The sequence below is a fragment of the Pseudomonas sp. RL_105y_Pfl2_101 genome, from assembly GCF_963970585.1.
Lineage (GTDB): Bacteria > Pseudomonadota > Gammaproteobacteria > Pseudomonadales > Pseudomonadaceae > Aquipseudomonas.
Window position 1 is genome coordinate 276,657 of record NZ_CAXAPG010000003.1, and the last position, 47,989, is coordinate 324,645.

Genomic DNA, 47,989 nt, shown 5'->3' on the forward strand with positions numbered 1-47,989 from the left:
TTTCTTGGCTTCGGACAGGCTGATGCCGGCGGCCTGGTACAGCCAGGACTGGAACTGGCCGAACTCGCGGTCACTGAGCACCAGTGAACTTGCCGTGCGTTCCTTGCAAACATCAGCGTTCACGGGGCATCCACTTCCAGCGCGCTCGGGCTGGCTTCTGCGAGTTGGGACATCTCGTCGATGGACAGCACGCGGTCCACCTCCAGCACGATGACGAACTTGCCATCGACCTTGGCCATGCCACTGATGAAATCGGCACGGATCTTCGCGCCAAAGCTCGGTGGCGGCTCGATTTGCGAGGCCGGGATTTCCAGCACCGCCGACACTGTGTCCACCAGCAGGCCAATGTCCTGGGCCTGGCCGTCGGCGCTGGCCGCCTCGATGATCACCACGCAGCTGCGGCGGCTGATCGCCGAATTCGGCCGGCCGAAACGGGCCGACAGGTCCACCACCGGCACGACCGCACCACGCAGGTTGATCACCCCGCGTACGAAGGTCGGCATCATCGGCACCACGGTCAGGTTGCCGTATTCGATGATTTCCTTGATGCACAGGATGCCGATGGCAAACATCTCCGTGCCGAGCATAAACGTCAGGTATTGCGCTTCTTCCTCGACCGCGAGGGCCGTTTGACGTGTGGTCGCGATGGCGCCCATGCCTTTATCTCCTTTAAGCGAGCCTATGGGAACCTATCGTCAGAACCGGGTGAACTCGGATTCGTCCGGCGCGCTGGCCATGCTGTAGGCGAAGGCCTTGGGCAGGGCGGGCGCGGCAGTTCGGGCCGGTTTGCGGCTGGACGGGCCCGGCGTGTTGTCCACCTTCAAGGGCTGGTTGGCCGATTTGGGCGGTGTGTCCAAGGTGAAAAAGCTCATGGCCTGTTGCAGTTGCTCGGCCTGGCTGCTCATTTCCTCGGAGGTGGCGGCCAGTTCTTCGCTGCTGGAGGCGTTTTGTTGGGTCACCTGGTTGAGCTGGGTCATGGCGGTGTTGATCTGCGCCACACCGGCGGCCTGTTCTTCGGAGGCGGCGCTGATTTCCTGCACCAGGTCCGAGGTCTTGTTGATCGAGGGGACCATCTCGTTGAGCAGGTGCCCGGCCTTCTCGGCCATGTCGACGCTGCTGGAGGACAGCTCGCCGATTTCCTGGGCGGCCACCTGGCTGCGTTCGGCCAGCTTGCGCACTTCGGCGGCGACCACCGCGAAGCCTTTGCCGTGTTCCCCGGCGCGGGCGGCTTCGATGGCCGCGTTGAGCGCCAGCAGGTTGGTCTGGTAGGCGATGTCGTCGATGATGCTGATGCGCTGAGCGATTTTTTTCATCGCCACCACGGTCTGCTGCACCGATTCGCCGCCGTCGGTGGCTTCCTTGGCGGCCTTGCTGGCCATGCCATCGGTGACTTTGGCGTTCTCGGTGTTCTGGTTGATGCTGGCGCTCATCTGCTCGATAGAGGCACTCGTTTCCTCGACGCTGGCCGCTTGCTCGCTGGTGGCTTGGCTCATCGATTGCGCGGTGGCGCTGACTTCTTCGGAAGCGCTGGCCAGGTTGTCCGCGGCGTTCCGCACTTCGCCGATGATGTGCGAGAGCTTGCCGACCATGTTCTGCATGGCGTTGAGCACCATGCCGGTTTCGTCCTTGGAGCCACCCTCGATTTTTGTGTTCAGGTTGCCTTCAGCCAATTGTCCGGCAACCGCGGCGGCCTGTTTCAATGGGCGAGAGATGACCCGCGAAATGAACAGCGCCAGGCCCAGGCCCACCAGCAGGGCGGCAACCAGCACGGCAATGATCGACAGGCGCGCGTTTTCAAACAGCTCCGTGCCGTGCTCGCTGGCCTTGCCGGCGCCGACATCATTGAGTTCCACCAGTTTTTGCAGGTCAGAGGCTACCTGCTCGAATCGACGCCTGGACTCACCCCTGAGCAGCGCATGGGCTTGTTCGGCCAGGTTCTGTCGGGAAAGTGCAAGCAGGTCCTTGCTCACCGCGAGGTAAGCGAGCCAATCAGTACGAGTGGCTTCGAACAGCTGGCGATCTTCTGCGCTGGAGAGCAGTTTTTCATAGGTCGCCAGGCGCGTTTCAAAACCTTTCCTGGCTTCTTGCGCTTCTTGCTCGATGGTGACGCGCTCCTGTTCGGACTCGGCGGTAATGAAGCTGTTTTCCTTGAGACGATAGTTCGCCCCGTAGAAACGCATGCCCGAGGCGGCGCGCATGGACGGCATCCAGTTTTCCCGGATATTGATGGTGGTGCCGTTCACCTGGCCCAGTTGGATGATCGAGAACACCCCCATGACGGCTGTCAGCGCCAGCACCACAAGAAATGAAGTGATCAGCTTGGTGGCGATTTTAAGGTCGTAGAACCATTTCATTGGGAAGTACCTCTCCATGGAATTGCTAAAGCGTCAGCGAGCGTTGGCTTGTTGTCATTGAGTCGATGTGTAGCGATTTTCCACTTGGGCGATCTGGGTGAGCAGCGCCGGTACGTCGAGAATCAACGCCACGGCGCCGCTGCCCAGGATGGTCGAGCCACTGATGCCGCGAAGGGCGCCAAACAGCTTTCCCAGTGGCTTGATCACGGTCTGGAACTCACCCAGCAAGTCATCCACCACCAGCCCGGCCTTGAGTTCGGCGTAGCGCACCACCACCACGTTCTGCCGGCGCGCGGCCGGGCCTTCGTGGCTGAAGTGATCGCGCAGGTAGACCAGCGGCAGCACCTCACCGCGCAGGTCGAGGTAGCCTTGTTCGCGGCTGGCACGCCCATCGTCTTCGCTCAGCTCGATGCATTCCTGGACCATGTCCAGCGGAATGACATAGGTCGACTGGCCGATGCCCACCAAAAAACCATTGATGATCGCCAGGGTCAGCGGCAGGCGGATGCGCACCACGGTGCCCTTGCCGGGCTGGCTGTCCAGGTCGACGGTGCCGCGCAGCAGGGTGATGTTGCGCTTGACCACGTCCATGCCCACGCCACGCCCCGACAGGTTGGTCACGGCCTGGGCGGTGGAGAAGCCAGGTTCGAAAATCAGGTTGTAGATTTCCTGGTCGGTCGGGCTCGCGCCGGGCGTCACCAGGCCCCGTTCCTGGGCTTTTTCCAGGATCCGGTCGCGGTTCAGGCCGGCGCCGTCGTCGGCGATTTCCAGCACGATGCTGCCCGAGTCGTGATAGGCGTTGAGGTGCAGGTGCCCCTTGGCCGGTTTGCCGGCCGCCAGCCGCGCCTCGGCGGTTTCAATGCCGTGGTCCATGGCGTTGCGCAGCAGGTGCATGAGCGGGTCGCCGATTTTTTCCACCACGGTTTTATCCAGCTCGGTTTCCGCACCGCTGATGATCAGGTCGATGTCCTTACCCAGTTCCTGGCTGACATCGCGCACCACCCGGCGGAACCGATTGAAGGTTTCACCGATGGGGATCATGCGCAGGCGCAAGGCGCCGTCGAGGATTTCCTCCACCAGGGATGACACCGTCGAGGTGGATTCCTGCAATGGATCGTTGTTGCAGGTGCGGGCCAGCAGGCTGGCGCCGGCACTGGCGATGACCAGTTCGCCCACCAGGTTGATCAGCTCGTCGAGCTTGTCGGCGTTGACTCGCACATAGGTGCCGTCCTTGGCCTTGCTGTCGCTGGTCACCGCTTGTTTGTCGCTGGCGATCTGGGCGGGCATGCGCGGCGTCTTGCGCTGGTCGGACAACAACTCGCCGCTGGCAACCAGCGCGGTGCGTTCCTCGGCCTGCTCCGGCGCCGTGGTCGCCAGGTCGGTGTTGGCCGCGGGGGCGACGTCGTCATCCTGGGCAACGATCTCGATCTGGCAATCTTCCCGGACGAAATCGAACACTTCGTTGATCGCCCCGTGGCTGGCGAGCGAGCGAAACGCGATGTCGAAGCCCAGGTAGCAGGATTCGGCGTCCCAGGCATCGGCGGCGGGCAGGGCGTCGGTCAAGGTGCTGAGGTCGACGATTTCTCCCAGGGTTTGCAGATAGCGCAGGAACGACAGCGGGTCCATGCCGTTGCGGAACACGTCCTGGCCGAAGCGCAGGGAAATGTGCCAAAGGTGTGTTTCGCTGGGTTCACCGGGTTTGATTTCTGGGGCTGGCGTCGGGGCCGCGGTCGGCGAGGGCGCCTGGTACTCCTGCAGGATCTGGCACAGTTCCACTTCCCGTTGCAGGGCCGGTGGCGGCAGCGCGCCGCCCTGGTTGGCGGCCACGTTGATCAGTTCGAGCATGTGATCGCTGGACTTGAGCAGCACCGCGATCAGGCCGGTGTCCACCTCGACGCTGCCGTTGCGCAGGCGATCGAGCACGTCTTCGACGATGTGGGTGAAGCTGACGATCGGTTCCAGGCCGAACAGCCCGGCCGAGCCCTTGATCGTGTGCGCCGCCCGGAAGATCGCGCCAATGGCGTCATCGTCGCCGGGGTCGGTTTCCAGTTGCAGCAGCGACTCTTCCATCGCTTGCAACTGTTCCCGGGCCTCGACGATGAAGGTCTGCTGTGCCTGATCGAGATTGATGCTCACGCTCATATCCTTTGTCGTGTCCGACGTATTGCAGCGGCCCTAGGCAACCAGGTTGCACAGGGCAAGTGTCTCGGTGACGGCCTTGCTTTGGCCGATCAGTGTCAGGTGAGTCCCAGCCCTGGAGGCCTCGCGCTGTACCATCAGCAGCAGTTGCAGGCCGGCGCCGTCCATCTCGGTGATTTGCGACAGATCCAGGGCCATTCGCGGCGTGGCCCCCAGGTGCGGCAGCCACTGCGCGGCCAGCTCGGCCGCGGTGTAGATCGTCAGCTCGCCGTCGATGTGCACCTGGGCGGTGTCATCGTGTGTCTCGTACTGCAACGGCATGGGAGCCTCCGGCTATCAAGGAAGAATCAGCTTGGATACCGCCGCCAGCATCTGCGCCGGCTGGAACGGCTTGACCACCCAAGCCTTGGCCCCGGCGGCCTGGCCTTCCTGTTTCTTCGACTCCTGGGATTCGGTGGTGAGCATGATGATCGGTGTGAACTTGTAGCTGGCCAGCTTCTTGACCTCCTTGACGAAGGTGATGCCGTCCATGTTGGGCATGTTCACGTCACTGATGATCAGGTGCACTTTCTGGCCATTGAGCTTGCCCAGGGCGTCCTTGCCATCGCTGGCCTCGATCACGTCATAGCCGGCACTTTTTAACGCGATGCCGACCACCTGCCGAACGCTCGCGGAGTCGTCGACAACCAATACACTTTTAGCCATGAACGGCTCTCCTAAAAGAAGGTGATTTCCTGTGAAGCCTGCTGCGCGCCCGAGTCGCCGTGGTGATTGCGGCGTTGCTCGTCGGTGGCGTAAGTGGTTTCCATGCGCGCCAGCCATTGGCGGGCGTCGATAGAAACAGCCTGTTCGGGTGACTGATTGGCCTGCTGCATGTGCACATGCAGGTCCTCGATGTTGTCGCGCACGTGGCTGAGGATCTGGCTGACCCGATCCTGGAATTGCAGGCTGACCAGTACCTCGGTGAGCTCATCGCGGATGCCGAAACTTTCCTGCTGCAGCATGTCGGCCGAGTCGGCCAGCCGGCCCGTGACGCTCTTGAAACGCTCCAGCACGTGCTGGATGCTTTCCTCGGAGGCGCTGACCGAATGGCTGTCCTGGTCCGCGCCGCTGGACGCGGCCTGCACCAGTTGGGTGATGGCGGTGTTGATGATGTCGACCTTGGCCGACATCTGCTGGCCGGTCTCGCTGGATTTGCTCGAGAGACTGCGCACGGCGTCGGCCACCACGGCAAACCCACGCCCGGCCTCGCCGGCACGGGCGGCTTCGATGGCGGCGTTGAGGGCCAGCAGGTTGGTTTGCGCGGCAATCGCCGCAACATCGGCGGCCATGGTCCGCAGTTCGCCGGTATAGGCTGTCAGGTTGCGCACCTGGGCCAGGATTTCATCGCGGCTGGCCTGGGTGGCCTTCAGGGAATCGATGACCTTGACCAGTTCACCTTCGCTTTGGGCCAGCACCTGCACGGCGCCGCCACTGCTGCTGCCGGCCAGGTCGCCAGCGGCCAGGTGCGAGGCTTGCACGGTGTCTTCCAGGCGTGAGGAGATGCCGGTGAAACGGCTGGTCAGCGAGACGATGGCGGTTTCGGTCTGCTGCCGGGAGCTTTCGACCTGCTTGGCCCAGATCGGCATGGCCCCGAGGATGACTTCGTTGAGTTGTGCATGGGTGTTATGGGTCAGGTGCTCGGTGGCTTGCAGGTCGTGGCGGCCCATGGCGGTGGCGATGGCGCTGTCGAGTTGTTGACGTTGCGAGCGTGCACCCCATATGCCAGCACCGACGCCAACGACCAGCAGGGCAATGCCCAGAAAGATGTTTTGTAGACTTGGACCGTTGATCAGCACGACGCCAACAGCTGCAACGAAAGCGACGAGCACTGTGTGCCAGAGGATGCGCGGTGGGTGGGCGAAGGAATGACCGTGTGAGTACGACGTCATGGTTCGGTCCTTGAACAGAGTTTCTAACAGGTTCTTTGCGAATAACTGGTTATCTGCGACCTCTACTCGGACTTTAAGACCGGCTGTCCGATACCGGTATCGCTGTAGGCATTGGCCTACAGGGTACGTGGCACTGTGCTACTCCAGATTAGACGCAGTCTGTGGAATGTCGAATGCACCCGACGAAGGTATAAGCCGCAACATAGAACCCCTGTGGCGAGGGAGCTTGTTCCCGCGCGGCTCTGTAGGAGCTGCCGAAGGCTGCGATCTTTTGATCGTTCACTTGCGACTCAACTGGCCTTGGAAAGATCGCAGCCTCGCTTCGCTCGGCAGCTCCTACAATGCAGCCCGACGGGAGCGAGCGCCCTCGGCACAAAAGCGAACCGCGCTGAATCTTCTGAAACGAGTGGTATGGATTGCGCTAAATTACCCCGCATTGGATTTCGAACCTGCCATCAGAGCCCCCATGCCCACCCAGCCCCTCTGGAAAACCTACCTCCTGTTCCTGGCCCCCATGGTCCTGTCCAACTTCCTGCAGTCCATGTCTGGCACGTTCAACAGCATCTACATCGGCCAGATGCTCGGTACCCAGGCTTTGGCGGCGGTGTCGGGCATGTTTCCCATCTTGTTTTTCTTTATTGCATTGGTGATTGGCCTCGGTGTGGGCGCGGGGGTATTGATCGGGCAAGCCTACGGCGCCGGAGAAACCGGTACGGTGAAGGCAATTGCCGGTTCGACGTTGTTGTTGGGGGCGATCATCGGCCTGACGGCGGCGGTGCTCGGCAGTGTCTTTGCGCGTCAGGCGTTGCAGGGGCTCGGCACGCCGGCTGATGTGCTGGAGGACGCCGTTTCCTATGCCCGGGTCATGATGTGGATCCTGCCAATGTTGCTGGTATTTGTGCTGTTTACCCAACTGCTGCGCGGGGTGAGCGATACGGTGTCACCGATGTTGGCGTTGCTGATCTCTACCAGTGTCGGGCTGCTGCTTACGCCGGCGTTGATTCGTGGCTGGTTGGGGTTGCCGCAGATGGGTATCCAGAGTGCGGCGCTGGCGGGGTTGGTGGGGACGGCCTCGGGCATGGCCATGTTGGCGTGGCGCCTGAACCGTCGCGAGCATGCCCTGGCGCCGGACCGGGCGTTGTTCGCGGCGATGCGCCTGGACAAGGACATCCTGGGCAAAGTGCTGCGCATTGGCTTGCCCACAGGGTTGCAGATGGTGGTGATCTCGTTGTCGGAGTTGGTGATCCTGGCACTGGTCAATAGCCATGGTTCCCAGGCCACGGCGGCCTACGGCGCGGTGACGCAGATCGTCAACTACGTGCAGTTTCCGGCACTGTCGATCGCCATCACCGCCTCGATCCTCGGCGCCCAGGCCATCGGTGCCGGACGCCAGGAGCGCCTGGGGCCGATCCTGCGCACGGGGTTGTTGATCAACCTCTGGCTTACGGGGGGGCTGGTGGTCCTGGGTTACCTGTTGTCCCACTGGCTACTGGGGTTGTTCATCACCGACCCGGCGGCACGGGTCCAGGCCGAACACCTGCTGCACATCATGCTCTGGAGCCTGCTGGTGTTCGGCTTCCAGGCGATCGTCGGCGGTATCATGCGCGCCAGTGGCACAGTGCTGGCGCCGGTCGCCATCTCGATTTTCTGCATCGTCGCTGTGCAACTGCCAGCGGCGTATCTGCTGGACGCTCACTTCGGGCTGCAAGGGGTGTGGATGGCGTTCCCGGTGGCCTACCTGAGCATGCTGTTGTTGCAGACGCTGTACTACAAGCGGGTGTGGCAGCATCAGTCGATCGAGCGCCTCGTTTAGATTGTCGCTTTGTGACACAACACCATTTCTTGGGTGCGCGCTTGTGGGAGCAAGCTTTGCTCTCACAGGCTCATCCACAGACCCGCTCCCACAGGGTATTGGGGGCTGGCGATGGTACAGTGGGCGTCACCCGCCATGCCGTCACCGAGGATCCGATGCCTGCCAGCCTGCCCACCCACATTGCCTACCGCGCCTTCCTGTTCGACATGGACGGCACACTGCTCAATTCCATCGCCGCCGCCGAGCGGATTTGGACGCGTTGGGCCATGCGCCATGGCGTGGACGTGGCGACGTTCTTGCCGACGATCCATGGCGTGCGGGCCATCGACACCATCGCCCGCCAGCGCCTGCCAGGGGTGGATGCCCAGGCTGAAGCCGAGCAGATTACCCGCGAGGAAATCGAAGATGTCGAAGGGGTGGTGCAGGTGGCCGGTGCGCAGGCCTTTCTGAACAGCCTGCCGCCAGAGCGGTGGGCGGTTGTCACGTCGGCACCGATGGCATTGGCCTTGCGTCGTATGGAAGCCGCCGGAATTGCGCGCCCTTTGGTCATGGTCACTGCCGAAGACGTCAGCGATGGCAAGCCCAACCCCGCCTGCTATCGCCTGGCCGCCGAACGCCTGCAAGTGGCACCGCAAGAGTGCCTGGTCTTTGAGGACGCCGAGGCGGGTATCCGCGCTGGCGAGGCGGTGGGGGCGGATGTGCTGGTGGTGACAGCGACGCATACGCACCCAGTGGTCACCCTTCATCCGCAGATCAAGGATTACCTGGGGCTAGGCATTGAAGTGGATGAAACCGGCCTGATGCGGCTGACCCCAGCCCTGTAACCACCGTCGCCCCCTGTGGGAGCGAGCTTGCTCGCGATAGCGGTGGGTCAGCTTGCATCTGTGCTGAATGTGCCGCTGTCATCGCGAGCAAGCTCGCTTGTACACATTGGATCTGTGGTCCTCAGATAGGTCAGGTCACCACGCGATAGCACGGCACGTACGCGGCGCCGCCCGGCAGTTTCATGCGGTGTTGGGCGACGAAGGCCTGGAGCAGGCGGTCGAGCGGTTCCATGATGGCGGTGTCGCCGTGGATTTCGTACGGACCATGCTCCTCGATCAGGCGGATGCCCATGTCCTTGACGTTACCGGCCACGATCCCCGAGAACGCCCGGCGCAGGTTGGCGGCCAGTTCGTGGGAGGGCAGGTCGCGGCTCAGGCCCAGGCTGGCCATGTTGGCGTGGGTCGGGTCGAACGGGCGCTGGAAGCCCTCGTCGATCTTCAGCAGCCAGTTGAAGTGGAAGGCGTCGTTGCGTTCGCGGCGGAACTGCTTGACCTCCTTGAGCCCCTGGGTCATTTGCCGCGCCACTTCGGCCGGGTCGTCGATGATGATCTGATAGTGCTTCTGCGCCGCCTCACCCAGGGTTGCACCGACAAACGCATGCAACTGATCGAGGTACGGCGCGGCGTTTTTCGGCCCGGTGAGGACTACCGGGAACGGCAGGTCCTGGTTGGCCGGGTGCATCAGGATGCCCAGCAGGTACAGGAACTCTTCGGCCGTGCCTGCGCCACCCGGGAAGATGATGATGCCGTGGCCGACACGCACGAAGGCCTCCAGGCGCTTCTCGATGTCTGGCAGGATCACCAGCTCATTGACGATCGGGTTCGGCGCCTCGGCGGCGATGATGCCCGGTTCCGTCAGGCCCAGGTAGCGACCGCCATGGATACGCTGTTTGGCATGGGCAATGGTGGCGCCTTTCATCGGGCCTTTCATCACGCCTGGGCCGCAACCGGTGCAGATGTCCAGGCTGCGCAGGCCCAGTTCGTGGCCGACTCTCTTGGTGTATTTGTATTCTTCGGTGTTGATCGAGTGACCGCCCCAGCACACGACGATTTTCGGCTCCACGCCAGGACGCAAGGTGCGAGCGTTGCGCAGCAGGTGGAACACGTAGTCGCTGATGCCCTGGGACGAGCTGAGGTCGATGCGCTGGCTGTCCAGCTCGTTTTCGGTGTAGACGATGTCGCGCAGGGCGCTGAACAGCATCTCCCGAGTGCTGGCGATCATTTCGCCGTCGACGAACGCATCGGCCGGCGCGTTCAGCAGCTCCAGGCGCACGCCCCGGTCCTGCTGGTGAATACGGATCTCGAAGTCCTTGTAGGCTTCCAGGATGGTCTTGGCGTTATCAACATGGGCGCCGGTGTTGAGGATGGCCAGGGCGCACTGGCGGAAGAGGGTATAGATACTGCCGGAACCGGCTTCGCTCAGTTGCTGGACTTCGCGCTGGGACAAGGTTTCCAGACTGCCCTTGGGGCTTACCGAGGCGTTGATTACATGTCTTTGAGTCATTCAGCTTTCCTTGAAAACGATGCCATGCACACAACGACGGCATCTTGAAAAAAACGTCCACGCTGAAAGATCGCACGATCCTTGCGCTATCGCCATGGACTTTGATCCGGCCCCGGCGAGTCGGTTGCCATACAAAATGAGCCCCAGCATAGCTAAATCGACCGGGGAGGCGATAATGCGTGACTCTTTTGATGCCGTACAAGGAAATTGCACCGCGATGTTCGAGATCAAACCGTGGGATGGCGACACCTACCGCAAGCAGACCCGCCGCAGCACCCTGATCATCGCGGTGGTGTTCCTGGCACTGGCGATGCTGCTGTCCAGCCTGGCTGTGATGGTGCTGGGGACGCCCGGAGGCGATAACTTTCGTTTCAATCTCGGCGGGGTGATTGTCGCGGTGTTGGCGATGGCTGTGCTAATGCGCCAGTATTTCTGGTCGCAGCCGTGGATGGCCGCCGCCGTGTACGGCTGGCAGCTTAAGCGCAGCCTGATGAAAATCACCAACGTGATGCATCAGGTGACCGCCGGCGTGCAGGCTCAGGACCCCACCGCCATGAAGCTGCTGCGCTTCTACCACCTGGGGCTGGGGCAGATGCATCAGTTGGACGCCAACTCCAGCGGCCAAGGCTCTCTGGCGCGAGAGGCCGACGCGCACCTGGCGCAGATGCAGGCACTGGGCCTGGACACCGAACAGTCGCGCCTGGAGGCGAGCTGGATCGAGACGGTGAAGCAGGCCTATCGCGCGGATTGATCGGTCAGAGGGTGGCGATGCGGTCGAGCTCGGCTTTCAGGGCTCGGGCGTCGAGTTGGTCGAAGGGCAGGGCGAAAAAGGCCCGGCAGCGTGTTTCGATACGATCCAGGGTGGCATGGAAGGCCTGGCCGATTTGATCGTCGCTGCTTTTAATGGTCGATGGATCGACCAGGCCCCAGTGGGCTTTGATGGCCGGACCGAAGTACACCGGGCAAGCATCGCGAGCGGCGCTGTCGCACACGGTGATGACGATGTCCGGCGGGCTGCCCTCGAGTGCGTCGTGACCCTTGCTGCGCAAGCCTTGGATGCTAATACCGGCTTCTTGCAGGGTGCTCAGGCTGCGCGGCAGCACGTGGCCCTTGGGGAAACTGCCGGCGCTGACGGCCTCAAACCCGGCGGGGGCCAGGTGGTTGAACATCGCTTCGCTGAGAATGCTGCGGCAACTGTTGGCTGTGCACATGAAGAGGACTTTCATCGATCGGCTCCGATAAGCGCAAGGTTGGGCTGTGTCGGAGTGTATGCGGACAATCGAATATATGGAATTCCGTATTTGTGGCGAGGGAAAGGGCGGGAAGCGCCAGGGCGCAGCAGGTCTGCGCCTCAACGGTCTTTAACGAATCTTGCGTCGCAATCCCCCGATCTCCGGATGTTCCTCATCCGTGGCGGGCTGGCGGTGAGCGCGTCAAGCCGGTTGCTGCTGCTCGCATTTCTGGGCGGCTTGTGTCATGCGCTGCAAAAATAGCGTCAGCCCGGCTTCTTCTTCGCTGAGGCCTTTACGTGCCCGGGGTTTGGGCAACTGGGTCAGGGCACCGAGCAGGAAACCCTCCACCACCGCAGGATGAATGTAGCACTTGCGACAGACGCTCGGTGTGTTGCCCAGCTGTCGGGCGACTTGCCTGACCATTTCGGCGACATGCCTTTTGGCCTCGCTCTCGGTTTCCCAGCGCAGCGTCCGCAACCCGGCCAGAGCGGCTGCGCTGCCGGCCCAGGTGCGGTAGTCCTTGGCGGTGAAGTCAGCGCCAGTGAGGGTCTTGAGGTAGGCGTTGATGTCCGAAGAGCTGATGGAGTGGCGCTCGCCGTGTTCGTCCAGGTACTGGAACAGGTTCTGCCCGGGGATCTCCTGGCAGCGCTTGATGATCCGCGCCAGGCGGCGGTCCTTCACGGTGATCTGGTGCTCGATGCCGCTCTTGCCACGGAACTGGAAGGCGATGGCGCTGCCGTTGATCTCGACATGTTTGTTGCGCAGGGTCGTCAGGCCGTATGAGCGATTGTCCCGAGCGTATTGGCTGTTGCCGACGCGGATCAGGGTCACGTCCAGCAGGGTGATGACGGTGGCCATGACTTTGTCGCGGCTGAACCCGGGCGTAGCGAGGATCTGCTCCAGGCGTTTGCGCAAGCGCGGCAGCGCGCGTCCGAATGCCAGTGTTCGCGAATACTTGTCCGCATCACGAACCTCGCGCCAGCGTGCATGGTAGCGGTACTGCTTGCGCCCGCGAGCATCGCGCCCGGTGGCCTGGAGATGGCCGCGCGGGTCGGTGCAGATCCAGACATCGGTGTAGGCCGGCGGCACCGCCAGGGCATTGATGCGCTGGATCTCGGCCGCGTCGGTGATGCGCTGGCCCTGCGGGTCGAAATAACAGAATGTGCCCCGCTGCTTTTTGCGGGTGATGCCCGGGGCCGTGTCATCGACATAATGCAGGTCGGCCGGCAGTGCATCCGGCGGTTGGGTATCGGGCATGAAACGAGTCCTTGGCAACGAATCCAGTGGCCTGTGAACTCATTGACCGCAGCCTATTGTGGTCGTGCCAAGATTTTGATGCTGCCCCGAAACCTGTGGGAGCAAACCTGTGGAAGCAAGCCTTGCTCCCACAGTGGGATCCGCAGGTTTCGGACCCTACGCCAACACCGCCACCGCCTTGATCTGCGCCCACAACACCTGCCCCGGATGCAGTTTCAGCTGATCGCGCGAATAACGGGTGATACGCGCCAGCAGCGGGGTGCCGGCGGCTTCCAGGCGGATCAGCACGTGGGCGGCGTTGTCGGCGGCCTGTTCGCTGACCACGGTGACCGGCAGGCGATTGAGGATGCTGGTCTGGGCATCGTTCGCCAGGCTGAGGCTGACGTCCCGGGCCTGGACCTTGAAACGCAGCGGTTGGCCGAGGGCCAGGGACGTATGGGTCACGCGTACGTTCAGTTGGCTGTCGGGCAGATTCAGGGTCAACAATTGATAAGCCGGGTCATAACCGCTGACCTTGCCCTCGATCACCACCCCCGCGTCATCCCCCAGGGCCAATGGCAGGTCGAGCCGGGCCAGGGTCTCGCCGATCGGCCCACTGGCCAGTGCGCGGCCGCCGTCGAGCAGCACGATGTGATCGGCCAGGCGCGCCACTTCGTCCTGGGAATGGCTGACATACAGCACCGGGATGTCCAGCTCATCGTGGAGTCGCTGCAGGTATGGCAGGATTTCGTTTTTGCGTCGGGTATCGAGGGCCGCCAGCGGCTCATCCATCAGCAGCAGTTGCGGGCTGGTGAGCAAGGCGCGGGCGATGCCCACCCGCTGGCGTTCGCCGCCAGACAGGTTGTGCGGCTGTCGATCGAGTAAGTGCCCGATGCCCAGCAGTTCGGTCGCCTGTTCCATGTCCACCCGCCGCTGTGTCGGCGCGATGCGTTTGAGGCCGAACGCCAGGTTGGCCCGCACCGACAGATGGGCGAACAGGCTTGCCTCCTGGAACACATACCCGACCGACCGTTTATGGGGCGGCACGAACACTGCGTGCTCACTGTCTTGCCAGACTTGGCCGTTGACCTCGATAAAACCGCGAGCCGGCCGCTCCAACCCGGCAATGCAGCGCAGGCAGGTGGTTTTGCCGGAACCGGAAGGCCCATACAGGGCGGTCACGCCCCGGCCCGGCAGTTGCACATCCAGGTCCAGGGAAAAAGCCCCGTGGTCGAGCTGAAAACGCGCGTGAATCATCAATCAGCTCCAACCGGCACGGGTTTGGCGGCTGGAGTACAGCGCCAGCAGCACCAGGAATGAAAACACCAGCATCGCCGCCGCCAGCCAGTGGGCCTGGGCGTATTCCAGGGCTTCGACGTGGTCGTAGATCTGCACCGACACCACCCGGGTTTTCTCCGCAATGTTGCCGCCGATCATCAGCACCACACCGAACTCGCCGACGGTGTGGGCAAAACCGAGAATCGCCGCGGTGATGAAACCGGGGCGAGCCAGGGGCAGGATGACGCTGAAAAACGTATCCCAGGGCCCGGCCCGCAGGGTGGCGGCGACTTCCAGGGGACGATTGCCGATGGCGGCAAAGGCGTTCTGCAACGGCTGCACCACAAACGGCATGGAATAGATCACCGAGCCGATCACCAGCCCGGTAAAGCTGAAGGTGAGGGTGCCCAACCCGAGGGTTTGGGTGAGCTGGCCGATCCAGCCGTTCGGTCCCAATGCCAGCAACAGGTAAAAGCCGATCACCGTGGGCGGCAGCACCAACGGCAACGCCACCACCGCACCCACCGGCCCGCGCAGCCAGGAGCGGGTGCGCGATAGCCACAACGCGATGGGCGTGCCGATGAGCAGCAGGATCACTGTGGTCAATGACGCCAGTTTCAGGGTCAGCCAGATGGCGGCATAGTCGGCGCTGGTCAGTGGCATTTAGCGTTGGTAACCGTAGGTTTGAATGATGGCGGCGGCTTTCGGGCCCTTGAGGTAATCCACCAGGGCCACGGCAGCGGGGTTGTCCCGGCCCTTGTTGAGGATCACCGCGTCCTGTTTGATCGGGTCGTGCAGTTCGGCCGGTACGATCCACGCCGAGCCGCCCGTCACTTTGCCGTCCTTGTACACCTGGGACAAGGCGACGAAACCAAGTTCGGCGTTACCGGTGGAGACGAATTGATAGGCCTGGGTGATGTTCTGGCCTTCGACGAGCTTGCTTTTCACCCGTGCGGTCAAGCCGAGCTTGTCCAATACCTGGGTTGCGGCCAGGCCGTAGGGCGCGGCTTTCGGGTTGGCGATGGACAGGTGCTGGAAGTCGTTGTGCTTGAGGACCTGCCCTGTGCTGTCGACATAACCGTCCTTGGCCGACCACAGCGCCAGGGTGCCGACCGCGTAGGTGAAGCGCGAGCCCTTGACGGTGTCGCCTTCGCTTTCGAGTTTGGCCGGGGTGGTGTCGTCGGCGGCGAGGAAGACTTCGAATGGCGCGCCGTTCTTGATCTGGGCGTAAAACTGCCCGGTGGCGCCGTAAGCCGCCACGAGCTTGTGCCCGGTGTCTTTTTCGAAGTCGGCGGCGATGGCCTGGATCGGCGCGGTGAAATTGGAAGCGACCGCCACCTGTACCTCAGCGGCCTGGACAGCGCCAACGGTAAAGAGCGTGGTCAGCAACAACGGTGCGAAGCGGGTGAGGGGCATGGATGAGGCTCCGTAGGGTCTGGTTCGCTATATACCGGAATATATAGCGAATGGCCGACAAACGGAACGCGGCATTTTGCCTGGGGAGTGAGGGTGCAAGGGCTGGCGCCATCGCGAGCAAGCCCCACATGGGACCTGAGGTGGCAGCAGGGCTCATGTACACCACAGAACCCTGTGGGAGCGAGCCTGCTCGCGATGGCGTTCGATCAGACATCTGCCCTGTGGAGTCGGGCCAATGCCTCTTCGGCCAGCCACTGCGTCAGCTCGGCTGTCGACAGCTCGCGGCCCAGGGGGAAGGCCTGGCCGGCCCAGAGGTTGCTGAAGTCTGCTTCGCCTTTGGCGCGCAACGGCATCAATGCGCCACCCGCCAAGGGAAAAGCCGGGGCCAGTGGGTTCATTGGGCCCACTTCGCGCATCACCCGGTTGACGATGCCCCGGGCCGGACGACCGGTGAACAGGTTGGTGACGGCGGTCTGACTTTCCTTGGCCGTGCGTAAGGCGCGGTGATGGGAGGCGCTGATCTTCGCCTCGGGCGTGAACAGGTAGGCGCTGCCCAGTTGCACCGCCGAGGCCCCCAGGGCGAACGCCGCGACGATCCCCCGCCCATCGCCAATGCCGCCGGCAGCGATCACCGGCACCTTCACCGCATCCACCACCTGCGGCAGCAAGGCAAACAGCCCGACTTGGGTGTCGAGGTCGTCGCTGAGGAACATCCCGCGATGACCACCGGCTTCATAGCCCATGGCAATGATCGCGTCGCAACCATGCTGTTCCAGCCAGATGGCCTCCTCGACGGTGGTGGCCGAGCAGAGGATTTTCGCGCCAGTGGCCTTCACCCGGTCCAGCAAGGTTTTTTCCGGCAGGCCGAAATGGAAACTGACCACTTTGGGACGCATCTCTTCCAGTACCCGGCAGGCGGCATCGTCGAACGGCGTGCGGTTGGACACCGGGGTCGGCGCGTCGAAGTCGACGCCCAGTTCCTGGTAGTACGGCTTGAGCCGTTGCTTCCAGGCCGCGACCCGTTGTTCGTCGAAGGCCGGCGGCTGGTGACAGAAAAAATTCACATTGAATGGCTTGTCGGTCTGTTCGCCGATGGTCGTCAGCGCCTGGCGCAGTTGCTCGACATCGAGCATCGCCGCCGGCATCGAACCCAGCCCGCCGGCATTGCACGTCGCGATCACCATGGCTGGCCCGGTCACCCCGGCCATCGGCCCCTGGAGGATGGGCAGCTCGATACCGAGCAGGTCAAGAATGCGAGTGTCTGGCCACTGGCTCATGTGCGGGGTCTCCGACGGCAGAAGGAAACAGCGTTTTTAGCAGGTGTGGGGAGGCGTGGGCCAGTCGAGTTTTTCAATCGAGCGCTGCAACTTGATCCCGACGACGGGAGGGGTACCATGCGGGCTTCATACATCAAGGAACCCGCCCCATGGACGTGAAACTCAAGACCGTCGAACCCTTCACCGTGGCCGGTTTGCAGGTACGCACCCGCAACGCCGACGAGCAGCAGCCCGACACCGCCCGGATCGGCCCGATGTGGCAGCGGTTCTTCACCGAAGGGCTGTTCGATACGATTGCGGCCCGGCAGTCGGAGTCGTTCGTCTATGGGGTGTATTCCAATTATGAGTCTGACGCCACCGGCCACTTCGATGTGACGGCCGGGGTGCAGGTGGATGCGACCAGCGCAGGCTACCCTGCCGTGGCCATCGAGGGCGGGGATTACCTGATGTTTGCGGCCAAGGGGCCGATGCCCGACTGCGTGATCCAGGCCTGGGGCCTGATCTGGGCGTATTTCGCCGACAACCCGCAAACCGTGCGTCGCTTCACCACCGATTTCGAGCTCTACAGCAGCCCCGATTCGGTGGCGGTCTACATTGGCATTCAATCCCCGGATGAGCGCTCCAGCGCCAGCAACTGACGCTTGCGCTCCACGCCCCAGCGATAGCCCGACAGGTTGCCGTCGCTGCGTACCACCCGGTGGCAAGGGATCGCCACCGCCAGGCTGTTGGCGCCGCAGGCCTGGGCCACGGCCCGCACGGCCTTGGGCATGCCGATGCGCTGGGCGATCTCGGCGTAGCTGGCGGTGCTGCCTGCGGGAATGTCCCGCAAGGCTTGCCAGACCCGCTCCTGGAAGGCGGTGCCGCGCAGGTCCAAGGGCAGGTCCAGGCCCAGGGCCGGCGCTTCGATGAAGCCAACCACCTGGGCGATCAATTGCTCGAACTCGCGGTCGGCACCGATCAGGTTGGCCCGGCGGAACTTGTCTTGCAGGTCCCGCACCAGCGCGTCCGGGTCGTCCCCCAGCAGGATCGCGCACACGCCACGCTCGCTTTGCGCCACCAGAATCGCACCGAGGGAGCATTGGCCGACGGCGAAACGGATGTCAGTGTTCTGCCCGGCGGCGCGATAGTCGGCGGGTTTCATGCCCAACACCTTGTCGGCAGCCTCATAAAAGCGGCTGTTGGAGTTGAAACCGGCATCGTACAGCGCCTCGGTGATCGTGCCGCCATCGGCCAGACGTTCGCGCACCTTGCGTGAGCGGTGGGCGGCGGCATAACCCTTGGGGGTCAGGCCGGTGACTGCCTTGAAGATCCGATGAAAATGGAAGGGGCTCAACCCTGCGCTTTCTGCCAGCTCATTCAGGCCCGGCAGTGCCTCGGCTGCCTCGATCTGCCGGCAGGCAGCCGCGACCCGTGCCGCTTGTTGGGCGGCGATCTGGGTCTGGTCCCGGGCCACGCGCTTGCTGGGTCGGTAACCGGCGGCTTGGGCCTGCTCCGGCGTGTCGAAGAACTCGACGTTGCGCGGGTTGGGCAGGCGCGACAGGCTGCTGGGGTGGCAGTAGATGCCGGTGGTTTTCACGCCATAGACGAAGGTACCGTCGGCGCGTGGATCCCGGGCGAGCACGGCAGCCCAGCGAGGATCCAGTTCAGGGGCGAGGTTGTTCGAAGTGCTGTTCATGGTCGTGATGTCCATTGGCCCGTTTTGTCTAGTGCCCTGTTTCGCAAAAACGAACAGTATTTGTGTTACAGGACACTAGAGTAGCGAGCCATCCAAGTGACGACACTCCGGGTCTTGCGGTTGAATTCTGCACCTTCACCCAGCCGTGCGAAACGTCAGGTTGATCCGCTGGGTCCCCAGGCGCGGGTGCTGGCCGTCCTTGAGCGGCAACACGCCGTGGTAACGCAACCGGTCCACGCCGCCCCAGACCACAATGTCGCCATGGAACAACGGGATGCGCAGGCTTTTGTCGCTGCGCTCAAAACCGCCGAACTGGAACACCGCCGGCAGGCCCAAGGACATCGAGACGATGGGAGCGGCGAAGGAGCGCTCGTTCTTGTCCTGGTGCAGCGACATCCGCGCGCCGGGCACGTAGCGGTTGATCAGGCAGGCGTCGGGTTCGAAATGCTCGAACCGCGCCTGCCGGGCGGCGGCCTGGGCCAGTTCGCGAAACACCGTCGGCATGTCGGGCCAGGGGTGGCCGGTCTGCGGGTCGTGGGCGGTGTAGCGATAGCCGCTGCGGTCGGTGGTCCAGCCCAGTGCACCGCAACTGCTCAAGGCCACCGACATGGTAAAGCCACCGGGCGTGACCATCTGCCGGAACGGCGCAGCCTGCAAGACGCCTTCCAACGCCGGCAGCAAGCGCTCGAGCCAGGGCAAGGCGAACCCGCGCAGCACGAATGCTTGCTGGCCGATCTGCTCGACCTGGCCAGGCGTGGTGGGCGCCTGGTCGGCGAACAGGTCCAAGGTGAGCGGTGTGTCATTACTGCGCATCATGAAAAATGATTCCCAAGGTGTGCCGCCTGCCGCTGTGCACGCAGCTGACGCCATGGCGCATGGTCACCCGATAATAACCGCGAACGCCTTTGACGGGCCGCTGGTGCACGGCAAACACCACGGCATCGCCCAGTTTCAGATCGATGACCTGGGGCCGCGATTGCATGCGCGGGCGCTGTTCGGTGAGGACAAACTCGCCGCCGGTAAAGTCCCGGCCCGGTTCCGACAGCAGGATTGCCACCTGCAGTGGGAACACCTGCTCGCCGTACAGATCCTGATGCAGACAGTTGTAGTCCTGCGGACCGTATTGCAGCAACAACGGCGTAGGCCGCGATTGCCCGGCGGCGTGACAGCGATGGATGAAATCGGCGTGTGCGTGGGGGTAGCGTACCTCCAGGCCCATGCATTCATTCCAGCGGTTCGCCAGCGGCACCAGCATTGGGTACAACGACTGACGCAGCTGTTGGATGAGGTCCGGTAATGGATAGCGAAAATACTGATACTCGCCGCGCCCGAATCCATGGCGGGCCATGATCACCCGCGAACGAAAAAGACTGGGGTTGGCGTACAAACCACTCAGTAGCCGGCATTGTGTTGTTGACAGCAGGTTGCGAATGACTGCACAGCCGTGCTGATCGAGGCTGTGTTCCAGGGCGGGCCAGTCCAGGTTGGCGAGGTGTGGGAGCAGGGAAGGCGTAGGGGGCACGATGGCAATCCTTGTTGGAAGGACTGTTCAGTCTGCGCAGTGCTGCGTTGCAGGGCACCCCGATTCTTGCGGTGCGGCATTCTGTGGCGAGGGGGCAAGCTCGCGCTGGGCTCTGTAGGAGCTGGCGAAGCCTGCGATCCTTTGATCTTGATCTTGATCTTGATCTTGATCTTTCGCTCTTGACTCAATTGTCTGGGGAGAGATCGCAGCCTCGTTGCACTCGACAGCTCCTACACAGCTGCTACACCGTTCCTACAGAATCGAGCGGGAGCTACAGCGCCTTGCTGACCTGGAGGTCGCTGATCACATCGTTGGTTTCGCCATGCAGCTTTTGCAGGGCTGCCCTGACTTCTTTCTCGGAACCGGTTTGCAGTTGCGCGAATTCGAAGCGGCGTTCGCCGTTGAGTTTGTACTTGATGACGTATTTGGTCGTCTGGGCCACGGTTTTGCCTGTCTTGAAAGTGGGCGAGGCTCAGCTCAGTTTCGAGCTGGAACGCCGGATGATTTTGATCTTGTGGGTCAGGGTCGGCTTGCGCGTGACGCTGATTGCACGGCGGTTGACGGTGTCGATGGTGATGTTCCAGAAACCGGTGCTAGGGGCAGTGATCCGGGCCGGGAAAGTGTCGAACGCGCCGCCGTGATACGTGTGCCGACCGCCGTTCTTGAAGCTACGGAAGTTGGCGTCGTTCATCAAACGGATATTGCACATTTGGGAGCATTCGATGACGACGATGTCGTCTTCGTTCAGGTGCTCGCGCTGATGGATGAATTTCATGGGCGCCTCCAGAAGGGCTTTTTCTACAAAATCAAAACGATAGCAAGGGGCAATGATGCGCAGTTTATCAGCCCCGAGTGTTAATATCCGGCCCGCGCTCCAGGCTTTGTTCATTTATTGCGGGTTGCGGAAAAAATAAAGCGGTGCAGCACCGGAAAAAAACGGCGTCTGCACTGTCGGACGGTCTTTATTGGAGGAATCATATGAAGCGCAGCGTGTGGGTGTTGGCATTGGTCATGAGTGGATGTGCATCGGTATCGGACATCAACCAGACGCCGCCCACCATGAGCGTCATCTCCGGAAAGAAGCCTCAAGAATACGCCAAGTGCGTTGCCGACAAGCTGGCCAGCAGCCGTGGCTCGCTGCAAATGGAGCCGCACAAGAACGGCGTGCGGCTGATCGTCCCGGGCAAACTGTCGACCCTGCCGGCGGCGGTGTTCGACATTGACGAGCGCTCCAGCGGCAGCAGCATCAAGCTGCACGAAAGCATGTCCAACGTGCCGGTGCGTCCGGGCGATGTGCAAGATGCGGCCAACGCCTGCATTTCCGGCTGATCACATTACGCGCCTGACGAGCGGACCGGGCATCGGATAAACTACTGCCCTCGACAAAAAATGCCGCCACGATCGACGTTGGCGGCATTGTCATTTATGGAGTCAGTCGATGAAACGCGAGCAGGTGCGTGAGCGCCATGCAGAAGGTCTTATCTGTGCCACCCATGTGATTCAGAACCCGGCGAGCCCGGGCGAATGGATCGTGTTCTTCAAGAAAAGCGCCGGGCGCAGTTTTTTCCTGGTGGATGAGCAGGACGAAGTCGAGTCCTTCAGCCGTCTCGATGAACTGATCGAAACCTTGCGCGGGCTGGGCATCAAGTTTGCCGAGATCCACATTTGATTACTTGCAGACCACCACGACGCTGCGGCTGGTGAAGTTACCGACGTCGACGCCCAGGGTCTTCTCGCTTTCCTTGACCTGGGGTGTGCCGTCGGTACCGACGATGCGGTAGCCGGTGCCGGCACAGGACGCGTCAGCCTTTTCGTAGCATGTCGCCCAGGCGTTGGCCTCGCCCGAGCAGTCAATGGTCAGGCCTTGTTCACCGTTGTTCAGGTAGGTTTTTTCGGCCGAGGCACAGCCCGCCAAGGCCAGGACTGTAAACAGTGCCAGAAGTGTCTTCATGGGATCGTCATCGAGAAGGGAAGGGCAACGGCGAGGTTATAGCGAATGGCCATTGCGGTACAGCTAAAGTACAGCTAAACAAGCCTCGTTCAATGCTCGTGTGGCATTTACTAGAGGCTCGCCTGGTTATTTCTTGCGGCGTGGGCTGCGTGCGGGGGCGGTGTCGCGTTCTTTCGCCGCCGGGGCAGCGCGCTCATCCTGGAATACTGCGGCCACTTCCACCGCCATGGCCTTGCTGGGCAAAGGACCGGCGACCTGCTCGCCGTGGTAGTTGATAATCCACCACTGGCCGTCCTTGCCCTGGCTGACCGAATAACCGTTTGCGTTTCTTGTTGCCGACATCTAGCTGCCTCAATTGGCGGGATCAAGGGCGCCATGATACGTCAAATGCTCGCAAACAGCGCCCACTGGCGTACAGTGGGCCGCTGCTGCCATCGAAACGAAAGGCGATTGAACTATCCGCCGTTTTTTATTTCTCTATGATGGCACCGGTTGGCCAGTGCGGGCATTGTAAGGTGCCTGTCGCCTGATTAGACTGCGCCGAAACTCGTACACACCGCCTTTTCAAGGACTTATATGATCAAGAAATGCTTGTTCCCAGCAGCCGGTTACGGTACTCGCTTCCTGCCAGCGACTAAAGCCATGCCCAAGGAAATGCTGCCGGTGGTGAACAAGCCACTGATCCAGTACGGCGTTGAAGAGGCCCTTGATGCAGGCCTGACTGAAATCTCCATCGTGACGGGCCGTGGCAAGCGTGCGTTGGAAGACCATTTCGACATCAGCTACGAGCTGGAAAACCAGATCAAGGGCACTGACAAGGAAAAATACCTGGTCGGCATCCGCAAGCTGCTGGATGAGTGCTCGTTCTCCTACACCCGCCAGACCGAAATGAAAGGCCTGGGCCATGCGATCCTCACCGGTCGCCCACTGATCGGTGACGAACCCTTCGCCGTGGTCCTGGCGGACGACCTGTGCGTCAACCTCGAAGGCGACGGCGTACTGACCCAGATGGTCAAGCTGTACAAGCAGTTCCGCTGCTCCATCGTGGCGATCCAGGAAGTCGATCCGCAGGAAACCAACAAGTACGGCGTGATTGCCGGCGAAATGATCCGCGACGACATCTACCGCGTTCACAGCATGGTTGAAAAGCCAAAACCTGAAGACGCACCGTCGAACCTGGCGATCATCGGTCGCTACATCCTGACCCCGGACATCTTCGACCTGATCGAACAGACCGAGCCAGGCAAGGGCGGCGAAATCCAGATCACCGACGCCCTGATGAAACAGGCCCAGAACGGCTGCGTCATGGCCTACAAGTTCAAAGGCAAGCGTTTCGACTGCGGTGGCGCCGAAGGCTACATCGACGCGACCAACTTCTGCTTCGAGAACTTCTACAAGACGGGCAAGGCTTACTGATAGCCTGCGCCATGCCTTGAAAAAAACGCCCCGACTGGTTCGGGGCGTTTTTTTTGGCGTGGGGAAAAATGGCTCGCAACGCCTCAATCACACATGCAAAACCCTGTGGGAGCGGGCTTGAACGCTCGACATGATCCAGCCCGGCTGGCTTTTGCGTTTTCCACCCCCATAACCATCACAACGCTGCCTCAGGTGAAAACAGCAGGTATGCTGATGACCTGCCGAAGGAGATAGAAAATGGCCTACGATTTTGACTTGTATGTGGTTGGCGCCGGTTCCGGTGGTGTGCGGGCTGCGCGGTTTGCCGCCGGTTTCGGGGCCAAGGTGGCCGTGGCGGAAAGCCGTTACCTGGGCGGTACCTGCGTGAACGTGGGTTGCGTGCCGAAAAAGCTGCTGGTCTATGGCGCGCATTACGCCGAGGACCTCGAGCAGGCGTCGGCCTATGGCTGGACGGCGGGCGAGGCGAGTTTCGACTGGGCCACGTTGATCGCCAACAAGGACCGGGAGATCAATCGCCTCAACGGCATCTACCGCAACCTGCTGGTCAACAGCGGTGTCGTGCTGCACGAAGGTCATGCCAGGCTGACCGGGCCCAACGAGGTTGAGATCAATGGCCAGCGCTACACCGCCAGGCACATCCTGATCGCCACGGGCGGTTGGCCGGTGATCCCGGACATTCCGGGGCGCGAGCACGCCATCAGCTCCAACGAGGCGTTCTTTCTCAAAGACCTGCCCAAGCGCGTCATTGTGGTGGGCGGTGGCTACATTGCGGTGGAGTTCGCCGGAATCTTTCACGGCATGGGCGCGCAGACGTCTTTGCTCTATCGCGGTGAACTGTTCCTGCGTGGCTTTGACGGTGCGGTACGCAAGCACCTGGCAGAAGAACTGACCCGCCGTGGCCTGGACCTGCAATTTAACGCTGACATCAAGTCAATCGAAAAACTGGACGATGGCAGCCTCAGGGTCGAGCTCAAGGATGGCAAAACGTTGCTCACCGATTGCGTGTTCTACGCCACCGGTCGGCGGCCGATGCTCGACAACCTGGGCCTGGAAACCACCGGTGTCACGCTGGATGAGAAGGGCTTTGTCCAGGTCAACGAAAAATACGAGACCACCGAACCGTCAATCCTGGCCATTGGCGACGTGATCGGTCGCGTCCAGCTCACCCCCGTTGCCCTGGCCGAAGGCATGGCGGTGGCGCGACGTCTGTTCAAGCCCGAGCAGTATCGATTGGTGGATTACCGGATGATTCCCACCGCCGTGTTCAGCTTGCCGAACATCGGCACGGTGGGCCTGACCGAAGAGCAGGCCAGGGAGGAGGGGCATGCGGTGGAGATTTTCGAAAGTCGCTTCCGGCCGATGAAGCTGAGCTTGACCGAGTGCCAGGAACGCACCCTGATGAAACTGGTGGTGGATGCCAAGACCGACAAGGTGTTGGGGTGCCACATGGTCGGGCCGGATGCCGGTGAAATCGTCCAAGGGCTGGCCATCGCCCTCAAGGCCGGCGCCACCAAGCGCGACTTCGACGAAACCATCGGCGTGCACCCGACGGCCGCCGAAGAATTCGTGACGATGCGTACCCCCGTAGCCTGACGCTACCCGCAAAAGCTGTCCGTAGGAGCTGTCGAGTGCAACGAGGCTGCGATCTTTCCCAAGACACTTGGGTCTCAAACGAAAGATCAAAAAATCGCAGGCTTCACCAGCTCCTACAGATTTTCTCTATCCATATAGATTCCTGATAGCCAAAACCAATCATTCACATCAGGTTTGCCAATGAGCCAGCCCGGGAATGAGTGGATAAGATTCCCTCCATCAACTTTCCAACCCTGATGGAGAAACATCGATGCCTATCATCAACAGCCAAGTTAAACCGTTCAACGCTACCGCCTTCAAAAACGGCGAATTCGTCGAAGTATCGGACGCCAACCTGAAAGGCAAGTGGTCTGTCGTGTTCTTCTACCCGGCTGACTTCACCTTCGTTTGCCCAACCGAGCTGGAAGACCTGGCCGACAACTACGCCGAGTTCCAGAAACTGGGCGTCGAGATCTACAGCGTCTCCACCGACACTCACTTCGCCCACGCTGCCTGGCACAACACTTCGCCAGCCATCGGCAAAATCCAGTACACCATGATCGGCGACCCGACCCACGTCATCTCGCGCAACTTCGACGTGCTGATCGAAGAGGTCGGCCTGGCCGACCGCGGTACTTTTGTGATCAACCCAGAAGGCCAGATCAAGATCGTTGAAGTCAACGATGGAGGCGTTGGCCGTGACGCTTCCGAGCTGCTGCGCAAAATCAAGGCTGCTCAATACGTTGCCGCTCACCCGGGCGAAGTTTGCCCAGCCAAGTGGAAAGAAGGCGAGGCCACCCTGGCTCCGTCCCTGGACCTGGTCGGCAAAATCTAAGTCTGTGAGTCATTCGAGGGCGATTCGCTCTTAATCAAGTAAGCCGCTTCGCCCCAAAAAACGCCCGGGCGAGATTCGCTCGGGCGTTGTTTTTTCTGAAATTTAAAAAATGGAAATCGCCCGTATGTTGGACGCCAATCTTAAAGCTCAGTTGAAGTCATACCTGGAACGGGTCACCCAGCCGATCGAGATCGTTGCCTCCCTCGACGACGGTGCGAAATCCCAGGAAATGCTTGCGTTACTCCAAGACGTTGCCAGTCTTTCCCACCAGATTACCTTGCTCGACAACGGCAGCGATGCGCGCAAGCCGTCGTTTTCGTTGAATCGCCCGGGAGCCGATATCAGTCTGCGTTTTGCCGGCATTCCCATGGGCCACGAATTCACTTCGCTGGTGTTGGCCTTGCTGCAAGTTGGCGGTCACCCTTCGAAGGCCAGTGTCGAGGTCATTGAACAGGTCCGCTCCCTCAAGGGCGAGTTCAACTTCGAGACCTATTTCTCGCTGTCGTGCCAGAACTGCCCGGACGTGGTCCAGGCGCTGAACCTGATGGCAGTGCTGAACCCTAACATCCGCCATGTCGCCATCGACGGCGCGTTGTTCCAGGCCGAAGTCGATGAACGCCAGATCATGGCCGTGCCAAGTGTGTACCTCAACGGTGTGAACTTCGGCCAGGGCCGCATGGGCCTGGAAGAGATTCTCGCCAAGATCGACACCGGCGGTATCGAACGCCAGGCCGAGAAAATCAGCGCCAAGGATGCTTTTGATGTGCTGGTGGTCGGCGGTGGCCCGGCCGGCGCTTCGGCGGCGATCTACGCAGCTCGTAAAGGCATTCGCACCGGTGTAGCGGCTGAACGTTTCGGCGGCCAGGTGCTCGACACCATGGCCATCGAGAACTTCATCTCGGTCCAGGAAACTGAAGGGCCGAAACTGGCCGTTGCCCTGGAGGAGCACGTCAAGCAGTACGACGTGGACATCATGAACCTGCAACGTGCCGACGCTTTGGTGCCAGGCAAGGACGGCGAGCTGCATGAAATCAAGTTCGCCAGCGGTGCGCGCCTCAAGGCCAAGACCGTGATCCTGGCGACCGGTGCCCGCTGGCGTGAAATGAACGTGCCGGGCGAGCAGCAGTATCGCAACAAGGGCGTGGCGTACTGCCCGCACTGCGACGGTCCGCTGTTCAAAGGCAAGCGCGTGGCGGTGATTGGCGGTGGTAACTCCGGCGTCGAGGCGGCCATCGACCTGGCCGGTATCGTCGCCCACGTCACGTTGCTGGAGTTCGATGTGCAATTGCGTGCCGATGCGGTATTGCAGCGCAAACTGCACAGCCTGCCGAACGTGACGGTGGTGACCAACGCACAGACCACCGAAGTGACCGGAGACGGCCAGAAGGTCAACGGCTTGCGCTACAAGGACCGTCCGAGCGGTGAAGTACGGGATGTGGCGTTGGAGGGGATCTTCGTGCAAATCGGCCTGCTGCCCAACACCGATTGGCTCAAAGGCACTGTCGAGCTGTCGCCGCGGGGTGAAATTATCGTCGACGCCCGGGGTGAAACCTCGATCCCTGGCGTGTTCGCCGCCGGTGACGTGACCACCGTGCCGTACAAGCAGATCGTGATTGCGGTAGGCGAGGGTGCCAAGGCTTCGCTGAGCGCCTTCGACCACCTGATCCGCACCTCTGCGCCGGCCTGAATAGCCGATAGCAGAAAAAACAAAACCCCATGGGCCTGGCTCATGGGGTTTTTTGTGGCTATTTCACGCACTCACCACTCACCACTCACCAATGTGGGAGCGAGCCTGCTCGCGATCGCGGTGGATCAGCCTGCATCAATGCTGAATGTGTCGCCGTCATCGCGAGCAGGCTCGCTCCCACAGGGGATTTGTGCGGGGCGAAAAATCCACATCACTGACAATCAAATGTGGGAGCGGTGGTGAGGTTTACAGCGGCGCAGGCTGGATGATTTCAACCCAGTAGCCATCCGGGTCCTTGATGAAGGCCAGGCTCTTCATGCGACCGTCGCTCAGGCGTTTCTGGAAATCACAGCCCAGTGCTTCGAAGCGCTCGCAGGCTGCGACGACGTCCGGTACCGAGATGCAGATGTGGCCGAAGCCGCGTGGGTCGGTGTTGCCGTTATGGTAGGCGAAGGCCGGGTCGCTTTCGGTGCCGTGGTTGTGGGTCAACTCCAGGATGCCGGGGATCGACTTCATCCATTCGGTACGCGCCGCCGCGTCCGCCGGGATCTGGTTCTTGTCCACCAGGGCGAGGAAATACAGGCTGAATTCGGCTTCCGGGAAGTCGCGTTTCTCCACCAGCGAGAAACCCAGCACGCGGGTGTAGAAATCCAGGGACTGGGTGATGTCCTTGACCCGCAGCATGGTGTGGTTGAAGACGAACTTGGCCGTGGCGGCGTCGGGTTGGGCGGTGATGCCTGGGAAAGTATTGAGTTCGTGCAGGCTCATGGGCCCTCCGGAAATAAGTGGGGCAAACGGCGTCGCAAGCTTGATTGCGGCGGTTCCTGGGCTTGCGTCAGACGGCGTCCTTGCAGGTGCGCCCATGATACGCAAGGGGCGCGGTGTCGCCAAACCGCGTGTGGCTATTGCCTGGTTCTGCCCCGGGCTTCAGACTTTACGATTCGCCCTTGAGTGCCAACGCAATGATTCGACCGTTCCTTTCGCTGTTTGTCCTGCTGGTTGCCTGCATTGCGAGTGTCGGCGGCGTCCAGGCGGACGAACCGCAGATCGCCTGGCCCCAAGGCTGGGTTGTCGAGCCGCTGCCCGCCGACGCCGCGGCGCCGGGTCCCTTGCGACAACGTGCAACCAAGAGCGATTCGGCAGGCAATGCCGTGATGGTCATGGAATTGACCACGACTACCGTCGAACCCGATCACCAGGTCAACTTGCAAGGCGTGTTGCTGGAAATGCGCAAATCGATCCAGAAGGATTTCTTCCAGGGCGGTTACCAAAGTGTGTGCAATAAGATCCATGCTTCCATGTTGGGCGGCGTAACTGCATTGGAAACCACTTGCACGATCACGCAAAACGGACGACATGTATTGTCTCAGGCGCTCGTCGCGGCACTAAACGAGGGCAAGGCTTATGTGCTGTCCTATGCAGGGCAGGCGCGGGTGTTTGTTGAAAGCCAGGATGAAATACAGTCGCTGCGAAACAGTTTGAAACTATAACGCCGTCAGCGTAATACGTTCGTGATTTAATCCAAAAGTTTAGCCCATAAAAAAGCCCTGAGTGTATTCAGGGCTTTTTTGCATCATGGGGGCTGTCAACCACGCAACCAGGAATTAACGGTGGCTGCACCGTACTGTTCTTTCCAGGCTTTCAGGCCGCGGTGATTGCCGCCCTTGGTCTCGATCAACTCGCCCGTGTGCGGGTTTTGGTAAACCTTTACCACTCGCGCACGGCGGGTCTTGACGGGTTTGGTCGATTGCAGGCTCGCCTTGGACGAGTTCGGGTCGAGGATCGCGACGATGTCGCGCAGGCTCTTGCCGTAGGTTTTCATCAGTCCCTGGAGCTTTTCCTCAAATTCGATTTCCTTCTTGAGCCCGGCATCGTTCTTCAGCGACTCCAACTGCTTGAGCTGTTCTTGAAGGGCCTTTTCGGCTGCACGAAATTCAGCGAGTCTGGACAAAATCGTTACTCCAATCAAAATATTTGGCTGATACCAACCGCAAACAAAGCTATAAGCCAAGCGCCTTGGTGTTAATGATTCTCCTGCTATCTGACACAGGTAGAAAAATTGTAGTAGTTAATCCGGAAGGTGTAAATCGTAACTTTTTCGTTATGTAACAACAGCAAGCGTTTTAATCAGTTGGGCATCGTCGTCAATAGAACGGCGGCGGTTAACTGCCATTAATGCCGGGCCAGCGTCTCAATGAACGCCTGCCCGCTAAGCGGTCGACCAAATAGATAGCCCTGCAGAAAGTTCACCCCATGGGCGCTCAGGTAGTCGCTTTGCTCGACGGTTTCGACGCCCTCGGCCACCATGTCCAGGCCCAGCTTGCCCGACAGTTCGATGATGCTGTCGAGCAGGTGCCGTGACAGGGTATCGGCACCGATCATTGCGACAAAACTCTGGTCGATCTTCAGGAAGTCCACGTTGAACTGGCGCAAGTACGCCAGGCTGGAATGACCCGTGCCGAAATCGTCGAGGGCGATCTTGACGCCCAGTTCCCGCAGTTGGTCGAACAGTTGTCGGGTAACGGGCGTAGGTTCGATCAGCTCGCGCTCGGTCAACTCCAGCACCAGGGCAATCGTACCCGGCGCGAAGGCGCTGAGAAACTCGCGACAATCGTCCACCAGCGCCAGGTCCTGGCAGTGGCGGGCGGTGATGTTGATGCCGACATGAAACGGCGCTTGGAGTTGAGGCGCAAGCGGTGCCAGCAGGTTCATGGTTTGCTGCATCAGCGCCCGGGTCATCGGTACGATCAGGCAGCTGTGTTCGGCGAATGGAATGAACAGGTCCGGGCGTACCAGGCCTTCCTTGGGGTGGTTCCAGCGCATCAGCACTTCGACGCCGGCCCAGCGTTTGCTGTCGCTGTGCACGACCGGTTGCAGGTAGGGCACGAACTCGCCGGCTTCCAGGGCCCGTTGCAGTTCACGACTGGGCGAGGAGGCGCGTTTTTGCAGCCAGTGCCCGAGGCTCCCAGCCACGACGCCGAAGAAAATCAGCAAGCTGAACAGCGGCGGATATTCCCTGGCCATGTAGCGCCAGGTTTCACCCTCATCGAAGCCGGCTTCTACATTGAAGGCGTAGCGTGATGATCCGAGCTCATGCTGGGCGACCGTCAGCCCGGGCAAGGGCGCTGACCGGACCTTGCCGTCCGCCGCCAGCCAGTTAGGCCCGACTTGCAGCCGTAGCGGGGTCTGGCGGCCGATCAAGCGCAAGACGTTCGTCAGGTGGTACCCGTCAAGCGTGGCCAAGGTGCCTTGACGGCCCTCGTTGAGCCGGTAAATCAGCAGCGCGGTGTCTGGCGTGACCGGGTTGCCGTTCATGAGCCACAACGTGCCTTGATAGTAGTCGCTGGGGTTGACGCGCTCCTCGAAGGCACCGAACAGCGAGCTGCAATACAAGTTGTTGTCCCAGATAAGGTTGGTCGAACGGACAAAGGGGCGGCGCGTCACTTGTTCGCGCAATGCCAGTTTCACCGCTTCGCAGGGTTGGCCGGCCAGGGGTAATAGTTCATGGGCCGCCAAGGCGGTGCTGTCGAGCATCAGCTCGATCTGCCTGACCAGTTCCTCGGCGGTCTGCCGAGTGTGTTGCGCCAGCGTCCGTTCGGCCTGCAGGTACAAAATGGCCAGCCCTGACAGCATCGGTACCAGGCCGCAAAGCAGGGTGACGAGATAGCGACGGGTCCGGGTGTGCGAGCGTGTGGCGGTTAAGGGCATCGGCACAACCTGAGAAGAAAAGGGATGAGGGGCAATCGTCGGATGCCGATCATGATAGATGGCTTGCCGCGTGCTTGCTGGCCGCGGTGTGACTGTGGGAGCGGGCTTGCTCGCGAAAGCGTCGTGTCTGTCACCGTTGATGTCGATTGATACACCGCTTTCGCGAGCAAGCCCACAGGTTCAATGCCATGCTCCCCCAGGTTTGATGCTGGGCTCATGACTGCCGGGCCAGCTCGATGAACGCCAGGGTGGCGGGCGAGGCCTGGCGGCGGTCCAGGACGGCCAGGCCAATCTGGCGCGGCACCGGCGGCGACAAGGGGCGCGCGACGAAGCCCGGGCTTTCACCGGCCGGCAACGAGCCTTCGGACACCACGCTCACCGCTTCGCCACGCCTGACGACATCCAGGGTGCTGAGCAGTTGCGAACAACGAAAACGCACGTTCGGTGTCAACCCCGCGGCATTGAACAAGCGCGAAACCAGCTCCGACGATCCGGCCTCGGTGTGCACGAAGGGGTCGTTGCACAGGTCCTTGAGGCTCAGGCTGGTCTGGGCGGCGAGGCGATGGTTAGTGGGCAGCAGGGCGACCATCTGATCTTCCATCAGCATGAACGTATCGAAACGCTCCTCGGGCAGCACCACGAAGCCGACGTCGATCCGCCGTTCGTCCAGCCATTGGATGACCTGCCTGTCGGGTCCTTCGTCGATGTGCACCTCGATCCCCGGGTGCAAGTCTCGATAGCGCCGCAGGAAACCGGGCAGCAGCTTGATCGATGACGTGGGACCGAACGAGCCGATGCGCAAGGTGCCTCGGTGCATGCCTCGGGCATCGGCGGCTTCCTGGCGCAAGGTGTTGGCCAGCCCGAGCATGGCCCGGGCCCGCTGCAGCAATTGCTGACCTATGTCACTGAGTTCTACCTGGGATTGATGACGCCTGAGCAGTTCAACGCCCAATTCCTGTTCCAGGGATTTGATGGCGTGAGATACCGCTGACTGGCCGATGCCCAATCGTGTGGCCGCTGCGGTGAAACCCCGCAACTCGGCGACCAGGGAAAAGATTTCGAGTTGGGTGAGGGTCATGAGGGATTGCTCATTTTACGATGATCGAACATGAACAAGATAATGAGGCATCTGACCTGAATCAGAAAGCAGCACAACCCCCTTTTAGCGAGGTCGCGCCCTGTGGGAGCAAAGCTTGCTGGCGATAAAGGCGACGCGATTCAGCAGGCAAACTGGGTCATCGTTCATCGCGAGCACGCTTTGCTCCCACAGGTTATAACCATGAAAATCCTCGAACAAACCTTCCCAACCCCGTCAGACCTGCCGGTCTACCTGAAGCTCGCCATGGTCACCATGATCTGGGGTGGAACCTTCGTGGCCGGTCGGATCCTTGCCGATGCCTTAGCGCCGATGTTTGCCGCCAGCTTGCGTTTCCTGTTGGCGAGTATCGCGCTGCTGTCGTTTCTCGCCCTGGCCGGGATCCCGCTGGCCAGGCCCAGTGTGAAGCAGGCGCTGCAATTGGCCGCGCTGGGGTTCTTCGGCATTTTTTTCTACAACCTGTGCTTCTTCTATGGCTTGCAGTACATCAATGCGTCGCGGGCCTCGCTGATCGTGGCCTTGAACCCGGCGGTGATCGGGCTGGCGTCCTGGTGGTTGTTCAAGGAGCGGCTGAGCCGCTTGAAAGTGGCCGGCATCGTGCTCTGCATCGGTGGGGCGGGGCTGGTGATCGTCAGTCGTGATCCGTCCTTGCTGCAAGGCGCAGCGCAAGGCTGGGTCGGTGACCTGCTGATTTTTGGCTGCGTGTTGGGCTGGGGCATCTATTCGTTGTTTTCCAGGAGCCTGAATGACAGCCTCGGCCCCTTGCAGACTGTGACCTGGTCGATTCTGTTGGGCACGCTGATGTTGTGGCTGGGCTGCGCGGCTGCCGGCCAGATTCGCTTCGAAACCCTGCGCGGCCTGGACGTGGAGCAATGGCTGAGCCTGTTGTACCTCGGCGTGTTGGGCTCGGCCCTGGCCTATATTGCCTGGTACGACGGCATTCGCCGGATCGGCGCGACCCGTTCCGGCGTGTTCATCGCGCTCAATCCGCTGACGGCGGTGCTGCTGGGAGCGTTGCTGTTGGACGAACGGCTCACGGCCTTGATGTGTGTCGGCGGGGGCGTGATCCTGGTGGGGATTTTCCTGTGCAACAAACCCCTTGCGCGGTCGAAGGAAAAGGCGATTTGATACAGAAGGCGGACAAATCAGGTTACGCTGTGTAGAATCGATTTACGCATATAAGAATAAACGTCTTCTGGCAGCAGAAGCCTCGCCCGCAAGAGCCTTGGGTCGACAATGAAGATACTTGGGTTTCAACTGATCTATGGCGATTTCCTCGCCCGCAGCGTTCGTGGCATTTCCTGCGCGCCGCCCCGCGTCCTTAGCATCGCCAGCAACTAACGTTTTTTGTTAATTGACCCGACTGATGAGGCGCCAACATGGCAGATCTATACGAAAACCCCATGGGCCTGATGGGCTTCGAGTTCATTGAATTCGCATCCCCGACCCCCAACACCCTGGAGCCGATCTTCGAGATCATGGGCTTCACCAAAGTGGCCAGCCACCGCTCCAAGAACGTGCACCTGTATCGCCAGGGCGCGATCAACCTGATCCTCAACAATGAACCCCACAGCGTGGCCTCGTACTTTGCCGCCGAGCACGGCCCGTCGGTGTGCGGCATGGCGTTCCGGGTCAAGGATTCGCAACTGGCCTACAAGCGCGCCCTGGAACTCGGCGCCCAGCCGATCCACATCGAGACGGGTCCGATGGAGCTGAACCTGCCGGCCATCAAGGGCATCGGCGGTGCGCCGCTGTACCTGATCGACCGTTTTGGCGAAGGCAGCTCGATCTATGACATCGACTTCGTGTTCATCGAGGGCGTTGACCGCAACCCGGTGGGCGCGGGCCTGAAAATCATCGACCACCTGACCCACAACGTGTATCGCGGGCGCATGGCCTACTGGGCCGGTTTCTACGAGAAACTGTTCAACTTCCGCGAGATCCGTTACTTCGACATCAAGGGCGAGTACACCGGCCTGACCTCCAAGGCCATGACTGCCCCGGATGGCATGATCCGCATCCCGTTGAACGAAGAGTCGTCCAAGGGCGCCGGGCAGATCGAAGAGTTCCTGATGCAGTTCAACGGCGAAGGCATCCAGCACGTGGCCTTCCTCACCGATGACCTGATCAAGACCTGGGACCACTTGAAAAGCATCGGCATGCGCTTCATGACCGCGCCGCCGGACACCTACTACGAAATGCTCGAAGGCCGCCTGCCGAACCACGGCGAACCGGTGGATGAACTGCAATCGCGGGGCATTCTGCTGGACGGTGCTTCCGAGCAGGGTGACAAGCGCCTGCTGTTGCAGATCTTCTCGGAAACCCTGATGGGGCCGGTGTTCTTCGAATTCATCCAGCGCAAGGGCGACGATGGTTTCGGCGAAGGCAACTTCAAGGCGCTGTTCGAATCCATCGAGCGCGACCAGGTGCGTCGTGGTGTGCTGGCGACCGAGTAAGGCCTGAACCATGAAAAAGCCCGCCCGGCAGTGATACCGGGCGGGCTTTTTATTGTGATCCGACACAGTCCAAAATGTGGTGCGGGCTTGCTCGCGATAGCGGTGGTTCCGCTTGCATCCATGTTGAATGTGCCGCCGTCACCGCGAGCAGGTTCGCTCCCACAGGGGCTGGCGGTGACCTTAAGTCGGGCGCCGCTGTCGCACCAAGTGCTTGAACCCTTCGAACACCAGCACCGCCACCGCCATCCAGATGGGGATGTAGGTTAGCCATTCTCCGGCCTTGATGCTTTCGCCCAACAGCAGCGCAACGCCCAGCAGCAACACTGGCTCGACATAACTCAACAACCCGAACAGGCTGAACGGCAGCAACCGACTGGCAACGATGTAGGACACCAGTGCACTGGCGCTGATGACCCCGAGCAACGGGATCAACAGCGACAGCCACGGGTATTGATCGAGAACGTCGAGGCCCTGTTCACCGCTTTGCACGAACCACAGCGCCACGGGCAGCATCAGGGTCATGTCTAGCCAGAGTCCTCCGAGGTTGTCGGTCTTGATGCGTTTGCGCAGGATGAAATAGATCGGGTAGCCGATCACCACCAGCAAGGTTGCCCAGGAAAAACCACCGACCTGATACAACTCGTTGAACACGCCAAGGGTGGCGAAGAACACGGCGACTTTCTGCAGGTAGGAAAGGCGTTCGCCATAGACGATGCGTCCGGTCAACACCATCGACAGCGGCAACAGGAAGTACCCCAGCGACACGTCCAGGCTGTAGCCATTGAGCGGTGCCCACATGAACAGCCACAGTTGCGCGCCCAACAGTGTCGATGAGGCTATTGCCGCGATCAACAGCCGTGGCGTGGCGATCAGGCGCTGGATCAGCGCCGTGACCAGTTTCCATTCCCGCGTCACCAGCAGGAATGCGGTCATGCAGGGCATTGTCAGCAGCATGCGCCAGCCGAAGATTTCCACGCCGGTCAGCGGTGAGAGCAACGAGGTGTAGTAGTACATGACGGCGAACAGCGCAGAGGCTGAAACCGATAAAACGATGCCTTTGGACACGGTGATTCTCTTGAGGGCGATCAATCAACACCCTACCTGTGGTGTGGGAGTTGACGGTGGGAGCAAAGTCTGTGGGAGCAAGGCTTGCTCGCGATCGCCTCGCCACAGTTTAACAGTGAACCGGGTTATCGTTCATCGCGGGCAAGCCTTGCTCACACAAGCCCGGTTCCCACAGGCACCCGTCCCGGCACGAAATGGCCCACATCATTGAACCCGGGCGTTGAAGCATGCCCCGGCGTCACCAGCGAATCGATGAACGCTTCATCTTCTGCGCTGATCTTCACCGACTGGGCCTTGGTGTACGAATCCCACTGCTCCTCGGTGCGCGGCCCGACGATGGCCGAGGTCACGGCGCTGTTGTTCAGCACCCAGGCGATGGCGAACTCGACGATACCTACGCCGCGGCCTTGGGTGTATTGCAGGATCTGCTGGGCAATGCGCAGGGACTCGATCCGCCATTCGGTTTCCAGGATGCGTTTGTCCTGGCGTCCGGCACGGCTGTTGGCATCCGGGGCCACGTCTGGTGCGTACTTGCCGCTGAGTACCCCGCGGGCCAGGGGGCTGAACGGCACCACGCCGAGGCCGTAGTTCTGTGCGGCAGTGATCTGTTCGGTTTCCGCCTGGCGATTGACGATGTTGTACAGCGGTTGGCTGATCACCGGTCGGTCGATGCCCAGGCTGTCGGCGATCCGGATCACCTCGGCGATACGCCAGCCACGGTAGTTCGACAGGCCCCAGTAGCGGATCTTGCCCTGGCGAATCAAATCGCCGATGGCCGACACAGTAACGTGCAGCGGGGTGTTGTGGTCTTCGCGGTGCAGGTAATAGATGTCCAGGTAATCGGTGCCCAGGCGTGTCAGGCTGGCCTCGATGCCATTGAATAAGTGCTTGCGGCTCAGGCCGCTGCGATTGGGTACGCCGTCCGCTGGACCGAAGCCGACCTTGGTGGCCAACACCCATTCCTGGCGGCGACTGGCGATCGCCTCGCCGACGATCTCTTCGGAACGGCCGTTGGTGTAGACGTCTGCGGTGTCGATGAAGTTGATGCCCTGGTCCCAGGCCTTGTCAATGATCCGCAGTGAATCCTCGGTGCTGGTCTGCTCACCGAACATCATGGTGCCCAGGGTCAACGTCGAGACTTGCAACCCGGAGTGGCCTAGCGTGCGGTAGCTCATGACAAGATCCTTTTATCCATGGGGAAAGGCTCAATCAAACCCCAGAACCACCGCACGGATCAAACAGAATTCTCAAACACCCCTAAATCAACTGTGAATTTGAACAATAATGCCCGGTGCTTTTTGGGCCGCGGACCGGCGTCACGGCGGGGGTCAACGGGCAGCATACTGTGCATCGGAACCGGAGAATCACATGAAAATAGTCATCGCCCCAGACTCGTTCAAGGACAGCCTCAGTGCCCAGGGCGTCGCCGATGCCATCGTCCAGGGGCTGGCCGAGGTCTGGCCGGATGCGCAGTTGATCAAATGCCCGATGGCGGACGGCGGGGAGGGGACGGTGGAGTCGGTGTTGGCGGCCTGTCACGGTGAGTGGCGTTGCACCCGGGTTCGTGGTCCGTTGGGGGTCGCTGTCGAGGCGCGCTGGGGCTGGTTGGCCGAGAGCCGCACCGCGATCATCGAAATGGCCGAGGCCAGTGGCTTGCAACGGGTGCCGCCGGAGCAACGCGACGCCTGTTCCAGCAGCACCTACGGCACTGGCGAGCTGATTCGCGCTGCCCTCGATGAGGGCGCCGGTCGGGTGATCCTGGCGATCGGCGGCAGCGCCACCAACGACGCCGGTGCCGGTGCGATGCAGGCTCTGGGCGTGGTGTTGCTGGATGACCAGGGCCAACCCCTTCCTCCCGGCGGCCTGGCCTTGGCGAACCTGGCGCACATCGACCTGAGCGACCTCGACCCACGCCTGGGGCGGATCAGCTTCGAGATCGCCGCCGATGTCGACAACCCATTGTGCGGACCCCACGGCGCTTCCGTGATCTTCGGTCCGCAGAAGGGCGCCACGGCCCAGCAAGTGCGGGCACTCGACCGGGCCTTGGGGCATTTCGCCGAACAGTGCGCCCTGGCCTTGAATAAAGATGTGCGCGACGAGCCGGGCAGCGGCGCGGCCGGTGGCCTGGGGTTCGCGGCCAAGGCGTTTCTGGGGGCGCAGTTCCGTACCGGCGTGGACGTCGTCGCCCAGTTGACCGGGCTGGCCGAGGCGGTCAAGGGCGCCGACCTGGTGATTACCGGCGAAGGCCGTTTCGACGCCCAGACCCTGCGCGGCAAAACCCCCTTCGGCGTGGCCCGCATCGCCCGCCAGCATGGCGTACCGGTGGTGGTCATTGCCGGCACGCTGGGGGAGGGCTACCAGGCGCTGTATGAACACGGCATCGACGCCGCCTTCGCCCTGGCCAGCGGGCCGATGACCCTGCAAGAAGCCTGCACCGATGCCCCGCGGCTGTTGAGCGAGCGTGCCGGGGACATTGCACGGCTTTGGCGGGTGGCCGCCCGATAGACCCTGTGGGAGCAAGGCTTGCCCGCGATACAAGCGCTGCGGTCCCCCAGGAATCGAGTCGCCAATATCGCGAGCAAGCTTTGCTCCCACACGGTTGAATTTGAGATAGGGTTGAGGCTGGATATCGCGCTATCAGGAGAGATACATGCGCTTCTCTGCTTTAACCCAACGCATCACCGGCGACGGCGCCGCCGCCTGGCAGATTCACGACCGGGCGCTGGCCATGCGCGAACAGGGCATGGATGTGTTGTTGCTGTCGGTGGGCGACCCGGATTTCGACACGCCGCCCGCCATCGTCGAGGCCGCCGTCGCCAGTCTGCGCGCCGGTGATACTCACTATTCGGATACTCGTGGCCTGCATGCCCTGCGGGCCAGCATTGCTCGCCGTCACCAAGAGCGTTGCGGCCAACCGGTAGGCGCCGGGCACGTCACGGTGCTCCCCGGTGCACAATGCGCGGTCTACGCGGTGGCGCAATGCCTGCTCAACCCCGGCGACGAAGTCATCGTCGCCGAACCGATGTACGTCTCCTACGAAGCGGTGTTTGGCGCCTGTGGCGCAAAAGTGGTGCCGGTGCCAGTGAGCCCGGAAAACGCTTTCCGGGTCCAGCCGGCCGACGTCGCCCGGCTGATCACCCCGCGCACCCGCGCCATGCTGATCAACAGCCCCAACAATCCCTCCGGCGCCAGCCTGCCGCTGTCGACCTGGCAAGCGCTGGCACACCTGTGCATCGACCATGACCTGTGGCTGATCAACGACGAGGTCTACAGCGACCTGCTCTACGAAGGCGAACACATCAGCCCGGCCGGGCTGCCGGGCATGGCCGAACGCACCGTGACCATCAACAGCCTGTCCAAATCCCATGCCATGACCGGTTGGCGTATCGGCTGGGTCATCGGCCCCGAACCGCTCGCCGAACACCTCTCCAATCTGTCGCTGTGCATGCTGTTTGGTTTGCCGGACTTCGTGCAGCGCGCCGCTCAGGTTGCGCTGGAGCGGGATTTGCCTGAGGTGGCGCGGATGCGTGAGGAATACCGCCAGCGTCGAGACCTGGTCTGCACCATGCTCGATGACTGCCCGGGCCTCAAGCCGGTGCGGCCCGATGGCGGCATGTTTGTAATGGTTGACGTGCGCAAGACGGGGCTGGGAGCGCAGGCGTTTGCCGAGCGGCTGTTGGACGGGTATGGCGTATCGGTGCTGGCCGGCGAGGCGTTCGGGCCGAGTGCTGCGGGGCATATTCGGATTGGGTTGGTGGTCGATCAGGTGAAACTGGCGGAGGCGTGCCGGAGAATCGCGTTGTTTGCGGTTCAGTTGTTACCCATGTACTGATGCAGGACAACGGTCAGGAAACACGTCGTAGCGCGTAGCCAAGTAGAGCAATTCCAGATCCAGATGAATCCGCTGCATGGAGTTCCATTCCAGGACTAGGTGTGGCCGCTCGGTGGTTCGTTAGTACGACGAACGGTATCGACACCTGTCAAGTCTGACAGTAGCCAGCCGGGGGGATAAAGAGTGGAATGGACTCGACATTGATTCTGCTGGTGTGAAATCGACAGGAACTAAATGTCATGACGATAGGGCAGTTGATTCTGATGATTGGAGTCGGAAGTGAGCGAATCGGAAGAAGGTGACGGCACAAGTGAAAGGTCAGGAGTTCCTCGGAAAAGAAGCCCAATATTGATTGACTTAAAGAAACTGTCAATTCCATCGGTCATTGATAAAAATGACAAGGTCGAATTTCGTCTTCCGCTACATCTTTATACCGGTGCGAAGGAGCGTGATGTACTGATTGGTTCTGGTCGTCAACAAACCCACCTACGGAAACATCTGTCACAACGAAACCGATTAGTGAAGCAGAAATTATGCCGCGTATCTTGGGGCGTGATTGACACGGAATCTAACAACGCTAGATTGGGGCCCTTCTTCGGCACCGGAAAACTTGAAAATTGTAGAAATCGTTTCGGAGGAGCAGTGTACGATCTCACGAAATGAGGGTTGAAGGTCTACGGGCTGTTCAGCGTCGGGTTCGTTGGAAAGAAAGTAGGTGGTAAGTATTTAGCTGTTCATGGATATATCTAACTGATATCTACCGGAGTTGGAAAAATGAATGACCAGAATAAATTTACATTGACCTCTGCGCAGGCCCGTCAGGCCTACACGACTTGGTATTTGCAGGAGAGGGCCGAGCAACTAGCTGCTACCTTGGATCCGATAATTATTCCGGACTATTTTCCAGGGTTTCCCGAGTACAAAGGCTATGTACCTAGGGCGCTGCAGGAGACCGATCTTCAGCTAAACGTCCCAGAATGGCCGGAACAAGCCGAACTAGGCGAGACAGATACGCTCAGAATTTTTGTCAGGCGTAAAGGGGCCTCCGAATGGGGAGCCCCTACGGATACACATCCGATTTCTGGGCCATTTCAACCTGGTGACTTTCCCTATCCGACCACCGTGAGTGCTTCCGCTTTTGCAGACGAAGGGATTTACGAGTTGAAATACAGTGTACAAATCCCTTCGGGAAGCAGCACAGACTCTCTTATAGAGGAACTCGTTATCGATAAGACCCCGCCAAATGACAATCAATCTTCCACCCGCCCGTTGGAATTTAGAGACCAGCTCGCTAAAGACGAGGGGTTGACAAAGGAATACCTGGATAGTGTTAGTGGTACAGGCGTGCCGCTAGTCGTACCTGCTTACTCAGACGAACGTGATCAGGACGCCATTGAGGTTTACGTCCTGTTAGAAGAAGGCATTGTTTCGTTCAAAGCCTTTGATGATGTGATTCCTAACGACCGGACAGTCTTTATTCCGACTACATTTTTCACGGGGAAAGAAGATGGTCTGCTCGCTTTCAAATTTAAACTAAAAGATATTGTAGGTAATATCGGCCCAGACTCCGCACCGCTCGAGACTCATTTGCTGCTCCTTCCCCTTCCCGTTGGGCCGTTCCCTCCCCTGAGGGTTCCACTGGCCGAAGACGTCAAGACATTGATTGACTTGGCCGACGTTCGAGCTGGCGTCCGGGCATTGGTGCCGCTTTATACGAACCATGGAAAGAATGATCGTATTTACCTGACGTGGGGCATGCAAACGGCCAGTATTCCCCACAAAGTCGGAGATAATCCAACAGACCCAATCATCATTGATGTAAGCGACACTGAACTGATCGAACCGGATTATGGTAGCACTACTGGCGAAAAACCCACGGCAGTGACTTATCAAATCCGGCGAGGCAATCTCCCGTTTGATGCGGACGGTCCACTGAACATCAACGTCGACTTATCTCAGCTAATCGACCCTAGCATTCTGCCGAGGGTGCTTGTCCAAGGCGGTGGCACAGCGCCAGAAGATAACAAGCTGGTGGAAGGCGACAAAGGGCAGAATGCAACGGCGGCTATCACGGTACCCGTGGGGCTGGTCGGTGTTGACTGGGCGAGGCTGTACTGGGGGGATCTACCCGATTACGTATCTGAAGTAGCACCCGTGCCGGTTGCCGGCGATCCTCTCGTATTCAATGTGCCTTGGGCTGAGATCGAGAAGGTACCGGGTATTACTGTTGATGTGTGGTATGAGGTCGGCAAAAACGGAGAGAACAACCCTGCCCCTTCTCCTGTTACGGAAGTGAATGTAGAGGAGGCCGTGCCTATCAGACTTTCAGAGCCGGAATTCCCGGATGCTGAGTTTGTAAATAGCACCACATGGTGGATCAACTGTTCGTCCTGGATCGGTCCAGAAGCTAACTTGCGGTTGCATATTCCACCGAATCCAATGCTGTCGGCAGGCCAGTCGATGAGCATTACCGTACAAGGGTATGATTCGTTTCCACCTGACCCGGCCAATGAAGTGGGAACGGCTTGGACAAAGACGATTCCTTCACTGAGCCAATCACAAGTAGAGGACGGCTTTATAGAGTCGGTTGGGCCCAGGGCCAGTTTTGTTGACAATTTGCTAGGGCGCAGGGGGGCGTTGAAGGTCGACTATGAGGTGGTGGCCGGCACGTCGACCTTGTCAGGCACGCTTTCGATGCGTGCCGCTTCGGTGGATGCGGCAGGGCTGTGCCCGATAAATCCTTGATATTCCTTAGTTTCGGAGAAAACGTGAGGAAGCGGAAAGGGGAAAACTCGGCTTTTTCTTCTTTCCGTTTTATTTCTCCAAGAGATCGAGAAGTTCCTGTTGATATAGATTATGGGGTTTTTCCTGGTTGCATTTGGGATTTTTCCTACATGCCGTGTGTGATTCTTTGAGTATCCTGCGACCGCCTTGCACTTTGATTGCCGCTGAGTCGTGAGGAAGTGCACGTCCACTCTTACAGGTTCATACATTATGTATTCTTCGAATTCTGCGCGATTGCTTTTTTCCGGTGTAGCGCCGGTGTCTTGCTTCCTTGTTTTGTCGATGTTGGTAAGCACATCGGTGCAGGCGGACTTAGTAGAAAATGGTGAAGTCAGGGACATTTCCCCTGGCACCCCGAGTGATCGCTACTCAGTCATCACAGGGTCCACGCTCAATGTGAATGGCGCCAACATCATGGATGTTATTTCCAATAGCTCCACAATTAATGTCCGCCCGGGTAGTACGACCCAGCAGATATGGGCAAGTAACGGTTCACGAGTGGAACTTGATGGCGCTACGGTGACTGCAACGGGGGCCGGACTCATCGCTGGCGTGCAACTGGAAGCCAGTGAAGCAACGATCAATAACAGCACGGTGACCAACGACCACGGGATTGGCCTGCATTTGTTGCAAAGCCTCGGCGTGGGGTCGTCGGCGACGGTAACGGCCGGTAGTGTTATCAAAGGGCTGGAAGGCGGAGCCTTTGCTTCAGCGTTAAGCACGCTGGATGTCAGCAACTCTCATATCGAAGGTACGGGTGCCGATAGCTACGGCGTCAGGTTGTTCAGTGCCGACGCGAAATTTACCGGCAGCACCATTATCGGTGGCCTGAATGGACTTGATCTGCGGGGTAATCGACCCCTTCCGCGTGAAGGCAACGTGTTGCTCGATGGCACGACCGTTGAAGGAAAAAACGGTGCGGCCATCCGTGTCTCGGCTGCCGGTGCCGCATCCACGGTGATCAATATCGATCTGACCAATGGTTCGAATCTCATCGCAGGTAATGGCAATTTGCTTGAGGTGGTTGGCGGTTCCACGGCGAATATGGATGTCAGCAACAGTGGTGGTGTCGTGCTGAAGGGCAATATTGATGTCTCCGAAAGCAGCACCGCTAACTTGAGTTTCGATCAAGGTCGAATGGAAGGGGACTTTATCGTTGAGTCTGGAAGCACCGGCACACTTGGACTCGCCAATGGTTCGCATTTCAAAGGCAACTTGGTTAATGTTTCCGGCGCAACCATCGACAGCGGTTCTGAATGGGAGATGACGGACAACAATACCGTTGGCGCTTTGTCATTGAATGGAGGATCGGTTGCGTTCGGTGGTGCCGGCGAGTTCTACCAGTTGAGCGTAGGCTCGCTGGCAGGCAACGGAACCTTCAAGATGGGTGTCGATTGGGCCACCAATGATCACGATGTGCTCAATATTACTGGTGTTGCCAGCGGTAATCACTCGTTGCTCGTGCCTGGTTCAGGCGTCGACCCGGCGTCACCGCAAGCGCTGACTCTGGTCAAAATGGCGGCCGGCGATGCTACCTTTGGCTTGGCCGGTAATGAAGTGGATGTCGGGACTTACTCCTACAAGCTGGTGTCAGCAAGCAATGGTTCTGGTGGGACTGACTGGTTCCTGGACCCTGAAACCGCGACGGTGAGCCCCGGTACCCGAACCGTAATGGCCCTGTTCAACACCGCTCCGACCGTCTGGCTGGGTGAGCTGACCAGCCTGCGTAGCCGCATGGGCGAGTTGCGCTTCAATGGAGGCAAGTCGGGCTCCTGGGGTCGCATGTATGGCAACAAGTACATCGTGGACGCGGCTTCCGGTACCGGCTACAAGCAGACCCAGCAAGGCTTCTCTCTGGGAGCCGATGCGCCACTGCCCGTGGGCGATGGACAATGGCTGATTGGCGCCATGGTGGGCCACAGCAACTCTGACCTGGATTTGAGCCGTGGCAGCTCAGGCACCGTGAAAAGCTACTATCTGGGCGCTTACACCACTTGGCTGGACGCGGACACCGGCTACTACTTCGACGGCGTGCTCAAACTCAACCGTTTTCATAACGAGGCGAAAGTCTCCATGAGTGACAGCACCCGTGCCAAGGGTTCCTACAACACCGCCGGCCTGGGCGGTTCGGTGGAGTTCGGACGGCATATTAAGTTGGATAACAACTACTTCATCGAACCCTATACCCAGTTTTCAACGGTGGTGATTCAGAGCCAGGATTATGGCCTGGACAATGGCATGCAGGCTGAAGGCGACCGTACTCGCTCGTTCCTCGGCAAGGTTGGCATGACCGGCGGGCGTAATTTCACCCTGGACGACGGTACCGTGTTGCAGCCCTATGTTCGGCTGGCGATGGCCCATGAGTTTGCCAAGAACAATGAGGTACAAGTCAATAACAATGTACTCAATAACGATCTTTCGGGTTCTCGCGGTGAACTCGGAGCAGGTATAGCAGCGCAGTTCAGCGAGCGTTTGCAGCTGCATGCCGATTTCGACTATGCCAATGGCAAGAATATCGAAATGCCGTTCGGTGCGAATGTGGGACTGCGCTATAGCTGGTAAGAATCGTTTTTCGCCGGGTGGTCCCAAAAAGAACCCTGCCTTCGTGCAGGGTTTTTTTGGTTTGAGGCGGCCCATCACTGGGATGATATGGGTGATACGAGGAGGTCCACACTGTAGCGAGCCCTCTGCTTGATGATCCGTACCTCACCTGCCGATGCCCAGGCCCGCTCCTACAGCTTTTGTCGTTCGCGATCATGCGTCTGGCTCAAAAACTTGTTCTTATACGTGTACCGATACAGGACAATGCCCAGGGAATACGCCCTCGTAGCGCGTAGTCAAAGAGCAATTTCAGATCCAGATGAATCCGGCGCATGGAGTTCCGTTCCAGGGCTGGGTGTGGCCGTTCGGTGGTCTGTTAGTGCGACGAACGGTATCGATACCTGTCAAGTCTGACAGTAGCCAGTCGGGGGGATAAAGAGTGGAATGGATTTGACATTGATTCTGCTGGTGTGAAATCGACAGGAACTAAATGTCATGACGTTAGGGCAGTTGATCTTGATGATTGGAGTCATAAGTGAGCGAATCGAAAGAAGGTGACGGCACAAGTGAAAGATCAGGGGTTCCTCGGAAAAGAGGCCCGATATTGATTGACTTGAAAAAACTGTCAATTCCATCGGTCATCGATGAAAGTGATCCCGAAGGTTTACTTCCCACCGGCTCGCAGAATCGAAAGTTGCTTGTTGAGGTGCCTGAGCGGTGGCCGGAGTACGCGATAGAAAATGAGGTGGATACTGTCCGGTTGTATTGGATGCGTCCCCTTAGGGAGCCTGTGCTTGTTGACGAAGTTGAACTTCCGGGCCCTATCACAGAGGACATGTTTCCTTATCCCTTGAAAGTGTCGCAGAATCTTCTCCAACCAGACGGTCGCTTCGAGGTCTGGTACGCTGTTGCTATTTCTGCTGGGGGGGCGGGGGCGCCTTCTGAACATAGATTCGTTACGGTGGATACTCAGCCACCCAGTTATGATAAACAGCTTGAGGAATTGCTTTTTCCAAGTAATCTGCCTGGAAAAATTATTACCGAAGAGTATCTTCAGAATAATAATGACAAGGTCGAATTTCGTCTTCCGCTACCTCTTTATACCGGTGCGAAGAAGGGTGATGTACTTGAATTGTTCTGGTCGCCAACGAACCCACCTACGGAACCTTCTGTTACAACGAAACCGATTAGTGATGCAGAAATTATCGCCGAAGACATTCGTGTAGATCTAAGTGGCAATGATATCCGAGCGCCGAATCAGAACGGCATGTTCCATGCTTTCTACAAGTTGCGGGATCGCGCCGGAAACGAAACGCTCACCTTTTCAAAGCCGGCAACCGGGACTGTTTCGCTGATACCGTGGCCTAGCCTGCTCCCGCCACCCACTGTGCCGTTGCACGACGATGACAACCTTGTGCACCGGGCCGACGCGCGAGCGCGGGTGCACGCGGTCGTTGAAAATATTCCCCCTCCATTGCTGCCCAATGACCAGATCGAACTGGTTTGGGATGGTGTTGCGCTGCTTCCCGAGAACGCTGTTCTGCCGTTGAGCATACCGGTGCCCTGGAATGTATTGATCGCCAATGGGCCGGGACCTTCGGTCGTCAAGGTGAACTACAACTTCATTCGAGGTGGTGGTTCGCGTGTGTCGGGAGACGCTGACATCAATATTGATTTTACGGTTGCCGGCCAGGACCATCCCAATGCACCGGCACTGCTCAATTCCCTTTTACCGCTCATAGACATTGTTGGCGGTTCGGGCGTGCCTAATGTGCTATTGCCCGGTGACCGGACCTCTCCAGTCATACCAAAGCTGAAGCTTTATCAGGCACCGAATCCCAGAGAGGTGCTCGAACTCTATTGGGGGCAATACAGCGGAGCGGTCGCCACCTATACCGTGCAGGCTGGGGACATCGAAGGTGCGGAAGTTTCGTTCACCGCCGTTTCCTGGGATGTGATTGACACAGAGCCTAATAACACGAGATTGCCGGTCTACTACACAACCAGTAATGGGGTTAATGAACAGCAATCCGAAAATACATACGTACGCGTTCAGGTCACCACCATTGATGATTTGCCTGAGCCGGTCTTTGAGGATGCGGATGCTTTTGGTTATATCGGTTGCGAAGATAAGCCGTGGGAAGGGATTCGGGTCCGTATAAATTTCGACAGCGGTCATTTTGCAGCGGGCGACGAAGTCAGGGTGTTCTGGCAAGGCTATCGAGCATTCAATTCTACCGATCCCATCGGCGAAACTTACGGTGAGTTCCCGGACGAGATAAAGCCTGAGCATATTCGTGACGGGTTTATCGATGTCTGGATCCTGCCGTTCGATCCTCACATAAAGCCGGTGTCGCGAGGGTCATGGGGCACCTACTACACTCTGAGCAAAACAGACGGGCAATTCGGTACCTCTCCGGCGCCGGAGAATTTGAAAATAATCGAAACGGTTACGGAGGATGCGTGCAATGCCGCGATACGTGGAGTTTATTGATCCACCATCTTTCTAAACAAAGAACCCTGCCTAAGGATGGTCTGAAATAGCCGGATATTCTCCGGCTATCGAGCCGTCAGTACTTTTCAAAAAACGACCCGCGTCGAAATTTGATCCATTTTCTTCATTTTTCAGCCCTTCCGGGCGCAGCAAGGCGCTTCGCAGCGCCCATTTGCTGTATTACACGCGCACCTCTCCTGTGCCCGCCAATAAATGTCGACGCGCCATCCACAGGTTTGACAGGGCGAACAACGTCACCATCTGAGCCGTGTTCTTGGCCAACCCTCGAAAGCGCACCTTTTCATAACCAAACTGGCGCTTGATCACCCGAAACGGGTGCTCGACCTTGGC

Annotated in this window: 46 protein-coding genes and 1 pseudogene (1 of these 47 running past the window's edge); 19 read left to right on the forward strand and 28 right to left on the reverse strand. The window is 59.9% G+C overall.

Translation table 11 applies throughout. The annotated features are described in order from the left end of the window. The 7 genes and pseudogenes from AACY31_RS06180 to AACY31_RS06210 all read right to left on the reverse strand — a co-directional run. On the reverse strand, nucleotides 1-123 hold the beginning of the coding sequence (locus AACY31_RS06180; protein WP_339478639.1) for a CheR family methyltransferase. It extends 714 nt beyond the left edge of the window; only the first 123 of its 837 coding nucleotides appear in the window; the start codon lies at nucleotides 121-123; its stop codon lies off the left edge, out of view. Next, nucleotides 120-656 carry a chemotaxis protein CheW gene (locus tag AACY31_RS06185; protein ID WP_018606024.1) on the reverse strand — a complete coding sequence of 179 codons (537 nt, stop codon included), beginning with the start codon at nucleotides 654-656 and terminating at the stop codon, nucleotides 120-122. The genes AACY31_RS06180 and AACY31_RS06185 overlap by 4 nt, the downstream gene beginning before the upstream one ends. Nucleotides 657-695: 39 nt before the next feature. Beyond that, complete coding sequence (locus AACY31_RS06190; RefSeq protein ID WP_339478643.1) at nucleotides 696-2,354, reverse strand: methyl-accepting chemotaxis protein; 1,659 nt, start codon at nucleotides 2,352-2,354, stop codon at nucleotides 696-698. Between the two features lie 54 nt (nucleotides 2,355-2,408). After that, nucleotides 2,409-4,490, reverse strand: a complete 2,082-nt coding sequence (locus AACY31_RS06195) for a chemotaxis protein CheA (protein WP_339478645.1) — start codon at nucleotides 4,488-4,490, stop codon at nucleotides 2,409-2,411. A 39-nt stretch (nucleotides 4,491-4,529) separates the two neighbouring features. Beyond that, nucleotides 4,530-4,814, reverse strand: a complete 285-nt coding sequence (locus tag AACY31_RS06200) for an STAS domain-containing protein (RefSeq protein WP_339478647.1) — start codon at nucleotides 4,812-4,814, stop codon at nucleotides 4,530-4,532. Nucleotides 4,815-4,829: 15 nt separating this feature from the next. After that, the gene (locus AACY31_RS06205) at nucleotides 4,830-5,198 is read right to left on the reverse strand and encodes a response regulator (RefSeq protein WP_003203044.1); all 369 of its coding nucleotides are present in this window, start codon (nucleotides 5,196-5,198) and stop codon (nucleotides 4,830-4,832) included. A gap of 11 nt (nucleotides 5,199-5,209) precedes the next feature. Continuing rightward, a pseudogene (locus tag AACY31_RS06210) lies at nucleotides 5,210-6,154 on the reverse strand (methyl-accepting chemotaxis protein); the annotation flags it as partial. 736 nt (nucleotides 6,155-6,890) lie between these two features. Here AACY31_RS06210 and AACY31_RS06215 point away from each other — a divergent pair. Beyond that, complete coding sequence (locus tag AACY31_RS06215; RefSeq protein ID WP_339478651.1) at nucleotides 6,891-8,237, forward strand: MATE family efflux transporter; 1,347 nt, start codon at nucleotides 6,891-6,893, stop codon at nucleotides 8,235-8,237. 155 nt (nucleotides 8,238-8,392) lie between these two features. Beyond that, nucleotides 8,393-9,061 carry an HAD-IA family hydrolase gene (locus AACY31_RS06220; protein WP_339478896.1) on the forward strand — a complete coding sequence of 223 codons (669 nt, stop codon included), beginning with the start codon at nucleotides 8,393-8,395 and terminating at the stop codon, nucleotides 9,059-9,061. A gap of 130 nt (nucleotides 9,062-9,191) precedes the next feature. Here the strand turns inward: AACY31_RS06220 and ppnN are convergent, their stop codons facing one another. After that, a complete protein-coding gene (gene ppnN, locus AACY31_RS06225) occupies nucleotides 9,192-10,565 on the reverse strand; it encodes a nucleotide 5'-monophosphate nucleosidase PpnN (protein ID WP_339478653.1) in 1,374 nt (457 codons plus the stop codon). Nucleotides 10,566-10,782: 217 nt separating this feature from the next. On the opposite strand from ppnN, the gene AACY31_RS06230 reads away from it, so the two are divergent. After that, complete coding sequence (locus AACY31_RS06230; RefSeq protein ID WP_339478897.1) at nucleotides 10,783-11,316, forward strand: DUF3087 family protein; 534 nt, start codon at nucleotides 10,783-10,785, stop codon at nucleotides 11,314-11,316. Between the two features lie 4 nt (nucleotides 11,317-11,320). Here AACY31_RS06230 and AACY31_RS06235 read toward each other — a convergent pair whose 3' ends face one another. From AACY31_RS06235 to AACY31_RS06260, 6 genes are all read right to left on the reverse strand, one after another. Then, nucleotides 11,321-11,791, reverse strand: coding sequence for an arsenate reductase ArsC (locus AACY31_RS06235; protein WP_339478655.1), 471 nt, complete (start codon nucleotides 11,789-11,791; stop codon nucleotides 11,321-11,323). Between the two features lie 207 nt (nucleotides 11,792-11,998). Further along, the gene (locus AACY31_RS06240; RefSeq protein ID WP_339478657.1) at nucleotides 11,999-13,054 is read right to left on the reverse strand and encodes a DNA topoisomerase IB; all 1,056 of its coding nucleotides are present in this window, start codon (nucleotides 13,052-13,054) and stop codon (nucleotides 11,999-12,001) included. A gap of 156 nt (nucleotides 13,055-13,210) precedes the next feature. Continuing rightward, the gene (gene modC, locus AACY31_RS06245) at nucleotides 13,211-14,290 is read right to left on the reverse strand and encodes a molybdenum ABC transporter ATP-binding protein (RefSeq protein WP_339504134.1); all 1,080 of its coding nucleotides are present in this window, start codon (nucleotides 14,288-14,290) and stop codon (nucleotides 13,211-13,213) included. A 3-nt stretch (nucleotides 14,291-14,293) separates the two neighbouring features. Then, nucleotides 14,294-14,974 carry a molybdate ABC transporter permease subunit gene (modB, locus tag AACY31_RS06250; RefSeq protein WP_339478659.1) on the reverse strand — a complete coding sequence of 227 codons (681 nt, stop codon included), beginning with the start codon at nucleotides 14,972-14,974 and terminating at the stop codon, nucleotides 14,294-14,296. After that, nucleotides 14,975-15,727 (reverse strand): molybdate ABC transporter substrate-binding protein, encoded by a 753-nt coding sequence (gene modA, locus AACY31_RS06255; protein ID WP_339478660.1) that lies wholly within the window; start codon nucleotides 15,725-15,727, stop codon nucleotides 14,975-14,977. Nucleotides 15,728-15,933: 206 nt separating this feature from the next. After that, the gene (locus AACY31_RS06260) at nucleotides 15,934-17,004 is read right to left on the reverse strand and encodes an NAD(P)H-dependent flavin oxidoreductase (protein ID WP_339504136.1); all 1,071 of its coding nucleotides are present in this window, start codon (nucleotides 17,002-17,004) and stop codon (nucleotides 15,934-15,936) included. A 149-nt stretch (nucleotides 17,005-17,153) separates the two neighbouring features. Between AACY31_RS06260 and AACY31_RS06265 the strand changes: the two genes are divergently transcribed. Then, complete coding sequence (locus AACY31_RS06265; protein WP_339478663.1) at nucleotides 17,154-17,642, forward strand: GyrI-like domain-containing protein; 489 nt, start codon at nucleotides 17,154-17,156, stop codon at nucleotides 17,640-17,642. On the opposite strand, the gene ada is transcribed toward AACY31_RS06265, so the two are convergent. The 5 genes from ada to AACY31_RS06290 form a co-directional block, all read right to left on the reverse strand. Continuing rightward, nucleotides 17,606-18,679: a bifunctional DNA-binding transcriptional regulator/O6-methylguanine-DNA methyltransferase Ada gene (gene ada / locus AACY31_RS06270; protein WP_339478665.1), complete on the reverse strand. Its 1,074-nt coding sequence runs from the start codon at nucleotides 18,677-18,679 to the stop codon at nucleotides 17,606-17,608. The two genes, AACY31_RS06265 and ada, sit on opposite strands and share 37 nt — an antisense overlap. Before the next feature lie 135 nt (nucleotides 18,680-18,814). Continuing rightward, complete coding sequence (gene alkB / locus AACY31_RS06275) at nucleotides 18,815-19,495, reverse strand: DNA oxidative demethylase AlkB (protein WP_339478666.1); 681 nt, start codon at nucleotides 19,493-19,495, stop codon at nucleotides 18,815-18,817. Further along, nucleotides 19,482-20,201 carry a 2OG-Fe(II) oxygenase gene (locus AACY31_RS06280; RefSeq protein WP_445261524.1) on the reverse strand — a complete coding sequence of 240 codons (720 nt, stop codon included), beginning with the start codon at nucleotides 20,199-20,201 and terminating at the stop codon, nucleotides 19,482-19,484. The genes alkB and AACY31_RS06280 overlap by 14 nt, the downstream gene beginning before the upstream one ends. A gap of 271 nt (nucleotides 20,202-20,472) precedes the next feature. Further along, nucleotides 20,473-20,643 carry a hypothetical protein gene (locus tag AACY31_RS06285; protein ID WP_339504138.1) on the reverse strand — a complete coding sequence of 57 codons (171 nt, stop codon included), beginning with the start codon at nucleotides 20,641-20,643 and terminating at the stop codon, nucleotides 20,473-20,475. Nucleotides 20,644-20,673: 30 nt separating this feature from the next. After that, the gene (locus tag AACY31_RS06290) at nucleotides 20,674-20,976 is read right to left on the reverse strand and encodes a DUF1883 domain-containing protein (protein WP_003182962.1); all 303 of its coding nucleotides are present in this window, start codon (nucleotides 20,974-20,976) and stop codon (nucleotides 20,674-20,676) included. Between the two features lie 203 nt (nucleotides 20,977-21,179). Between AACY31_RS06290 and AACY31_RS06295 the strand changes: the two genes are divergently transcribed. Next, nucleotides 21,180-21,530 (forward strand): hypothetical protein, encoded by a 351-nt coding sequence (locus tag AACY31_RS06295; RefSeq protein WP_339478671.1) that lies wholly within the window; start codon nucleotides 21,180-21,182, stop codon nucleotides 21,528-21,530. Between the two features lie 109 nt (nucleotides 21,531-21,639). Next, nucleotides 21,640-21,870, forward strand: a complete 231-nt coding sequence (locus AACY31_RS06300) for a hypothetical protein (RefSeq protein ID WP_339478672.1) — start codon at nucleotides 21,640-21,642, stop codon at nucleotides 21,868-21,870. On the opposite strand, the gene AACY31_RS06305 is transcribed toward AACY31_RS06300, so the two are convergent. Both AACY31_RS06305 and AACY31_RS06310 read right to left on the reverse strand, forming a co-directional pair. Continuing rightward, nucleotides 21,871-22,152 (reverse strand): hypothetical protein, encoded by a 282-nt coding sequence (locus tag AACY31_RS06305; protein WP_339478674.1) that lies wholly within the window; start codon nucleotides 22,150-22,152, stop codon nucleotides 21,871-21,873. Between the two features lie 126 nt (nucleotides 22,153-22,278). After that, entirely contained in the window at nucleotides 22,279-22,494 is a 216-nt protein-coding gene (locus AACY31_RS06310) for a hypothetical protein (protein WP_018605984.1), read from the reverse strand. A 234-nt stretch (nucleotides 22,495-22,728) separates the two neighbouring features. Between AACY31_RS06310 and galU the strand changes: the two genes are divergently transcribed. The 4 genes from galU (at nucleotide 22,729) to ahpF (ending at nucleotide 27,662) form a co-directional block, all read left to right on the forward strand. Further along, nucleotides 22,729-23,568, forward strand: coding sequence for a UTP--glucose-1-phosphate uridylyltransferase GalU (gene galU / locus AACY31_RS06315; protein ID WP_003182953.1), 840 nt, complete (start codon nucleotides 22,729-22,731; stop codon nucleotides 23,566-23,568). 237 nt (nucleotides 23,569-23,805) lie between these two features. Next, nucleotides 23,806-25,161 carry a glutathione-disulfide reductase gene (gene gorA / locus AACY31_RS06320; protein WP_339504140.1) on the forward strand — a complete coding sequence of 452 codons (1,356 nt, stop codon included), beginning with the start codon at nucleotides 23,806-23,808 and terminating at the stop codon, nucleotides 25,159-25,161. Between the two features lie 250 nt (nucleotides 25,162-25,411). Continuing rightward, nucleotides 25,412-25,975 (forward strand): alkyl hydroperoxide reductase subunit C, encoded by a 564-nt coding sequence (gene ahpC / locus AACY31_RS06325; RefSeq protein WP_339478679.1) that lies wholly within the window; start codon nucleotides 25,412-25,414, stop codon nucleotides 25,973-25,975. Between the two features lie 124 nt (nucleotides 25,976-26,099). Further along, nucleotides 26,100-27,662: an alkyl hydroperoxide reductase subunit F gene (gene ahpF / locus AACY31_RS06330; RefSeq protein ID WP_339478681.1), complete on the forward strand. Its 1,563-nt coding sequence runs from the start codon at nucleotides 26,100-26,102 to the stop codon at nucleotides 27,660-27,662. A 246-nt stretch (nucleotides 27,663-27,908) separates the two neighbouring features. On the opposite strand, the gene gloA is transcribed toward ahpF, so the two are convergent. After that, a complete protein-coding gene (gene gloA, locus AACY31_RS06335; protein WP_339492368.1) occupies nucleotides 27,909-28,430 on the reverse strand; it encodes a lactoylglutathione lyase in 522 nt (173 codons plus the stop codon). 194 nt (nucleotides 28,431-28,624) lie between these two features. Between gloA and AACY31_RS06340 the strand changes: the two genes are divergently transcribed. Further along, nucleotides 28,625-29,152, forward strand: a complete 528-nt coding sequence (locus AACY31_RS06340) for a DUF4946 domain-containing protein (protein ID WP_339504177.1) — start codon at nucleotides 28,625-28,627, stop codon at nucleotides 29,150-29,152. A 95-nt stretch (nucleotides 29,153-29,247) separates the two neighbouring features. Here the strand turns inward: AACY31_RS06340 and AACY31_RS06345 are convergent, their stop codons facing one another. The 3 genes from AACY31_RS06345 to AACY31_RS06355 form a co-directional block, all read right to left on the reverse strand. After that, nucleotides 29,248-29,613 (reverse strand): histone-like nucleoid-structuring protein, MvaT/MvaU family, encoded by a 366-nt coding sequence (locus AACY31_RS06345; protein ID WP_339478683.1) that lies wholly within the window; start codon nucleotides 29,611-29,613, stop codon nucleotides 29,248-29,250. Nucleotides 29,614-29,834: 221 nt separating this feature from the next. Continuing rightward, a complete protein-coding gene (locus AACY31_RS06350; RefSeq protein ID WP_339504142.1) occupies nucleotides 29,835-31,370 on the reverse strand; it encodes an EAL domain-containing protein in 1,536 nt (511 codons plus the stop codon). A 214-nt stretch (nucleotides 31,371-31,584) separates the two neighbouring features. Next, nucleotides 31,585-32,448: a LysR family transcriptional regulator gene (locus AACY31_RS06355; protein ID WP_339478685.1), complete on the reverse strand. Its 864-nt coding sequence runs from the start codon at nucleotides 32,446-32,448 to the stop codon at nucleotides 31,585-31,587. A 201-nt stretch (nucleotides 32,449-32,649) separates the two neighbouring features. Between AACY31_RS06355 and AACY31_RS06360 the strand changes: the two genes are divergently transcribed. Together AACY31_RS06360 and hppD are read left to right on the forward strand one after the other, a co-directional pair. Continuing rightward, complete coding sequence (locus tag AACY31_RS06360; protein WP_339478686.1) at nucleotides 32,650-33,594, forward strand: DMT family transporter; 945 nt, start codon at nucleotides 32,650-32,652, stop codon at nucleotides 33,592-33,594. A gap of 251 nt (nucleotides 33,595-33,845) precedes the next feature. Beyond that, nucleotides 33,846-34,922 (forward strand): 4-hydroxyphenylpyruvate dioxygenase, encoded by a 1,077-nt coding sequence (hppD, locus tag AACY31_RS06365; RefSeq protein WP_339504145.1) that lies wholly within the window; start codon nucleotides 33,846-33,848, stop codon nucleotides 34,920-34,922. Between the two features lie 180 nt (nucleotides 34,923-35,102). Here hppD and rarD read toward each other — a convergent pair whose 3' ends face one another. Together rarD and AACY31_RS06375 are read right to left on the reverse strand one after the other, a co-directional pair. Beyond that, nucleotides 35,103-35,987, reverse strand: coding sequence for an EamA family transporter RarD (gene rarD, locus AACY31_RS06370; RefSeq protein ID WP_339504147.1), 885 nt, complete (start codon nucleotides 35,985-35,987; stop codon nucleotides 35,103-35,105). A 152-nt stretch (nucleotides 35,988-36,139) separates the two neighbouring features. Next, the gene (locus AACY31_RS06375) at nucleotides 36,140-37,162 is read right to left on the reverse strand and encodes an aldo/keto reductase (protein ID WP_339478694.1); all 1,023 of its coding nucleotides are present in this window, start codon (nucleotides 37,160-37,162) and stop codon (nucleotides 36,140-36,142) included. A 193-nt stretch (nucleotides 37,163-37,355) separates the two neighbouring features. On the opposite strand from AACY31_RS06375, the gene AACY31_RS06380 reads away from it, so the two are divergent. The 6 genes from AACY31_RS06380 (at nucleotide 37,356) to AACY31_RS06405 (ending at nucleotide 47,638) form a co-directional block, all read left to right on the forward strand. Next, nucleotides 37,356-38,492 carry a glycerate kinase gene (locus tag AACY31_RS06380; protein WP_339504149.1) on the forward strand — a complete coding sequence of 379 codons (1,137 nt, stop codon included), beginning with the start codon at nucleotides 37,356-37,358 and terminating at the stop codon, nucleotides 38,490-38,492. A gap of 145 nt (nucleotides 38,493-38,637) precedes the next feature. After that, nucleotides 38,638-39,819, forward strand: a complete 1,182-nt coding sequence (locus tag AACY31_RS06385) for a pyridoxal phosphate-dependent aminotransferase (RefSeq protein WP_339504151.1) — start codon at nucleotides 38,638-38,640, stop codon at nucleotides 39,817-39,819. A gap of 279 nt (nucleotides 39,820-40,098) precedes the next feature. After that, complete coding sequence (locus AACY31_RS06390; protein WP_339504153.1) at nucleotides 40,099-40,482, forward strand: hypothetical protein; 384 nt, start codon at nucleotides 40,099-40,101, stop codon at nucleotides 40,480-40,482. A 111-nt stretch (nucleotides 40,483-40,593) separates the two neighbouring features. Beyond that, on the forward strand, nucleotides 40,594-42,564 hold the full coding sequence (locus AACY31_RS06395; protein ID WP_339504155.1) for a hypothetical protein: 1,971 nt from the start codon (nucleotides 40,594-40,596) through the stop codon (nucleotides 42,562-42,564). A 249-nt stretch (nucleotides 42,565-42,813) separates the two neighbouring features. Then, on the forward strand, nucleotides 42,814-45,165 hold the full coding sequence (locus tag AACY31_RS06400; RefSeq protein WP_339504157.1) for an autotransporter outer membrane beta-barrel domain-containing protein: 2,352 nt from the start codon (nucleotides 42,814-42,816) through the stop codon (nucleotides 45,163-45,165). Nucleotides 45,166-45,679: 514 nt separating this feature from the next. Continuing rightward, complete coding sequence (locus AACY31_RS06405; RefSeq protein ID WP_339504159.1) at nucleotides 45,680-47,638, forward strand: hypothetical protein; 1,959 nt, start codon at nucleotides 45,680-45,682, stop codon at nucleotides 47,636-47,638. Between the two features lie 180 nt (nucleotides 47,639-47,818). Here the strand turns inward: AACY31_RS06405 and AACY31_RS06410 are convergent. After that, on the reverse strand, nucleotides 47,819-47,989 hold a 171-nt coding region (locus tag AACY31_RS06410; protein ID WP_339504179.1), incomplete at its 5' end, for a transposase.

Excerpts from the sequence above, each read along its gene's own strand:
- AACY31_RS06185 (WP_018606024.1), bottom strand. The coding sequence starts at position 656 with ATGGGCGCCATCGCGACCACACGTCAAACGGCCCTCGCGGTCGAGGAA.
- AACY31_RS06190 (WP_339478643.1), bottom strand. The coding sequence starts at position 2,354 with ATGAAATGGTTCTACGACCTTAAAATCGCCACCAAGCTGATCACTTCA.
- AACY31_RS06200 (WP_339478647.1), bottom strand. The coding sequence starts at position 4,814 with ATGCCGTTGCAGTACGAGACACACGATGACACCGCCCAGGTGCACATC.
- AACY31_RS06205 (WP_003203044.1), bottom strand. The coding sequence starts at position 5,198 with ATGGCTAAAAGTGTATTGGTTGTCGACGACTCCGCGAGCGTTCGGCAG.
- AACY31_RS06215 (WP_339478651.1), top strand. The coding sequence starts at position 6,891 with ATGCCCACCCAGCCCCTCTGGAAAACCTACCTCCTGTTCCTGGCCCCC.
- AACY31_RS06220 (WP_339478896.1), top strand. The coding sequence starts at position 8,393 with ATGCCTGCCAGCCTGCCCACCCACATTGCCTACCGCGCCTTCCTGTTC.
- ppnN (WP_339478653.1), bottom strand. The coding sequence starts at position 10,565 with ATGACTCAAAGACATGTAATCAACGCCTCGGTAAGCCCCAAGGGCAGT.
- AACY31_RS06230 (WP_339478897.1), top strand. The coding sequence starts at position 10,783 with ATGTTCGAGATCAAACCGTGGGATGGCGACACCTACCGCAAGCAGACC.
- AACY31_RS06235 (WP_339478655.1), bottom strand. The coding sequence starts at position 11,791 with ATGAAAGTCCTCTTCATGTGCACAGCCAACAGTTGCCGCAGCATTCTC.
- AACY31_RS06240 (WP_339478657.1), bottom strand. The coding sequence starts at position 13,054 with ATGCCCGATACCCAACCGCCGGATGCACTGCCGGCCGACCTGCATTAT.
- modC (WP_339504134.1), bottom strand. The coding sequence starts at position 14,290 with ATGATTCACGCGCGTTTTCAGCTCGACCACGGGGCTTTTTCCCTGGAC.
- modB (WP_339478659.1), bottom strand. The coding sequence starts at position 14,974 with ATGCCACTGACCAGCGCCGACTATGCCGCCATCTGGCTGACCCTGAAA.
- modA (WP_339478660.1), bottom strand. The coding sequence starts at position 15,727 with ATGCCCCTCACCCGCTTCGCACCGTTGTTGCTGACCACGCTCTTTACC.
- AACY31_RS06260 (WP_339504136.1), bottom strand. The coding sequence starts at position 17,004 with ATGAGCCAGTGGCCAGACACTCGCATTCTTGACCTGCTCGGTATCGAG.
- AACY31_RS06265 (WP_339478663.1), top strand. The coding sequence starts at position 17,154 with ATGGACGTGAAACTCAAGACCGTCGAACCCTTCACCGTGGCCGGTTTG.
- ada (WP_339478665.1), bottom strand. The coding sequence starts at position 18,679 with ATGAACAGCACTTCGAACAACCTCGCCCCTGAACTGGATCCTCGCTGG.
- alkB (WP_339478666.1), bottom strand. The coding sequence starts at position 19,495 with ATGATGCGCAGTAATGACACACCGCTCACCTTGGACCTGTTCGCCGAC.
- AACY31_RS06290 (WP_003182962.1), bottom strand. The coding sequence starts at position 20,976 with ATGAAATTCATCCATCAGCGCGAGCACCTGAACGAAGACGACATCGTC.
- AACY31_RS06295 (WP_339478671.1), top strand. The coding sequence starts at position 21,180 with ATGAAGCGCAGCGTGTGGGTGTTGGCATTGGTCATGAGTGGATGTGCA.
- AACY31_RS06300 (WP_339478672.1), top strand. The coding sequence starts at position 21,640 with ATGAAACGCGAGCAGGTGCGTGAGCGCCATGCAGAAGGTCTTATCTGT.
- AACY31_RS06305 (WP_339478674.1), bottom strand. The coding sequence starts at position 22,152 with ATGAAGACACTTCTGGCACTGTTTACAGTCCTGGCCTTGGCGGGCTGT.
- AACY31_RS06310 (WP_018605984.1), bottom strand. The coding sequence starts at position 22,494 with ATGTCGGCAACAAGAAACGCAAACGGTTATTCGGTCAGCCAGGGCAAG.
- galU (WP_003182953.1), top strand. The coding sequence starts at position 22,729 with ATGATCAAGAAATGCTTGTTCCCAGCAGCCGGTTACGGTACTCGCTTC.
- gorA (WP_339504140.1), top strand. The coding sequence starts at position 23,806 with ATGGCCTACGATTTTGACTTGTATGTGGTTGGCGCCGGTTCCGGTGGT.
- ahpC (WP_339478679.1), top strand. The coding sequence starts at position 25,412 with ATGCCTATCATCAACAGCCAAGTTAAACCGTTCAACGCTACCGCCTTC.
- ahpF (WP_339478681.1), top strand. The coding sequence starts at position 26,100 with ATGTTGGACGCCAATCTTAAAGCTCAGTTGAAGTCATACCTGGAACGG.
- gloA (WP_339492368.1), bottom strand. The coding sequence starts at position 28,430 with ATGAGCCTGCACGAACTCAATACTTTCCCAGGCATCACCGCCCAACCC.
- AACY31_RS06340 (WP_339504177.1), top strand. The coding sequence starts at position 28,625 with ATGATTCGACCGTTCCTTTCGCTGTTTGTCCTGCTGGTTGCCTGCATT.
- AACY31_RS06350 (WP_339504142.1), bottom strand. The coding sequence starts at position 31,370 with ATGCCCTTAACCGCCACACGCTCGCACACCCGGACCCGTCGCTATCTC.
- AACY31_RS06355 (WP_339478685.1), bottom strand. The coding sequence starts at position 32,448 with ATGACCCTCACCCAACTCGAAATCTTTTCCCTGGTCGCCGAGTTGCGG.
- AACY31_RS06360 (WP_339478686.1), top strand. The coding sequence starts at position 32,650 with ATGAAAATCCTCGAACAAACCTTCCCAACCCCGTCAGACCTGCCGGTC.
- hppD (WP_339504145.1), top strand. The coding sequence starts at position 33,846 with ATGGCAGATCTATACGAAAACCCCATGGGCCTGATGGGCTTCGAGTTC.
- AACY31_RS06375 (WP_339478694.1), bottom strand. The coding sequence starts at position 37,162 with ATGAGCTACCGCACGCTAGGCCACTCCGGGTTGCAAGTCTCGACGTTG.
- AACY31_RS06380 (WP_339504149.1), top strand. The coding sequence starts at position 37,356 with ATGAAAATAGTCATCGCCCCAGACTCGTTCAAGGACAGCCTCAGTGCC.
- AACY31_RS06385 (WP_339504151.1), top strand. The coding sequence starts at position 38,638 with ATGCGCTTCTCTGCTTTAACCCAACGCATCACCGGCGACGGCGCCGCC.
- AACY31_RS06395 (WP_339504155.1), top strand. The coding sequence starts at position 40,594 with ATGAATGACCAGAATAAATTTACATTGACCTCTGCGCAGGCCCGTCAG.
- AACY31_RS06400 (WP_339504157.1), top strand. The coding sequence starts at position 42,814 with ATGTATTCTTCGAATTCTGCGCGATTGCTTTTTTCCGGTGTAGCGCCG.